The organism is Colwellia sp. MB3u-45, from assembly GCF_014077005.1.
In the GTDB taxonomy this organism is placed as follows: Bacteria; Pseudomonadota; Gammaproteobacteria; order Enterobacterales; family Alteromonadaceae; genus Cognaticolwellia.
This window is the reverse complement of sequence record NZ_JACGVC010000049.1, coordinates 230,687-288,357: the sequence shown is the minus strand read 5'-3', so window position 1 is coordinate 288,357 and position 57,671 is coordinate 230,687. Positions and strand designations below refer to the sequence as shown.

The 57,671-nt window shown below is 38.4% G+C and carries 51 protein-coding genes and 1 riboswitch (2 of these 52 running past the window's edge); of the genes, 30 read left to right on the top strand and 21 right to left on the bottom strand.

Annotation, left to right across the window (positions count from 1 at the left end; genetic code table 11):
- Together H4J41_RS12300 and H4J41_RS12295 are read left to right on the top strand one after the other, a co-directional pair.
- A protein-coding gene (locus tag H4J41_RS12300; RefSeq protein WP_182137808.1) for a class I SAM-dependent methyltransferase crosses the window boundary here: on the top strand, nucleotides 1-344 show its 3' end. 418 nt of this gene lie to the left of the window's left edge; 344 of the gene's 762 nt are visible here — the last part of the coding sequence; its start codon lies beyond the left edge, outside the window; its stop codon occupies nucleotides 342-344.
- Nucleotides 345-397: 53 nt separating this feature from the next.
- On the top strand, nucleotides 398-1,156 hold the full coding sequence (locus H4J41_RS12295) for a Nif3-like dinuclear metal center hexameric protein (RefSeq protein WP_182137809.1): 759 nt from the start codon (nucleotides 398-400) through the stop codon (nucleotides 1,154-1,156).
- 176 nt (nucleotides 1,157-1,332) lie between these two features.
- Here H4J41_RS12295 and H4J41_RS12290 read toward each other — a convergent pair whose 3' ends face one another.
- A complete protein-coding gene (locus H4J41_RS12290) occupies nucleotides 1,333-2,085 on the bottom strand; it encodes an ElyC/SanA/YdcF family protein (RefSeq protein WP_182137810.1) in 753 nt (250 codons plus the stop codon).
- Between the two features lie 277 nt (nucleotides 2,086-2,362).
- Nucleotides 2,363-2,555: riboswitch (Lysine riboswitch) on the top strand.
- Between the two features lie 279 nt (nucleotides 2,556-2,834).
- Here H4J41_RS12290 and lysC point away from each other — a divergent pair.
- Complete coding sequence (gene lysC, locus H4J41_RS12285) at nucleotides 2,835-4,211, top strand: lysine-sensitive aspartokinase 3 (protein WP_182137811.1); 1,377 nt, start codon at nucleotides 2,835-2,837, stop codon at nucleotides 4,209-4,211.
- A gap of 139 nt (nucleotides 4,212-4,350) precedes the next feature.
- Here lysC and queC read toward each other — a convergent pair whose 3' ends face one another.
- Nucleotides 4,351-5,007, bottom strand: a complete 657-nt coding sequence (gene queC, locus H4J41_RS12280) for a 7-cyano-7-deazaguanine synthase QueC (protein WP_182137812.1) — start codon at nucleotides 5,005-5,007, stop codon at nucleotides 4,351-4,353.
- A gap of 67 nt (nucleotides 5,008-5,074) precedes the next feature.
- Between queC and queE the strand changes: the two genes are divergently transcribed.
- Nucleotides 5,075-5,749: a 7-carboxy-7-deazaguanine synthase QueE gene (gene queE, locus H4J41_RS12275; protein ID WP_182137813.1), complete on the top strand. Its 675-nt coding sequence runs from the start codon at nucleotides 5,075-5,077 to the stop codon at nucleotides 5,747-5,749.
- Nucleotides 5,750-5,908: 159 nt separating this feature from the next.
- On the opposite strand, the gene pdsS is transcribed toward queE, so the two are convergent.
- Complete coding sequence (pdsS, locus tag H4J41_RS12270) at nucleotides 5,909-8,140, bottom strand: proteobacterial dedicated sortase system histidine kinase (protein ID WP_259364563.1); 2,232 nt, start codon at nucleotides 8,138-8,140, stop codon at nucleotides 5,909-5,911.
- A gap of 6 nt (nucleotides 8,141-8,146) precedes the next feature.
- Nucleotides 8,147-8,860 (bottom strand): proteobacterial dedicated sortase system response regulator, encoded by a 714-nt coding sequence (gene pdsR / locus H4J41_RS12265; RefSeq protein WP_182137814.1) that lies wholly within the window; start codon nucleotides 8,858-8,860, stop codon nucleotides 8,147-8,149.
- A gap of 268 nt (nucleotides 8,861-9,128) precedes the next feature.
- On the opposite strand from pdsR, the gene pdsO reads away from it, so the two are divergent.
- Nucleotides 9,129-9,974 (top strand): sortase-associated OmpA-like protein PdsO, encoded by an 846-nt coding sequence (gene pdsO / locus H4J41_RS12260; protein ID WP_182137815.1) that lies wholly within the window; start codon nucleotides 9,129-9,131, stop codon nucleotides 9,972-9,974.
- Between the two features lie 218 nt (nucleotides 9,975-10,192).
- Here pdsO and H4J41_RS12255 read toward each other — a convergent pair whose 3' ends face one another.
- Nucleotides 10,193-10,618 carry a hypothetical protein gene (locus tag H4J41_RS12255; RefSeq protein WP_182137816.1) on the bottom strand — a complete coding sequence of 142 codons (426 nt, stop codon included), beginning with the start codon at nucleotides 10,616-10,618 and terminating at the stop codon, nucleotides 10,193-10,195.
- Nucleotides 10,619-11,593: 975 nt separating this feature from the next.
- Here H4J41_RS12255 and H4J41_RS12250 point away from each other — a divergent pair.
- The 10 genes from H4J41_RS12250 (at nucleotide 11,594) to H4J41_RS12205 (ending at nucleotide 21,954) form a co-directional block, all read left to right on the top strand.
- Complete coding sequence (locus H4J41_RS12250) at nucleotides 11,594-12,622, top strand: methyl-accepting chemotaxis protein (RefSeq protein ID WP_182137817.1); 1,029 nt, start codon at nucleotides 11,594-11,596, stop codon at nucleotides 12,620-12,622.
- Nucleotides 12,623-12,653: 31 nt separating this feature from the next.
- Nucleotides 12,654-13,022 (top strand): response regulator, encoded by a 369-nt coding sequence (locus tag H4J41_RS12245; RefSeq protein ID WP_182137818.1) that lies wholly within the window; start codon nucleotides 12,654-12,656, stop codon nucleotides 13,020-13,022.
- Between the two features lie 267 nt (nucleotides 13,023-13,289).
- Nucleotides 13,290-13,610, top strand: a complete 321-nt coding sequence (locus tag H4J41_RS12240) for a lipid asymmetry maintenance protein MlaB (protein ID WP_182137819.1) — start codon at nucleotides 13,290-13,292, stop codon at nucleotides 13,608-13,610.
- Nucleotides 13,611-13,618: 8 nt separating this feature from the next.
- Entirely contained in the window at nucleotides 13,619-15,853 is a 2,235-nt protein-coding gene (locus H4J41_RS12235) for a chemotaxis protein CheA (protein ID WP_182137820.1), read from the top strand.
- A gap of 247 nt (nucleotides 15,854-16,100) precedes the next feature.
- Nucleotides 16,101-16,277, top strand: coding sequence for a hypothetical protein (locus tag H4J41_RS12230; protein WP_182137821.1), 177 nt, complete (start codon nucleotides 16,101-16,103; stop codon nucleotides 16,275-16,277).
- The gene (locus tag H4J41_RS12225) at nucleotides 16,274-18,298 is read left to right on the top strand and encodes a methyl-accepting chemotaxis protein (RefSeq protein ID WP_182137822.1); all 2,025 of its coding nucleotides are present in this window, start codon (nucleotides 16,274-16,276) and stop codon (nucleotides 18,296-18,298) included. The genes H4J41_RS12230 and H4J41_RS12225 overlap by 4 nt, the downstream gene beginning before the upstream one ends.
- Nucleotides 18,299-18,308: 10 nt before the next feature.
- Entirely contained in the window at nucleotides 18,309-18,845 is a 537-nt protein-coding gene (locus H4J41_RS12220) for a chemotaxis protein CheW (protein ID WP_182137823.1), read from the top strand.
- A 596-nt stretch (nucleotides 18,846-19,441) separates the two neighbouring features.
- On the top strand, nucleotides 19,442-20,299 hold the full coding sequence (locus H4J41_RS12215) for a protein-glutamate O-methyltransferase CheR (protein ID WP_220461013.1): 858 nt from the start codon (nucleotides 19,442-19,444) through the stop codon (nucleotides 20,297-20,299).
- A 41-nt stretch (nucleotides 20,300-20,340) separates the two neighbouring features.
- Nucleotides 20,341-20,865: a chemotaxis protein CheD gene (locus H4J41_RS12210; RefSeq protein WP_182137824.1), complete on the top strand. Its 525-nt coding sequence runs from the start codon at nucleotides 20,341-20,343 to the stop codon at nucleotides 20,863-20,865.
- Nucleotides 20,866-20,877: 12 nt separating this feature from the next.
- Nucleotides 20,878-21,954, top strand: coding sequence for a chemotaxis response regulator protein-glutamate methylesterase (locus H4J41_RS12205; protein WP_182137825.1), 1,077 nt, complete (start codon nucleotides 20,878-20,880; stop codon nucleotides 21,952-21,954).
- Nucleotides 21,955-22,025: 71 nt separating this feature from the next.
- Here H4J41_RS12205 and H4J41_RS12200 read toward each other — a convergent pair whose 3' ends face one another.
- Nucleotides 22,026-23,180, bottom strand: a complete 1,155-nt coding sequence (locus tag H4J41_RS12200; protein ID WP_182137826.1) for a cation:proton antiporter — start codon at nucleotides 23,178-23,180, stop codon at nucleotides 22,026-22,028.
- A 356-nt stretch (nucleotides 23,181-23,536) separates the two neighbouring features.
- Here H4J41_RS12200 and H4J41_RS12195 point away from each other — a divergent pair, with 356 nt between their 5' ends.
- The 3 genes from H4J41_RS12195 to H4J41_RS12185 are packed head-to-tail and all read left to right on the top strand — an operon-like array spanning nucleotide 23,537 to nucleotide 29,614.
- On the top strand, nucleotides 23,537-25,306 hold the full coding sequence (locus H4J41_RS12195) for a BamA/TamA family outer membrane protein (protein ID WP_310649830.1): 1,770 nt from the start codon (nucleotides 23,537-23,539) through the stop codon (nucleotides 25,304-25,306).
- A complete protein-coding gene (locus H4J41_RS12190) occupies nucleotides 25,303-29,097 on the top strand; it encodes a translocation/assembly module TamB domain-containing protein (protein ID WP_182137828.1) in 3,795 nt (1,264 codons plus the stop codon). The genes H4J41_RS12195 and H4J41_RS12190 overlap by 4 nt, the downstream gene beginning before the upstream one ends.
- A gap of 31 nt (nucleotides 29,098-29,128) precedes the next feature.
- On the top strand, nucleotides 29,129-29,614 hold the full coding sequence (locus tag H4J41_RS12185; protein WP_182137829.1) for a hypothetical protein: 486 nt from the start codon (nucleotides 29,129-29,131) through the stop codon (nucleotides 29,612-29,614).
- Between the two features lie 67 nt (nucleotides 29,615-29,681).
- Here the strand turns inward: H4J41_RS12185 and H4J41_RS12180 are convergent, their stop codons facing one another.
- A complete protein-coding gene (locus H4J41_RS12180) occupies nucleotides 29,682-30,521 on the bottom strand; it encodes a universal stress protein (protein ID WP_182137830.1) in 840 nt (279 codons plus the stop codon).
- A 254-nt stretch (nucleotides 30,522-30,775) separates the two neighbouring features.
- On the opposite strand from H4J41_RS12180, the gene H4J41_RS12175 reads away from it, so the two are divergent.
- Both H4J41_RS12175 and H4J41_RS12170 read left to right on the top strand, forming a co-directional pair.
- The gene (locus H4J41_RS12175) at nucleotides 30,776-31,564 is read left to right on the top strand and encodes a hypothetical protein (RefSeq protein WP_182137831.1); all 789 of its coding nucleotides are present in this window, start codon (nucleotides 30,776-30,778) and stop codon (nucleotides 31,562-31,564) included.
- A gap of 13 nt (nucleotides 31,565-31,577) precedes the next feature.
- Complete coding sequence (locus tag H4J41_RS12170) at nucleotides 31,578-32,444, top strand: mechanosensitive ion channel family protein (protein ID WP_182137832.1); 867 nt, start codon at nucleotides 31,578-31,580, stop codon at nucleotides 32,442-32,444.
- 161 nt (nucleotides 32,445-32,605) lie between these two features.
- On the opposite strand, the gene H4J41_RS12165 is transcribed toward H4J41_RS12170, so the two are convergent.
- From H4J41_RS12165 to H4J41_RS12135, 7 genes are all read right to left on the bottom strand, one after another.
- The gene (locus H4J41_RS12165; protein ID WP_182137833.1) at nucleotides 32,606-33,079 is read right to left on the bottom strand and encodes a group 1 truncated hemoglobin; all 474 of its coding nucleotides are present in this window, start codon (nucleotides 33,077-33,079) and stop codon (nucleotides 32,606-32,608) included.
- 20 nt (nucleotides 33,080-33,099) lie between these two features.
- Entirely contained in the window at nucleotides 33,100-33,933 is an 834-nt protein-coding gene (locus H4J41_RS12160) for a DUF3034 family protein (protein ID WP_182137834.1), read from the bottom strand.
- Entirely contained in the window at nucleotides 33,926-36,244 is a 2,319-nt protein-coding gene (locus tag H4J41_RS12155) for an EAL domain-containing protein (RefSeq protein WP_182137835.1), read from the bottom strand. The genes H4J41_RS12160 and H4J41_RS12155 overlap by 8 nt, the downstream gene beginning before the upstream one ends.
- Nucleotides 36,234-36,893: a methylamine utilization protein gene (locus H4J41_RS12150; protein ID WP_182137836.1), complete on the bottom strand. Its 660-nt coding sequence runs from the start codon at nucleotides 36,891-36,893 to the stop codon at nucleotides 36,234-36,236. The genes H4J41_RS12155 and H4J41_RS12150 overlap by 11 nt, the downstream gene beginning before the upstream one ends.
- A gap of 197 nt (nucleotides 36,894-37,090) precedes the next feature.
- Nucleotides 37,091-38,779 carry a bifunctional diguanylate cyclase/phosphodiesterase gene (locus tag H4J41_RS12145; RefSeq protein WP_182137837.1) on the bottom strand — a complete coding sequence of 563 codons (1,689 nt, stop codon included), beginning with the start codon at nucleotides 38,777-38,779 and terminating at the stop codon, nucleotides 37,091-37,093.
- A 46-nt stretch (nucleotides 38,780-38,825) separates the two neighbouring features.
- Nucleotides 38,826-39,248: a response regulator gene (locus H4J41_RS12140; RefSeq protein ID WP_182137838.1), complete on the bottom strand. Its 423-nt coding sequence runs from the start codon at nucleotides 39,246-39,248 to the stop codon at nucleotides 38,826-38,828.
- 45 nt (nucleotides 39,249-39,293) lie between these two features.
- Complete coding sequence (locus H4J41_RS12135) at nucleotides 39,294-41,066, bottom strand: CHASE domain-containing protein (RefSeq protein ID WP_182137839.1); 1,773 nt, start codon at nucleotides 41,064-41,066, stop codon at nucleotides 39,294-39,296.
- 596 nt (nucleotides 41,067-41,662) lie between these two features.
- On the opposite strand from H4J41_RS12135, the gene H4J41_RS12130 reads away from it, so the two are divergent.
- Both H4J41_RS12130 and H4J41_RS12125 read left to right on the top strand, forming a co-directional pair.
- The gene (locus tag H4J41_RS12130) at nucleotides 41,663-42,298 is read left to right on the top strand and encodes a phospholipid-binding protein MlaC (protein ID WP_182137840.1); all 636 of its coding nucleotides are present in this window, start codon (nucleotides 41,663-41,665) and stop codon (nucleotides 42,296-42,298) included.
- A gap of 268 nt (nucleotides 42,299-42,566) precedes the next feature.
- Complete coding sequence (locus H4J41_RS12125) at nucleotides 42,567-43,238, top strand: mechanosensitive ion channel domain-containing protein (RefSeq protein WP_310649826.1); 672 nt, start codon at nucleotides 42,567-42,569, stop codon at nucleotides 43,236-43,238.
- A gap of 342 nt (nucleotides 43,239-43,580) precedes the next feature.
- Here H4J41_RS12125 and H4J41_RS12120 read toward each other — a convergent pair whose 3' ends face one another.
- The 4 genes from H4J41_RS12120 to rimK are packed head-to-tail and all read right to left on the bottom strand — an operon-like array spanning nucleotide 43,581 to nucleotide 46,859.
- A complete protein-coding gene (locus tag H4J41_RS12120) occupies nucleotides 43,581-44,453 on the bottom strand; it encodes a mechanosensitive ion channel family protein (protein WP_182137841.1) in 873 nt (290 codons plus the stop codon).
- Between the two features lie 24 nt (nucleotides 44,454-44,477).
- A complete protein-coding gene (locus tag H4J41_RS12115) occupies nucleotides 44,478-44,909 on the bottom strand; it encodes an ATP-dependent zinc protease (RefSeq protein ID WP_182137842.1) in 432 nt (143 codons plus the stop codon).
- A 16-nt stretch (nucleotides 44,910-44,925) separates the two neighbouring features.
- Entirely contained in the window at nucleotides 44,926-45,945 is a 1,020-nt protein-coding gene (locus tag H4J41_RS12110) for a succinylglutamate desuccinylase/aspartoacylase family protein (RefSeq protein ID WP_182138007.1), read from the bottom strand.
- A gap of 8 nt (nucleotides 45,946-45,953) precedes the next feature.
- The gene (rimK, locus tag H4J41_RS12105; protein WP_182137843.1) at nucleotides 45,954-46,859 is read right to left on the bottom strand and encodes a 30S ribosomal protein S6--L-glutamate ligase; all 906 of its coding nucleotides are present in this window, start codon (nucleotides 46,857-46,859) and stop codon (nucleotides 45,954-45,956) included.
- Between the two features lie 136 nt (nucleotides 46,860-46,995).
- Between rimK and H4J41_RS12100 the strand changes: the two genes are divergently transcribed.
- Complete coding sequence (locus tag H4J41_RS12100) at nucleotides 46,996-47,841, top strand: LysR family transcriptional regulator (protein WP_182137844.1); 846 nt, start codon at nucleotides 46,996-46,998, stop codon at nucleotides 47,839-47,841.
- 140 nt (nucleotides 47,842-47,981) lie between these two features.
- On the opposite strand, the gene H4J41_RS12095 is transcribed toward H4J41_RS12100, so the two are convergent.
- Nucleotides 47,982-48,848: a LysR substrate-binding domain-containing protein gene (locus H4J41_RS12095; RefSeq protein WP_182137845.1), complete on the bottom strand. Its 867-nt coding sequence runs from the start codon at nucleotides 48,846-48,848 to the stop codon at nucleotides 47,982-47,984.
- Nucleotides 48,849-49,068: 220 nt separating this feature from the next.
- Here H4J41_RS12095 and H4J41_RS12090 point away from each other — a divergent pair, with 220 nt between their 5' ends.
- Nucleotides 49,069-50,199: an S-(hydroxymethyl)glutathione dehydrogenase/class III alcohol dehydrogenase gene (locus H4J41_RS12090; RefSeq protein WP_220461015.1), complete on the top strand. Its 1,131-nt coding sequence runs from the start codon at nucleotides 49,069-49,071 to the stop codon at nucleotides 50,197-50,199.
- A 124-nt stretch (nucleotides 50,200-50,323) separates the two neighbouring features.
- Nucleotides 50,324-51,175, top strand: a complete 852-nt coding sequence (fghA, locus tag H4J41_RS12085) for an S-formylglutathione hydrolase (protein WP_220461016.1) — start codon at nucleotides 50,324-50,326, stop codon at nucleotides 51,173-51,175.
- Between the two features lie 201 nt (nucleotides 51,176-51,376).
- Here fghA and H4J41_RS12080 read toward each other — a convergent pair whose 3' ends face one another.
- Together H4J41_RS12080 and H4J41_RS12075 are read right to left on the bottom strand one after the other, a co-directional pair.
- Nucleotides 51,377-52,036 (bottom strand): response regulator transcription factor, encoded by a 660-nt coding sequence (locus H4J41_RS12080; RefSeq protein ID WP_182137846.1) that lies wholly within the window; start codon nucleotides 52,034-52,036, stop codon nucleotides 51,377-51,379.
- Nucleotides 52,026-53,432 carry a cache domain-containing protein gene (locus H4J41_RS12075; RefSeq protein ID WP_182137847.1) on the bottom strand — a complete coding sequence of 469 codons (1,407 nt, stop codon included), beginning with the start codon at nucleotides 53,430-53,432 and terminating at the stop codon, nucleotides 52,026-52,028. Before H4J41_RS12075 ends, H4J41_RS12080 begins: the two co-directional genes overlap by 11 nt.
- A 197-nt stretch (nucleotides 53,433-53,629) precedes the next feature.
- On the opposite strand from H4J41_RS12075, the gene H4J41_RS12070 reads away from it, so the two are divergent.
- The 5 genes from H4J41_RS12070 to H4J41_RS12050 all read left to right on the top strand — a co-directional run.
- Nucleotides 53,630-54,709 carry a TRAP transporter substrate-binding protein gene (locus tag H4J41_RS12070; RefSeq protein WP_182137848.1) on the top strand — a complete coding sequence of 360 codons (1,080 nt, stop codon included), beginning with the start codon at nucleotides 53,630-53,632 and terminating at the stop codon, nucleotides 54,707-54,709.
- 60 nt (nucleotides 54,710-54,769) lie between these two features.
- Nucleotides 54,770-55,291 (top strand): TRAP transporter small permease subunit, encoded by a 522-nt coding sequence (locus tag H4J41_RS12065; RefSeq protein WP_182137849.1) that lies wholly within the window; start codon nucleotides 54,770-54,772, stop codon nucleotides 55,289-55,291.
- The gene (locus H4J41_RS12060) at nucleotides 55,288-56,568 is read left to right on the top strand and encodes a TRAP transporter large permease subunit (RefSeq protein ID WP_182137850.1); all 1,281 of its coding nucleotides are present in this window, start codon (nucleotides 55,288-55,290) and stop codon (nucleotides 56,566-56,568) included. The genes H4J41_RS12065 and H4J41_RS12060 overlap by 4 nt, the downstream gene beginning before the upstream one ends.
- Before the next feature lie 42 nt (nucleotides 56,569-56,610).
- Complete coding sequence (locus tag H4J41_RS12055; protein WP_182137851.1) at nucleotides 56,611-57,369, top strand: sulfite exporter TauE/SafE family protein; 759 nt, start codon at nucleotides 56,611-56,613, stop codon at nucleotides 57,367-57,369.
- Nucleotides 57,370-57,605: 236 nt separating this feature from the next.
- Nucleotides 57,606-57,671: the start of a GFA family protein gene (locus tag H4J41_RS12050; protein WP_182137852.1), read on the top strand. Its footprint extends 351 nt past the window's final position; only the first 66 of its 417 coding nucleotides appear in the window; the start codon lies at nucleotides 57,606-57,608; its stop codon lies off the right edge, out of view.

Genomic DNA, 57,671 nt, shown 5'->3' with positions numbered 1-57,671 from the left:
TTCCTTATAGGCGTAAGCAAACGCCTTGGAATGAAAGGTTATTTTCACCTATGCGAGTGAAAGATTGGCTGCACTTAATGGGATTTGAGATCCAACTAGATAAACGGTTTTTGCATTCGTCATTATCTGGGCAACTCACTCAGGGACTTTTTTGTAACTATTGGCATAATATAGCGGCACGTTATTTTCCAAGTTTAGGCTCTGTTTATGTCATTGTGGCGAAAAAGCGCGTATTACCTTTAACGCCGATAAAACCCAAATGGCAACTCAGGCCACACTTTGAACCCGTGAAGGTGCCAACGATGAATTCATCAAGAAAAACCAGTAAAAAAACCAATCAGTAATGGTAAAGCAGTACTAAATATAATAACTCAATATTTAAGGTCAGAATTAATTAATGCAACTTCATGAATTCGAAAGCTATTTAAACAACTTATTAAAGCCTGAACAAATTAAAGACTTTTGTCCAAATGGTCTACAAATTCAGGGGCGAGATAAGATCAGTAAGGTCATCACGGGCGTTACCGCTACACAAGCGTTAATCGAACAAGCGATTGCTGAAAAAGCCGATGCGTTAGTCGTACACCATGGTTTTTTTTGGAAGAATGAAAGTTATGTCATCCGTGGTATGAAACATAAGCGCATTAAGGCGTTACTGGCAAATGACATCAGTTTATTTGCCTATCATTTACCCTTAGATATTCATCCAAGCTTAGGTAATAACGCACAATTAGCGAAATTATTTTCAATCAATAATGTCGCGCCATTGGAAGAGGGTAACGCCTTGAGTGTTGCTGTACGTGGAGACTTTACTAGTGAACTTAGCCCACAAGCACTTGAGCAACGCATTAATGAAAAGCTCAACCGGACTTGCTTACACATAGCACCGCCATCAAATAAAGCGATTAAAACCGTGGCTTGGTGCAGCGGTGGTGGGCAAGGCTATATTGAGTTAGCGGCTGAACACGGCATAGACGCGTTTATTAGTGGTGAAGTATCTGAGCAAACCACTCATGTTGCGCGCGAGATGGATATTCATTTTTATTGCGCTGGCCATCATGCCACCGAGCGCTATGGCGCTAAAGCATTAGCCGAACATTTTAATCAACATTTGCCATTAGAGGCTAAGTTTATTGATATTGATAACCCGGCCTAAGCGGCAGTTTATTAATACCAATATAGCGGCAAAATATAGCACCAACTACAAGACTGCTGTTCATGCACAATTGTACTTTTTAAAGAATTAGCCTTATGTCAATGTGTTACTGCACAAGGCTTTTTGGTCATTAAGTCGTGTTGTACAAATTACTGATGTTTTTAGTTTGTCAGCTATTAGTCTTTAAACCATTGCACTATACGCCCGAGGGTTTCGTACCAAACCGTAGTGGTTTGTTGTAAATTTTTAGCATTAGGTACGTAATAAGACCATGGAGTAAGGCCATTGCTTTTAACCCATGGGCTTGCCGGTGCAGGGATTGGATTGACGCCGTAGCGTTGGAAATAGGCCATGGCTCTGGGTAAATGATTGGCACTAGTGACGAGTACGATATTTTTATTTAACACGCGTGGTGCGATAAGTTGCGCTTCTTCTTCGGTATCTTGAGGGAAATTTTCAGTCAATATTTTATTTTTTGGCACACCTAATAATATCGCTGCTTGCTTAACTTTTTCTGCGTTTGAACTAACATCGCCATCGGCAAAACCTGAGGTAATTATTTGTGCTTCGGGGTGCAGGCGGTAGATACGAACAGCCTCAACTAACCTTTCTAGTGAACTAGACTTTAACTCACTGGTCGCGGGCAAACCCTTAACGCTGGTGTGAACACCGCCCAAAATAATAATATAATCAACCGGCTTATTGCTGCGGGTAAATGCGGGATAATTATCTTCTAATGCCGCCATGATGTTATCGGATAAAGGTGGAAAGGTACTCAAAAATAATAAAGTGGTTGCGGTAAATAACGCCGTAAAACTCAATTTTGGTTTTAAACGATAAAAAATAATGGCGATAATTAACAGTAAGATAATTATGCTCAGTGGCATAATCATTAAGCTGATAATTTTTTTTAGTAAAAATAGATCCATGTTACTCAGTCCAAAATAGGCTATACGAATAGGGTGATAAGTTTTCAAGATACTTAAGCATAACAATTATAAGACTTTGAAGCAGTAGCTATTTAAAGCCGTAGCTAATGGTGACAAATTATTTTATTTGGACGTCTAAAAGTCTGTTGATATTTACGCTTAGATAGGGTCTAATGACTGCGCTGAAAATTAGAATTTTTACTCCACTTTTATAATACCCTTATCTATCAACTATGATGGTGTTATGAATTAAGTAGTGCAGAAATAGAAAGATTTTCGCACCAGAAGAGGCGCAATTGCTAGGTAGGTAACATGAGGACCCATTCCTTTGACTGTTATTGAGGGGGACAATTGCCGAGAATATTGATATGGGGGCATATCATATTCGGTCGCTAGGGCTGAATCCTTAGGGCTGTCACCGCTAGAAAAACACAAGTTTTTTTAGCATAGGGTGGAGAGCTTCTGGCTGAATAGTACCGCCTGAATAACAGGTTTTTAACCTAATTCGCTCTACGCTCAGTCATGCTCTTCCTGTTAGTTATTTGCCTGTTATATTTGCTATATTTAATGAAGTACCTTTAGCAATGCAGGCGTTTAGGAAGAATTTTTATGTTAATATCCCATCTTACCAGCCTTAATCGCACTAGTGTTGGCACATTGTTATTTAAATATATATTGTTATCTAAATATACATCTTGCGATAGACTCGAATGTTTAACCATTCAATCTCAAACTCATGGAGTATCTGCATGTCTGTAATTATAGATCATACCAATACTGAAAATATTACCGTTGCAAAGTTTGGCGGCACCAGTGTTGCTGATTTTCATGCGATGTTACGCTGCGCGGATATTATTAAAAATAATAGCACTAACCGTTTAGTGGTGGTATCAGCCAGTGCTGGTGTTACTAATCACCTAGTGCGTTTAAGCCAAGCAGACGTTTCGATAAGTGAACAACAACAAATTATTACCCATATTGCTGATATTCAATTTGCCATAACCCAGCATTTTGATAATCATCAAGCTATTGATCAAGAAATATCAGGCTTATTAAATGCGTTACGCGCTTGTGCTGAGCAACAAGCAAAGCAATACAGCACAAAAACCAGTGATGAAATCCTGAGTTTTGGTGAACAATTCAGTTCACGAATTTTTGCACAAGTGTTACAACTCGTCGATGTGAATGGTCATTATTTTGATGTTCGCCAAGTCATGAAAACTGATAGTTTATATGGTAAAGCGCAAGTTGATTTAACCGAATTGGCCGCTAATACTAAAGCACTACTTTATCCCTTACTTAATGAACAAGTTATTGTTACGCAAGGTTTTATTGGCTGTGATCCACAGGGCAATACGACCACCTTAGGCCGCGGTGGCTCTGATTACAGCGCCGCGCTGTTAGCTGAAGCTGTTCAAGCCAGTAATTTAAGCATTTGGACTGACGTGGTGGGTATTTTTACTACCGATCCACGGATAACAGATCAAGCACGTTCGATTAATGAAATTAGTTTCGGTGAAGCGGCCGAAATGGCCACCTTTGGCGCGAAAATTCTTCATCCAGCGACACTTATTCCAGCTATGCGGCAAGATATTCCTGTTTTTGTGGGTTCAAGTAAAGAACCTAATGCAGGTGGCACCAAAATACAGCGCCAAGTTGACTCTAATCCTACTTATCGTTCGATTGCGCTGCGACGCGAGCAAACCTTAGTGACAGTAAAAAGTCCACAAATGCTGCATGCCAGTGGTTTCCTAGCGAAAGTTTTTACCGTATTAGCCAAACACCAATTAAGTGTTGATTTAATTACCACCAGTGAAATTAGTGTCGCGCTAACCTTTGACAATCCTTATGGTTCAACACAAGCCTTGTTAACTCAAGCCGTGGTAGAAGAGTTAGAACAACTTTGTGAAGTCAGTGTTGAGCATGGTTTGAGTTTAATTGCGGTGATCGGTAATAAAATTCATGGCACTAAAGGGGTTGGCAGCAGTATTTTTGATAAGATAAATGATTTTAATATTCGCATGATTTGTCATGGCGCAAGCAATCATAATCTGTGTTTTCTCGTGCCAGAAGCCGATGCTAACCAAGTGGTTGAACGTTTACATAGTACCTTGTTTACCGACTAAGCTGATGTCAGTAAATAAAATGATTGTTTAAACCATAAACAGTCACGATTATCAAAATAAGCACCAAAAAATAGCGCTTAAAAAGGGACATTGCACTGTCCCTTTTTGCATTTAATTTGGCTGGCTTTTATAAATAAGCTTATTCGTATGTTAAAGGGTCGGTCACATTATTGTCAGCAAAGGCTTCTAGGCGCTCTTGACATGCACCGCATTTACCGCAGGCTTGTGCTCGGCCATTATAACAAGTCCAAGTGTCATCGTAACGCAAACCCATCTTTAAACCATCAGTTAATATATCGGATTTACTGTTCGTTAAGTAAGGACTGAAAATTTCAACCGCTTGATAATTCGCGATTTGACAAACCTCATTCATTTTCATGACAAATTCAGGTCGACAATCAGGATAAATAGCATGATCACCCGAATGAGCACCATAATATACTTGCGCGGCTTCTACTGAGACGGCATAACCCACAGCTAACGACAGTAAAATCATATTACGATTAGGTACAACCGTTGACTTCATACTTTCGGCTTCGTAATGACCTTCAGGAATGTCGATATCATCGGTCAAAGACGATCCCGCTAATAACTGATTAATGGATGAAATATCAATAACCTTATGAGCAACCCCCAGTTGTTGACAAACTTTACTGGCACAGGCTATTTCTTTCACGTGTTTTTGGCCATAATCAAAGGTTAAGGCATAGACTTCTTTACCGTCTTTTAAAGCGCGGTGCAGTACGGTGAATGAATCCATGCCACCAGAAAAAATTACTACGACTTTACTACTCATATTTACAGATCTCTTGAGGTATAATAAACTTGCGCATTCTACTAGAAATTATCTAAGCATTAAAGAAATGACCACACGTTATAAAATAAATGAATTGTTTGAAACTCTGCAAGGCGAAGGCTCATTTACCGGCCAACCGTCAATTTTCCTTCGTTTACAGGGTTGTCCTGTCGGTTGTTCTTGGTGTGATACTAAACATACCTGGGACATTCATCCTGAGTTAGAAATAACCAGTAAGCAACTGTTAAGTAAGGTAGAAGAGACTGAACAATGGTCAAATTTATCCTTAGATGATATTGCTGCAATCTTTAACAAGCAGGGCTTTAACGCTAAACATATTGTTATTACCGGTGGCGAACCTTGCATGGAAGATTTAACCGCCTTGTGTTTATATTTTGAAGCACAAGGTTATAGCTGTCAGGTAGAAACCTCAGGCACCTTTGAAATTAGAGTCTCTGAGCAATGCTGGGTTACTGTGTCACCTAAAGTAAATATGCGTGGCGGTTACAAAATTTTAGCCAGCGCGATGCAAAGGGCAAATGAAATTAAACACCCGGTGGCCACAGAGCAACATATTGATGACCTAAAAGCGTTATTAGCCGAGCATCAAATCGAAAAAAAGCAGATTTATTTACAACCTATTAGCCAAAAACAACGTGCCACCGAACTTGCTATTGCCGCTTGTATTAAAAATAACTGGCGCTTATCGGTGCAAGTACACAAATACATTGGTATTGAATAGTATTTTGTCATAGTTGCAATAGCAAATGCAGTACTGCGCTAGCTTGTCATGATCCAAACTTACTGCAATGCTAGAAGTGCAATCCTTAGAGCTGCAGCAATGCAGGTAAGAGCTTAAAGGTAATCTTCACAACCAACAGCCTAGCTTAAGCCATTAACATTATTTTGTTAATGGCAAGGTAATAATAACCTCAACGCCGAGCTGATTTTGCTGGTTTACGGCTTTTATTGTGCCGTGATGAAATTGACAAATTAAGCGCGCAATATACAAACCTAAGCCTAAATGAGGCTGTTCATTATTGTGTTTTTTCCTGATCGACACCATAGAGTCAAACAGTTGTTCACTCATTTGTTCAGGCAATAGCTCACCGTTATTGCTGATGGTTAGCGTCACCTGTTGATTATTACGTGTGACGCTGGCGGTAATTTTATTATCGTCAGAAAACTCTACGGCATTGGCAATCACTTTATCTAATAACTGCGCGATATGTTCTGGTGAACCTAAAAGCGGATGCTTTCCTGGTGTTATATCATTAAATAAAAAATCAATATCAGGGTAAATCAAGCGATAACCTTGCATACAACCGTTAAATACCTCAGCTAAGTCAAAGGCACTTTTGTCGGTGTTTTGTAACATTTGCTCTATTCGGGTCGCTTCATTCATATTGGTTAAAATTAAGCTTAAGCGCTCAATACCATGTTGAGCGCGCACTAAATAGGGGTTTTCCACTAGGGGTGCTTGCCTTTTATCATTATTATCTCGTGTTGTTGCCCTGATACTTTGTTGCTGCATGGCTAAGGTTTCTAACGAGGTTCGCACCACGGCAATAGGCGTGCGCAATTCGTGTGATAAACGTGACGACATATTTTCTAAATAGTGATTATATTGACTCAGGCGATTAACCGCAGTTGAGAAACTACGCGACAAATCACCAATTTCGTCATTGGTATTTGAGGTATCAACATTGCCACTAATACGACCATGTTCGTCAATCGCCATTTCTGCTTGATTACTTAAGGTTCTGATGCGATTTGATATCCGCGAAGCAAACAAAAAGAAGGCCAACGCGCCTAATAACATAATGGCCAGAATAGAACTAAAAAGCTTTTCAAGTGCCTGATTTCTTAAGGTGCGAATGCCATTAGTGGTTTCTTCAACAATCACCGCACCCTTTACCTGTTTATTAATAAATATGGGGTAAGCGGCCGACAATACCACCGCTTGTTGATCTGTGCTTAAACGCCACTGCGACATAGGCTCACCCGTTAAAGCACTTTCGATATGTTTGCCTGTCAGGTTTTCTGAGTCATAAAGTTGGTCGATAAAATTACTGGGCGGTTGCGTCAGTATTCTTTCATATAAGGGTTTCAGTAGATTGTTTTCAACGCTATGCCAAGCCGTTAATATAAAATTATCATCAGTATTATCAAGGCGTTCATTGTTAATGTTAACGCGCTTATTCCAGACACCGCTGGCTTTTTTTATATTACCTGTGGTGGCTAATACCCTATGATGTTGGTCAACCACCCAAATGCTAGAATTGGTATAACTCATGCCTTTAACAATGCGCTCAATTTCGGGTGAGGGTACTAAAATAGTGCCTAATGTCTCGGCAGAACTCGGGTCTGCTGAGCCCAGCGATGCTTGAATGCTACCTAAGGGGCTATCAACATCGTGCACCGCAAAAGCGATATTGTCGTTAAACTCAGTTAATGGCACGCGTACTTCAACGTTATAACCTTGCGCGGTATTTCGCCAATGCCCTTGAATTTGTCTAGCAGGCACAGGAATATCTGCTGCAATATCGGTAATACGATAAGCATCTATCCAGCCAGTCGTTTTATTGCTGATAATAAAGCGACTGAAAACGCCTTGTGGATTAATAAAAGCAAGCTCTAAGTGGTCATTGTTAATAATGCTGCGGGCATTGCTGTCACGATATATAACCTTGTCGTCAATCACCCCAAAGTATAAATACAAATACTGACCATAAGTGCCAACCGCCGCTGTAAAATTTATTGATAATTGCTCAGGCGTTAGTTGGCTATAAAGTTGGTTATTTTGCTGATAAAAATGCGCTTTGTTGGCAAAGTCGGGCCAGTCTTGATTTAAACCGTCGAGTTGAATGGGCGCGGATAAACCGTAACTATATAGGTCTTTGCCTTTTTCAACGCTAGGTAAAAAACTGGCTTGATTATTAAACAAGTTTGCCCGCTCATGCATAGCGGTAGCAAGTGCTCTGGCTGTGCCTATAATGGTTTGCTCTTGACCATAACGGAGGTATTTTTCCATTTCCCAAACATATTGATAACCAAACCATGGGATGGTAAATAGAAAACTCGATAATAAGAGCAGCTTACTTCTTAAGCCAAATCGCCATTTCATTGTCATTTTAGTTTAGTTACCTGAGGTTTCTTTGGCGCTTTGGTTCCAGCGATAACCCATACCATAAACTGTTTCAATACAATTAAAGTCGCTATCGATATAGCTGAATTTTTTGCGCATGCGCTTGATATGCGACGTAATGGTTGAGTCATCAACATAGATGTTTGAGTCTTGCATTAACTGGCTACGGTTTTTCACATGGCCGGGATGTTTAGCTAATGCGTATAACATCCAAAACTCGGTGATGGTTAAATCAACATTGTGCTCTTGCCATTGAATGCTCATGCGCTGACTATCTACGGTTAATGGCCCGATAGTGAGCATATAATCAGCTTGTTGTGGTTTGCCTAAAGCGTCTTGGCGACGAAATAGCGCGGCAATGCGGGCAGACAAGTGCGGTAAGCTAATATCTTTGGTGAGATAATCATCAGCGCCAATACGCAAGCCAGATACGGTATCAACATCACTATCACGTGCGGTTAAAAAAATAATCGGTAAGGTTGTCGACTTTGAGCGTAACCATTGGCATAACTCAAAACCAGCATCATATTCGTGTTCAAGGCCAATATCTAAAATGGCTAAATGAGGTAAGCGTAGATTAAACGCTTGCATAGCGCTGGCCTTATTAGCATAGGTTTGTACTTGATAACCTTGTAGGCGCAATACATCAGCATAGTTTTCTCTAATGGCGGCATCATCTTCAACAATAGCAATCCGTTTCGACATGACTGTTGTTTATCCTTTATCTCGTTGTGCGTAAATATTGGCATAAAAATCTGGCTTAAATAATATCGAATAAACGCCATCGATGCTGCTAATTGTTGACATTGCCATAATGTTGCCACATTTGCTCACTGAATTGCCATATTTGCGTCCTTTAGTCGTCGTTTTTCTACGCTTTAATAACACCATCAAAAACAAGCAAGCTAATTAAGTGTTTAGTTAGCAAGTATCCATCGACTATTTATCACCGACACTATTAATGAGAGACACCATGATGACAACAAAATTAACCACAGCAAATAACCCAAGTGTAAGCAAAACTTCTCGAGCTAAAACATTGCTTAATGTTGCTTTAATATCGGCCTTAACGGTCAGCCCCGTCTTTGCAAGTTCATATGAAAAAACAGCGCAAGACAAAATAGCGCAAGAGAGTTCAGCACAATTGAAGGAAGAAATTGGCTTCGGCACAGGAATGGTTATTGGCGCTATTTTAGGTGGACCTATTGGCGCCTTTATCACTGGGGTAGCTGGTAATATGATTGCAAAAAACATCAATGCCACGGATGAAATTGAAAGCTTGTCAACCGCCTACAGTGCAGAGAAAAAAAGTAATGAAATATCGCTAGCTCGCTACCAACGACAAATTGAGCAAGCAGAGCAAAGCTATCAAACTGAGTTGTTAGCGCTAGAGCAAAACTATCAAGCGGCAAGTAACCTACAAGCACAAAACTTATTAATGAGCTTACAGTTCTCTACCGGCTCAAGTGAAATTAAATCACATTATCAAGAGCAGATAGAAAGCTTAGCGCGCATTGTGCAACAATCACCTAATTTAACCTTAGATCTTTCTGGCTATACCGATAAACAAGGCAGTGATACGCTAAACCAAGCACTTTCATTAGCACGTATTAATGCGGTTAAAAATGCACTGATTGACCAGGGCGTAAAGGCTGACCGCATTAGCTTATTTGCTTTTGGTGAACAGCAATCTGTGGTGGCATCAGTAAATAAAGAGGTGAGTTTTTATGATCGTCGTGTGGTTATCAAGTTAAAAAACACCGCATTAGCCAATGATGCCACTCAGCAAAAAAATTCACAAACGGCCCAGAACTTTTAACGCTGTGCATTTTAACCTGGTATAGACGGCAATCTAAGCTAAGAAAAATCTAGTCTAAAAATAACTAAACTATTTGTAAAGCAACAGTTAACCCGTTTCTCTGTTAACTATTTCAATAAAAATTAGCCAAAAGCCAAGGCGTTCTGCCTTGGCTTTTTGTTTTAACCTTTACTTAGAACACGTTATTAAGTATTTATTAGGCGCTTATTAACCATAGGCTACTTGCCTAAAGTAAACTTAGTATCAGCATCACGAAGTAAATATAGCGCGGCACAAGCAGCTAACATAGGCCATGCGGCGAAGAATAATAAATTATTAAAAGCATCCATATACTGCGCGTAAGCTGATAATGTTGAACCCGCATGCATCAGAAAAATCAAACCGTAACTGAGGCGTTTTTTAATGCCAAATAAAAACGCGAAAACCAATATTAATTGTAGTGCGCCTAAACCATAAGCCATGATGTCATTAAAGCCGCTGATTTTATAAAAATGTTCAAAAATTTTAATACTATGTGCTGGGTTAACAAACTTGTCTAGCGTCCAAATAAACATCACAATAAACACACCTACCCGTAAAAATAGTAATGACCATTGCAAGTTGCTTTGTAAGTTTTTGTTAGCTAAGGGATCAGCTGTCGACATATAAATTCCTCAAATTAAATAAAAGTGTTGGTAACAAGGTTAAAGACCGAGTAATCAAGCTTAAATTTCAACATTATGATTTTTTAATTACCGAGAGGCATTTCGATGGCGACTATAATATTAAGCAATAGCAGTGTTAAAAAAACCTTTGGTTTTATTGCTTGAATATTACCTTAGTAGCATATAAATCAACTATGGAGCATAAATATAACTAGCCTTCTCCTGTCCAAATATAGCTTAAATCACCTACCTAGGTTTTATCTGGCGTTGTGACAATAAAATTTCTTTTATACTCGACTCGCCCTAATATAGCTTTGTCAGTAGAAAATAGCATTTATTCAGCCCCTATAAAGGTGAGATTTTATTCACTTGCCCACCATATAAACTGCCAAATCTATTTAGTCGAAAAACCTTAACAATAGCGTGAGGGAATAGTTTAGTTCTTATCTAGAATTCTGGCTAAATAGTATGTTTAAAAAATTTAGACGTGAAAGTTTGATGCCTGGCAAGTGATAACTTCTCAGTAACTTTTTAGTAACTTATAAATAACCCCTCAATAACTTATAGGTAACTCCATGTAGTTTAAAGGTAAATTTAAAGTAAATTCATATGGCTTTATGTGACTTTATATAGCTTTATGTTGTAGAATGCCTGATTATTTCAATTTGTATCTATTAATTTCAATTTGTATCTATTAATTTCAATTTATACCTATTTATGTCAATGCGCATCCATTTGTATTTATTTTTGCCCACTTGTATCGTCTTATGTTTTTAGTCAACAATCAAAGGAACCGTGTTATTGAATAATATAGATAAAGCTTTTTTTTATATCATGCCCAGCAGTATCCCTGTTGTAGGTTCGCTTCTGCTTATATTTTTTACAGATATAGCAATTACCTTATCTTTATTTATATTCTGCTGTACGTTTGGATTAAGTCTTCTTGTTGGTTATCTTCTATTTAGCAAGTTGCAATTGGCTCAAGCGAAACTTGCATCCTCTCACCAACAAGCTAACAATAACTTTCTTCAGCAAACTCAGTCTTATATAGATGCACTAGAAGAACTCATGGGAGAAGTGCTTCCCGTTGTTTCTAAACAGATTAAAACATCCAAAGAGCACGTTGAACAAGAAGTGCTAAGTCTCACTGATAGGTTTTTAGCTATAACGAAAAAAATAAGCCTTTTACTTGATGACCAACGTAAAAGTGATGATGACGCCGTCATTGGTACGCTGTTGACAAGCACAAAAACCATCTTGAATGGCGTTATTAATGACCTCTGTAATCTTAACAGTAATGAGAAAACGATATTCCAAGAAGTAGAAAAATTATCTTCTTATACGGCCGAGCTTGAAAGCATGGCCAATGATGTTCGAAACGTTGCTGACAATATTAATTTATTGGCCCTAAATGCCGCTATTGAAGCCGCAAGAGCGGGTGAACATGGGCGAGGATTTGCAGTAGTTGCGGATGAAATAAAAAAACTGGCCAGTTCCTCTGCTAGTACAGGTAGTCGAATGAATAAAACCCTTGACGATATCAATACCGCGATGGCAAGTACCTTGACTTCATCCAAAACAACAACTCAAGTTTACAGTAAAACGATTGAAAGTAGCTCAGAGCACATTGAAAAGGTATTAACTGATATTGAAAACACTTTGTATGCTTTTAAGGATAAGTCACAAACACTGGCCGATGCCTCCGAGCAAATTCAAAGTGAGGTTTATCATGTAATAACAGCTTTACAGTTTCAAGATAGAGTTACCCAAATTCTTGAACATGCAGAGCATAATTTATATGATTTTAATGAGTTGTTATTGGCTAATCAGACAGTACCAAAAACAGAGCGAAGTGCAGACTTAATTCAAACAAATGACATACTTGAAAAAATGGCACTGCGATATACGGTGCCAGAAGAGTTAGCTAATCATCAAGCAACAGTTGCCGGCGAACAAAAAACACCAGGGCAAGAGTCAAAAGGTGACGACTTAACGTTTTTTTAATCATAAGAAAATAATTACGAGGAGCAAGTTTATGGCAAAAACAATAATGATCGTTGATGATTCAGCATCAATTAGAAAGGTTGTCCGATTGACATTAGAATCACAAGGTTTTGATGTGATTGATGCTGCGGATGGTGTTGAGGCTTTAAAAAAACTAAATGGAGTGAAAATTCATTTATTAATCACTGATGTCAATATGCCTAATATGGATGGCATAACCTTAGTTCAAGAAGCAAAAAAATTACCGGCTTATAAATTTACTCCGATGATGATGTTAACAACAGAGGCCGGCGATGAAAAGAAAATGCAAGGTCGTGCTGCAGGGGCAAAAGCTTGGTTGGTGAAACCTTTTCAACCACCGATATTGTTAAATGCAGTATCAAAGTTGATTTTACCCTAACTGAATAGCCTAATAATAGGCAATGCTATAGTTAGCAGGATTAAATTTTGGTGATAACAGTAAAATCAATAGGCCTACCTTAATATCCATTTAAGATGAAATGTCGATTTATAATCTGATGGAACAGAATAACAAACCATATCCTCATTTGAAAACTGATAATGACCGTCAAATTAATTTGTCAGCAGTAACAGAAATTAATACTACAGGTATGTAGTTGTTGATTTTTACAACATCAAGCGTATTAAAAACGAGGATAATTTAATCATGTCATTTACCAAACGTGAAGACTCAAATCAAAAAAAAGGCATCTGTGTATTAGATGCCAGTCCAGATATGACCATCTATTGTGCAGCGAATAATCTGGCTGAAATCAAGGGTTATTACGCTGAATTCAACCATTTTGAGCTTAATTTATCCGATGTAGAAGAAATAGATAGCAGTGGCATTCAATTACTTTTGGCCCTCAAGCAGAGTGCGACCAAAGATGGCAAACAAGTTTTTTTAAATGCAATCTCAAATCCAGTGGCCGAAGTCATGGACGTATTAAATATTAGATCGCATTTCGACTGGATTCAACCGGAGTAACCTTTGATATGAACGACGAAACAGACTATCTGGCAGAAGGCCGGCAAGTGTTTGTGGAAGAGTCTAGTGAGCTTTTGCAACAAGCAGAATATATTCTATTAAAGCTTGAAGACGAGCCAGATAATGACGAACTCATTAATGACTTATTTCGCACTATCCACACAATCAAAGGCTCTGCTGGTTTATTTGGCTTTGACGATGTTGTCGCTTTCACTCACGTAGCCGAATCAGTAATGGATCAGCTACGAGATAAGGAAATTTTCCTCAATGACGATTTGATGGGCCTGTTACTCGATAGTCGTGATCAAATCAGCCAATTAGTTGCTCATGCCCTTGATAATGCGGAAGTACCCATTGGCGATAGTCTAAGAGAAACAGGTGAAGAATTATTAAAAAATCTACATCAATATCTCGATATCAAAACACCCAATTCATCAATAGTTATCACGGCTGAGAGTGAGCTCAAGGTACTAACGGAGTCTGAAATAGCGCTTGAATTAACTGAACCTGAATCTGAAAAAGTCACTAATGACTATTGGCATATCTCCATTCGATTCAACCGTAATGTGTTGGCCAATGGTATGGACCCTTTGTCATTTTTTCGGTACCTCGAGACTGTTGGTGACATCATCAACATGACAACATTGACCACAGACTTACCCTCACTCAATGATATTAATCCAGAAGAAAGCTATCTTGGATTTGAAATAAGCCTAGCTTCAACAGCATCAAAAGAGGCAATTGCTGAGGTATTTGAATTTGTACTGGCAGACTGTCAGCTACAAATTCTATCCCCGCGAAGTAAGTTAAGTGATTACACCCAACTCATTTATGCATTACCTGAAGAAAATATAGCAATCGGAGAAACTCTTGTTGCATCGGGTGCGCTAACCGAAGACGAACTGTTAAAAGCACTTGAATATCAAAATGTAGATATCGATAAACAAACAATAGTAACTGAAGAAAATATAACCCTTGATAAAATAACTAATGCTCTAATGGACGACGTTATAATCGACAAAAATATCGTAGATGCTAGCAACGTTGACACAGCATTAGATAAGCAAAAACAAGTCAAAGAAGTAGAACAACAATCTGTACGAGTAAACGCTGAAAAACTTGGTGATCTGATTAACTTGGTTGGTGAATTAGTGATTTCAAGTGCACATACCGAACTAAAAGCAAAACAAACAGAGCAAGCAGAGTTATTAGAAACAGTAGAGAATTTAACTCGGTTAGTGGAAGAAATACGAGATGCCACACTCAGTCTGCGTATGGTTCAGATAGGGGATACTTTTAATCGTTTTAAACGAGTCGTGCGTGATCTCAGCAAAGATATGGGTAAAAAAATTGACCTGCAGATTGTCGGTGGTGACACCGAACTGGACAAAACCGTAGTGGAAAAAATTAGTGATCCACTGATGCATTTAATTCGAAACTCACTGGACCACGGCATTGAAAAACCCAATATCAGAACGGCTAATGGTAAATCAGAAACTGCCACCGTAAAACTCGAAGCTTACCACGACTCAGGTAGCATTGTTATTGAGATAACCGACGACGGTGCTGGATTAAATCCTGAAATTTTAACCGCCAAAGCAATTGAAAATGGCATTATTTCAGCCAATCAGCAGTTAACTCTGCCTGAAATTCACCGACTGATTTTTGCCCCTGGATTTTCTACCGCAAAAGAGATCACGAACATATCGGGGCGTGGTGTTGGCATGGATGTTGTTAATAAAAACATTGATGCTCTGCGTGGACAAATATCGGTTAATAGCGAATTGGGCGAGGGTACCAGTTTCACCATTCGCTTGCCGCTAACACTCGCCATTATCGATGGTTTTCAAGTACAGGTTGGTCAGTCATCTTATGTCATCCCGCTCGATTTAGTGGAGGAATGTATCGCGCTAGACGAGCAGCAAGCTAAGAAAGGTGAGTACATCAATTTACGTGGCGAAGTCATGCCATATATACACCTTTCTGAAATATTCAATGATGAAGATAGCTTGAACAGCACCCTAGATAAACCAGGGCGTAGATATAATATAGTTGTGGTGGAATATGCCGGTCAAAAAGCTGGACTGGTTGTTGATGAATTACTTGGCGAGCATCAAACCGTGATTAAGCCACTGGGTAAAGTGTTTCAAAATCTAAAAGGTATAAGCGGGGCCACCATTTTAGGCAGTGGTGAGGTTGCTATGATTATTGATGTACCAAGCCTGATAAGGCGGGTTGTTTAAAGTGAAGTAAGAGCACTAAAGCAATAAATATTAGTGACAGCAAAAAAAAAGTGAATCTCAATTATCTAAAGATTTTAGGTATTAAACGCCAAGGTCGAGCAGATCGGACTGTTCGTGTGTAATTAAAGCAAACTCAAGCGGCTGGCAATAGTTTTTTGGCAGCGATCAACTAATCGGTCATTAGTAATATAGCCGAATAGCTGAATACCTCAACATTAAAGTAATTAGATTAAAAGATGAAAAAAAGATGAACAATTTAATGCTGGAAAAATGGCGAGCGGATATCACCGCAGCCTCTGAAAAAAAAACAGGTGGTTTAGGCCACGTAACTAGTGCCATGCAACGACTCGTTCAGGTATTACAACAAAACCCTGCTGCTAAAGAGCAGGGTAATTATTTCTTTAAAGCCAGGAGCAAGTTATGAAACTCACAATGAAGGCACAGTTGACCGCAGGGTTTAGCATATTGGTAATTTTGATGATATTTATGGTGACAATGTCCCTCAATATCATGTCGGAGATGGATGAGCGTATCGACAGGATGGCAGATGTTTCGGCGACGAAAATCAAACTTGGCGGACGCATCAATCAGGACGTTATCGCGGTTTCGCGTGCGGAGAAAAACATCATCCTAGCGCAAACTGTTGAAGAGATGAATCAATTTAAGGCTATCGTCGATGAGAGACGTGTAGGAATGGAGGAACGTCGTCAAGAGCTAAGCAGACTGGTAAATAATGATGGCAAAGCCATGCTGGATAAATTTGACAGTAGCTGGGATGAATATTTAAAAGTCAACGAGCAGGTTACAGATTTTTCTCGCTTGAACTCAACGGTTAAGGGGCAGGCGTTGTCTGCTGACAGCGGTCAAAGAGCGTTTGAAATTGCAGCAACAGCAATGAAAGCTGTAGCTGCTCAAAATGATGAGCAAATCATAGACGGTAACAATCTCGCCGTCAGCCGAACATTAATGGCTGAGCGCATCATTCAAAACATACTAGAAGTACAGAGCGCCGAAAAGAGCTTGTTGTTGGAATCTACAGAGCAAGGCATAGATAAGTACGCCGAGGTCATTGTTAACATCAACGCCACTCTCAACGCCCGACTTACTGAGTTGAACAAGATGGCAACAACCGAGAGCAGAGTTTATATTGATACCTTTACCAAGGCTTGGAATACCTTCACTGATATCAATGAAGATGTTTATCGCATTAGCCGGGAAAATGGCAATATCAAAGCTTCTAGGTTGTCTAATGGCGAAGGACGTAAGCTCAACGATGCAGCTACAGACTTAATTGCTGCGATAGTTGTTATGAACGAAAAGGAGCTTGAACAAGACAAAGCGTCCAGCACAGAGAACTACGAAAAAGGTCGCAACCTAATGTTGACCATATTAGTGCTAGGTGTGCTAATAGGCTTGGGTACTGCAGTATGGATTATTCGTGGCATTATGTCGCAACTTGGCGCTGAGCCACCTGTTATCCTTGAAATAGCTGAAAAAATTGCTATGGGTGATCTTGAATCTGAGCAGACACATACCAAAGGTAAAGTCGTTGGTGTATTAGCGGCAATGATTACGATGCGCGAGAAACTGGTCTCTGTTATTAGCGAAGTAAATAGTAGTTCCACTGCACTGGCGGCAGCTTCTGAGCAGATCAGCGGCACCGCACAGAGTCTAAGCGAGGGCGCTAGTGAACAGGCCGCGAGCGTGGAGGAAACCAGTGCTTCGATTGAAGAAATGGGTGCGTCAATTAATCAAAACAGTGAAAACGCACGGGTAACTGACGGCATTGCTACTGAGTCGTCAAATGCGGCTAAAGAAGGGGGTGAATCTGTTATCGCCACCGTACAGGCAATGAAAGATATTGCTATGAAAATCACTATTATTGAAGACATCGCCTACCAGACCAATATGCTGGCACTCAACGCGGCAATAGAAGCGGCAAGAGCTGGCGAACACGGTAAGGGATTTGCAGTAGTTGCCGCTGAAGTACGTAAGCTCGCCGAGCGAAGCCAAGTAGCCGCGACAGAAATTAGCGAACTAACGGGGGTTAGTGTCAAAGTTGCTGAAAAAGCGGGTGGTTTGCTAGAAAAAATGGTGCCCGATATTTCACGCACTGCAGAACTCGTGCAGGAAATTACTGCCGCCTCTGAAGAACAGGCCGCTGGTGCTAGCCAGATTACCAGTGCGATGAATCAGCTTGATCAAGTAACACAACAAAATGCAGCTGGCTCAGAGGAACTCGCAGCGACTGCCGATGAAATGCGTAATCAGTCGCAATCACTGATTGAAATGATGAGTTTTTTCAGGTTGAACAGTAATGGTTCGGCTACTCCGGGTTTTAAAGCAGGTGCCGCACCTTCACCATCTAATAACCTGAAACCACATAAATCGATCAAGTATCAGGAATCCGCTGTCATTGACGAAAAACAATTCGAACGATTTTAAGGAAAGTGATATGTCAAAGCCAACGAATGAGAGCATTAGTTCGGGAAATGTTCAGCAATTCCTAACTTTTGTACTCAACGATGAAACATATGGTGTCGGTATTTTGCATATTCGGGAAATTATTGAATATGACAATTTAACCATAGTGCCACTAATGCCTGATTTTATATCAGGCGTGATTAACCTGCGCGGTAACGTCGTGCCAGTGATCAATCTTGCTCGGCGTTTTGAACATCAAGCCAAAGAGGTTGGTAAACGCACCAGTATCATTATTATTGATATTGAGGACCAAGACGGTGAGAGTGTCGAGGTCGGTATGGTTGTTGATATTGTTAATGAAGTGATCGAACTGGCAGACTCGGATATAGCAGCAGCACCCATGTTCGGTGCCAAAATACGTGCTGACTTTATTCAGGGTATGGGTAAAATAGATGATAAATTAATGATCTTACTGGATGTTAATCATGTGCTCTCGATCAACGAGTTATCTGCCATCACTAATATAGCCGATGAGCTGACGACACCATCCAAGAGCGATACACTTTAAAACAGTAAAATGAACTTTATTTAAGCGTATAGCGTAAAAGTTTATAGTTGTTCAGAGAAATAGGCATCATGTTTTAGTTTGATGTTTATTTTTTTGCACGACAAAGTACAGTTAGAAAGTATAGCTAGATAGTATTGTTAGCAAGTACTGAAGAGCCTTAAGGTAAAGCGAAAAGGCTCTCATTTTAAAGTTAGCTATGATTATATTTTTGATATCATAGACCTAAAAGTACCGGAAGATAATATTCATATAGTTGTTAAAAACTTACCTCATTTATCGCCAAATCGAAAAATGTAAATAATAAAAAGCATTTCAGTAAGAGACTTTTAGACTTTTTTCTAATACCAAAAAAGTACTTTTGGTCGGTACGTTGTTGATCGCAAGTCATTTTGTTGAAATCATTGGAAATGTAGGTGAGCAAAAAATAAGGAAGTATGCTTATAACTAGTTAGTCGAACTTGACCGTAAGGAAGAGCCAGCTCGACAGTTGAGGTTGTTTTAAAATGTGGAACTTGCTGCCAAATTTTTAAAACATAGCTAATAATATTGAGTCGAGAAAATATAATGCCACTAATAAATAGTATTGCGGATTGGACTTGCTATCAGAAGGTTGGGAAATAACATTGAATAAACTGAAGACACCAAGATTTGAGCAACCAGAGGTATCTGCTAATGCCTATCAAACAATCAGAGAGTTCATTTACAATGAGGCTGGTATAGATTTAGGGTCGGGCAAGCAGACGTTAGTTAGCTCTCGTTTGAATAAACGCTTACGACATCATCAGCTAGATAGCTTCGATCAGTATATTGAGCTGTTATTAAATAAAAATAGCATAGAATATCAGATGGCTATTGATTTACTAACCACCAACGAAACTTATTTTTTTCGAGAGGCTGAACATTTGAATCTCCTGAAGAATTTGGTACTACAACACCAGCCGAAGGATCGCAATTTTCGCTTATGGAGTGCTGCTAGCTCAAGTGGTGAAGAGGCTTATAGTATTGCTATGGTGTTGGATGATTTTTTTGGTTCTAGGGGCCAATGGGAAATTTTTGGTTCAGATATAAGTAGCCGTATGATCAAAAAGGCAAAGAGTGGGCTATATCAGTGTCATCGAATTGATGCGATTCCAAAAGATTTTCTGCGTAAGTATTGTCTGAAGGGAACGGGTGAGTATGACGGTTATTTATTGGTAGATAAAAAATTACGGGCAAAAACCCGGTTTGCAGAAATTAACTTAACTAAACTCTTGCCTGAAGTTGGTGAGTTTGATGTTATATTTTTACGTAACGTCTTAATTTATTTTGACAATAAAACCAAAAAAAATATTATTCGAAGTCTAACATCAAAGTTACGCTCTAAAGGTTTGTTGTTTATTGGTCATTCTGAGTCGCTCAAAGGTATGGACCTACCTATTAAACTGATTGCACCAACTGTCTATCAGAAAAAATAAATAGCTATGCTTATATATATTCCAAATTAGGGTGGTCAAAAATGAAACATGGCATTAGACAAGTTTTTCTTCATCCGGGTGATTTTGTTTTCGCTGAGCCGGGTACGCATGTGCACACTGTGTTGGGGTCATGTATCGCTATCTGTCTTTGGCATCCAGTTTTACATATTGGCGGCATGTGCCATTTTGTCTTGCCAAGCAGACCAAAAAATGAAGTAAAGCCTGCAGAGCTCGATGGCCGGTACGGCGAAGAGGCGATGGAACTGTTTGATATGGCGATTAAATTGCATCAAACAAATTATAGGGATTATCAGGCGAAAATATTTGGCGGTGCTAACATGTTCGCTAAAAAAGCGAATTCGAGCGAGCGCCTCATTGGCGAAAAAAATGCAGCCAAGGCAATGCAATTATTAATGAAGAGAAAAGTCGAAATCAATGTGGTACATGTAGGTGAACAAGGACATAGACGAATTGTTATGGATGTTAGTACAGGCGATGTTTGGGTTAAATATCAATCTGAAGATGTTCATAAGCAATCGATGAGATCACAAAGTGGAATTAATTAGGAGTTACACCACATGAATAAAATTAAAGTGCTTGTTATCGACGACTCGGCTATTGTACGACAAGTATTGAGTGCCATTATCAATGAATCATCAGGTATGGAAGTTATTGACACAGCTTCGGATCCAATATTTGCACTCAAAAAATTGGAAAAAATTAGACCTGACGTGATTATACTCGATGTTGAAATGCCTAGAATGGATGGCCTGACATTTTTGAAAAAACTCATGAAGGAAAATCCTTACCCCGTTGTTATGTGCTCTACATTGACTCAAAAATCCTCCGAGACCAGTATGAAAGCACTTCGTCTTGGCGCGGTGGAAATTGTTGGCAAACCCACCTCGAATCTGAAACAGGAACTAGGTGCTCAAAAAAAGTTGATTATAGATGCGATAAGAGCAGCCGCTAAAGCTAAACTCAGTAATCTAAGCATGCCGCTTAAAATGCCCACAACAATAATAAATGTTCAAAAAAAGGAGACAGCAGATGTCATCTTACCAAGGCTTGCACCAGTAGAGTCAACACCATCGAACAAGTTAATCGCTATAGGTGCCTCTACTGGTGGCACTCAAGCGCTTGAGTTTGTTATCTCTGCACTAAAAAAAGATACACCTGGCGTAGTTATCGTGCAGCACATGCCTAAAGCTTTTACTGCCACCTTTTCAACACGATTAAACTCTGTTTCAGAAGTCTACGTGAAAGAAGCTAAAAATGGCGATATGATTGAAACAGGTAAAGTGCTGATAGCACCAGGTGACAAACATATGATTGTAGAGAATAGAGCAGGAAAATTGTATGTTTCAATAAAAAATGGCCCTCTAGTGAGCCGGCATATGCCTTCGGTAGATGTGTTGTTTCGCTCAGTAGCGCAGTCAGCGGCAAAACAAACCCTGGGTATTATCATGACGGGTATGGGTGATGATGGTGCTAATGGTATGAAAGAAATGTTTGATCTTGGTGCTTTTACAGTGGCACAGGATGAAGCAAGTTGTGTTGTTTTTGGTATGCCTGCGGTTGCTATTGAACGTGGAGGAGTTAAGAAAATAAGCTCACTTGAAGATATTTCAAAAATGATGAATGCTTTCAATTAACCCTGCTGTTATCTAGCTATTATTTAATCCCCCAAGAGCTAATCTTTATCGAATATTAACGCGAACTTTATCTAAGTATGAGCAAATTTGAGCCATTTTTTGCTCATACCAATCCAAATAGGACTAGTGAGTAATGACAGCGATATAACACACAAGGCTAATTGGTAACCGTATCCATTAATAATATTCGCCTGATGACCCACCGCGGCCAAGATAAAACTGAATTCACCAATTTGTGACAATAGTACCCCAGCATATAAACTTTCCTTCCAGCTATATTTTGAGAGTTTTAAAATAACCGCATTAATAAAAACATTAGTAATTAATGCCGCTATCACTAAAATAGTAGCTTGCAGCCAATGTGTTATCAAAAAGCTAATATCAAGCAGCATGCCAATAGAAACAAAAAAAAGCGCAACAAATAACACTCTGAAAGAATCTAGGGTGCGATGAACCCAAAGCGTTTCTTTAGCAACACCTACTAACATACCAGCAATAAAAGCCCCTAAAGCAGTTGATAATTCAAACCATGCAGTCAACATAGCCAGGCCAAAACAAATACCTAACGCGGCAAACAGTTGCAACTCACGGTCGTCTTTTAACCATTTTGATAGGGGTAAATGCACTTGTTTACGGCTGAAAATAAAACTGAACAAGGCTATCGCCAGAATAGTGCCAGCGCTTTGCTTGACTAGCTGTACATTGTCGATATTTCCTGCACCGAGTAAGCCGATAATAATTAGCATCGGAATAATGGCTAAGTCTTGCGCGAGCAGGATGCCTAAAACGCTTTGTCCTAGGTTCGACGATAGCATGGAGTTGTCTTGCAATAGCTTTATCACTATGGCGGTGCTACTGAGACTAATAACAAAGCCAATTAACACAATTCTTGCAATGCTCCAGTCAAACCAAAGCCCTAAAAGCCAAATACAGCCAACACTTAGTACAATTTGCATTAGGGTGCCGAAAATAATTAACTTCCAGTTGCTGACTAATTTATGGATATCGGTTTCCATACCAACAAAAAATAGTAGCAAAACCACACCCGCCGTACCTAAGCGTGAAATACTTTCACTGTCGGTAATTAAACCAAAGCCCCAAGGTCCGATAACAATGCCAGCAATTAAATAGGCCACCACATGAGGCTGTCGAAAAAAACTCAAGATAAACCCTAACAATAATATAAAGAAAATGGCGCCAACCGCTTGCGGTAACAATGGGTCCATATGCAGAACTAGTATCCTTTTCAATCATCGGGTTTATGGTAAGTTAATAAGCTTGCAAGTAGAGCTACGCATTATAAATATTGCATAAAGCAGGGTAAAACAAGGTTAAAAATCCAGTCAATAAAATCTTAGCCAATGTCTTAGTTAATGCCTTGGTTTAAGCCTTAATTTAACCCTTAGTTGAAGTTTCAATTAAAGCATGAGTTTAAACGCATTTAATTTACCACCGCGATGTATTCGGATAATTTATTGTAAATAATATTTATTTAATGATCTCCTGCAACAAAGTCGTCATAATTATTATGCTGATGTTAGATTTTTATCAGTCAATTAACCATGGAAGAATATTGAAACAAGTGAATTCCCCTTACCGCAATCGACTACTCTATACATTAATGGCTGTTTTAATGTTAGCAAATGCCTTTGCAGTGCAATCAGCAGAGCCTGGTGATAATGTCGGTACCCATCTCAATATTATAGGTGTTGAAAGCGCATTCAAAACCAATATCTTACGTAATTTGAGCAGTAACGAAAATACCATTCCATTGTCACTGCTGGGTTTTCCACAATCAGACAATTATATTTTAACTAAAGCCCGCAGCGCGTTGCAGGCATTGGGCTATTACCAGCCTGTGTTAACCTTGGCTGACGATAAACAAGGTAAAATACTCACCATTGATTTACAGACTCCTGTGCGGTGGCACAACACCAATATTGTGCTCAACTGCGAGAATGAAATTAAGGAAATCCCCCAACTTATTGCTAAACATCCCTTTACCCAAGGCAAAATTATTAATCATGGCGATTACAGCCAGTTTAAAGCCTCGTTGCAACGCGAAGCACAAGAGTTAGGTTTATTAAACGCCACTTTTTCATCTAGTGTGTTAAATGTTGATGTGGCTCAGTTTCAAGCCGATGTGCATTGGGTGTTCAACTGTGGCGCTCGCTATAGCATTAACAAAGTGACGATTGAGGGCACAGTTTTATCCCATGATTTAATCAATCGTTATTCAACCATTCGCTCTGGTGACAATTATAGTCAACTCGACATTATTGCCAGTCAGCAGGCCTTAAATCGCTCTGGTTTTTTTAAATCAGTGGTGGTTGAACAGTCAGTTGACCATCTGACAAAAACGGTCGATGTTAGCCTTTCAATATTGGATACTGACAAATATGAACTTAAAACTTTGTTAGGCTATGGCACTGACAGCGGAGGAAAACTAGGGGTAAGTTGGAGAAATCGACGAGTAAATAGTAGCGCTCATCAATATATTACCGCGATAGATTTTAATAAAGTAAAGCTCGATATTGCTGATATACACGCAACGTTTCAATACCAAATACCGTTAGATACAGCCAACAGTCAATGGATAAACCTAGTCAGTTATCAGATTAAAAATGAGGAAATAGGTCGCAGTAAAATTTTCACCTTAGAGTCTGTGCTGGCCAATAAAATCAATGAAAATTGGTCTAGTCAATGGTCAATTGCCATGGCACAAGAGCTGTTAGAATCAGATGCTAACGTGAATCGTAGTTTGCAATATATTGTACCTTCATGGCAACTCAATTATTACAGTGTTACCGATCCCTTTTCCGCTATAGCAGGTTGGCGTTGGCAAAGTATATTTCGTTTTAGTGGTGAGCAATTTAGCGATCCCGATATAAAATTTTTACAAACGGACCAAAAAGTAAAACGTATTTGGTCACTCAATAATAACTGGCGATTATTGTTACGTGCACGTTTGGGCACTACGTGGATGGATACCGATGATTTTAATCGCTCTATGCCATCAAACTATCGATTTTTTGCCGGCGGTGATGTTTCAGTCAGAGGTTATAAACATCAAAGTTTGTCGCCTGTGGAGAATAACGTCTCACTAGGTGGTAAGCATGTTGTATCGTCAAGTCTTGAGGTCGATTACTTATTTAATGACGACTTTCGTTGGGCGGTATTTACCGATCAAGGCAATGCCTTTAATGATTGGCGGGATTGGAAAATATATAAATCAATCGGCACTGGGCTAAGGTGGGTAACACCGATTGGCGCTATTCGACTCGATATTGCTAAAGCACTTGATGGTAATAAAGGCTGGCGTTTTCATATCACCATAGGGCCAGATTTATGAGTTACTTCAAAAAGAAAGCGCTGTTAAAGTGGTTTAGCCTAATTACTACTGGCTTAATGGTTATCACGCTGTTAATGCTCTCATGGCTGTATACGACAGAATCAGGTTTGCAGTGGTTAGCTGCGCGCATTGCCCAACTGCAACCACAGGAACTACGTTTAGGTAAAATCAGTGGCACATTAAATACGCGCATAAAGCTAGCCGAGCTTGAATGGCAACAAGAGGGCACCAAAGTACAGATGACCGAGTTATCGGTTGACTGCCAATGGTTGCACTTGATTGACCGTTTGCTCTCGTGCGATAGCATTGCTTTAAGTACCTTAGCGGTATCGAGTGTTAACGATGAAAAAACCGCCTCTTCGCCAGAGGCATTACCCAAGCTAGCGACAGTGACATTACCTATTGCGCTCAAAGTGAAGCAAGTGACTATGGCTAGCATTAGCTATCAGGCAATGACCGCTAAAATAACGCCAGCGAAAAACAGTGACCCCGCAACAAGCATACCTTCACAAAGAGCCCATTCAGCAAACACAGCTTCAGCTAGTACGGAGTACAATGTTAGCGACCTAGTATTAAAAAAATTAGCCTTCGCGCGTAGCAAAGCAAGCGTTGGTGCGTTAAAGCTTACATTTGACGAACACAAGATAGCGGTATCTGGTTATCTTGACATGCGAAAAAAGTGGCCGCATCAGTTAGCGGTTGAGGTGCAGGGGGCCAAAATTTCAGGAAATGTAAAATCTAAAGGCAATATCAGTGACTCATCACAATTAACTTTACAGTTGCAATCACCTAATCAAATGCTAGTGACTAGCGATTGGTTTTATAACCAAGGCTTATTTTTAAAACGTGGCATATTAATAGCTGATAAACAACAAGTTGAGTTGGCCAGTCAAGCTATTGATCTCGAAAAAACCAAAGCAAACTTTGAACTTAATTGGCCAAAGTTGAGCGCTAAATTACAAATACAGGCAAGATGGCAAGAGTTTAAAGACATACAGTTAACCATTAATACCGAGCTAGCTAATGTAGTAGATTGGCGTGCGAGTTCAGCCGTCTCTTTGTTATTAAAAAATGAGCTTAATGCCGCGCAAATCGCCACAACCTTGCGCCAAGCACTGCCCGAGGCGATTGACCAAAGCACCCCTGCGATAAAGCAATCATGGCCAGTGCTAGCGAGCCTTGATTTGGCCATTAAACAAGGTATTGCTACGGTTAAAAGTAACAAGTTAACCTTGGGTAATTTAACGGCAACAATACAAGGTGAGTTTAATGTTGATAATCCGACCTCTGAAAACTTTTCGCTAAAAGGTCAGCTTAATGGTCGCTCGTTAGCATTAAACAATGTCTTTGAGTTGGCTAATGTCAATGCCAGTTGGCAGTTAGAACAACAACAGTCTCAATGGTTTATTTCTAGTCAAGGCAAGATAGATAAACTTGCGCTGGCAAAGTTTGACGGTAAAAAAATTCATTGGGCGTTAGATTTTAGCGAAGGCTGGCAGGGCGATGTTAAGGCCGACGCACTTAATATTAATGAGTTTAGCCTTGAACAACCTTCATTGAAAATCTCTGGTTTACCCGCTGATCATAAAATGCTCATTAGCGCTACATTAGCTGAAAACACAGCTGTTAAATTAAGTTTTGATGGTCAATTACTGCAACAAGATACAAAACCGTTTAGCATCAGTAGTGATATATCAAAGGCTATATGGCAGATCAATAACCTTGACTTTAAGGCCGAAAACCAACAACAAGCACTGGTTTTAACCACAGAGCAATTACAATTAAGTGCTGAAAATCAACGAATAAAAAATCTATGTCTTAGCGGCAGTGGCAAACTTTGTATCAATGCGGATAAGCAAGTAGAGCAGTGGACAGCTAATTTAACTTTCGAACAATGGTCAATGTCACCAATTTTCCAGCAGGTGAAGCATTGGCAGTCCACACTACTCGCTCAGCCATCAAAATACCCGCAAGAAGTTCAAGGTAGGGTGACAGGTCAGTTAGCGTTATCAGGTAAAGGTCAGCAATTGGCAGGAATTTCGGCCAATGTAACGATACCAAGCTTTAAATGGCAGTCATCTGACGTTCAAATACACGGACAAGAACTGACGATACTTAGCCAGCAGCAGCAAAATACTATCGCAATCACCACGCAATGGCAGACAATAAATACCCAGTTACAATTACCCGAGTGGCCAGCTGAAATTTCGATGCCTACAGGTCAGATGTTGTTATCGATTACGCCTGACTTTACCGTCGATTTTGACTTAGCACAAACTGATATTACCTTGAGCGTTCCAGATGAAAGCAGCCCAGCTGACACACAGCTATCAAAGCATTTATTAACAGTAGCGCTTTTAAAACTGCAGGGTAAATGGCAAAAAGATAAAATATCTACTGGTTTGAACATACAATTATCTGGCGAAGATGAAATAACGGCCCAGTTTAACAGTGACTGGCCGCTGATTGATTCAGCTCGCCTTTCTGGTGACTTGTCAGTTAATTTACAGCAATTTGAATGGCTTAAGCAGTGGCAAAAACGTATCGATAAAATCGAAGGTAATCTAGTGCAAAACTTTACCTTAGCAGGTACTTGGCGTGAGCCAATATTTACAGGCGAGGGTTCGCTTGGCATTGAACATTTAGTTATTGATGAATATGGCTTAGATATTCGTAACAGCAAAGTAAAATTAAGTAGTCAACAAGACCGTGTTATATTATTAGGCGAATTACAAAATCCGCAGGGATCACTAACAATAGCAGGGCAAGCAAAGCTATCAATGCCGATAAAAGCAAATCTAACGATTGAAGGTCAACAAGTTACCTTGGTCAATAATAACGATAATAAATTAATTGTTTCGCCCATGTTAAAGGCAAATTATCAAGACAAGCACTTAACTGTAGACGGTAACTTAATTGTTGACCAAGCTGATATCAAAATAGCGTCTTTGCCAAAACCTGCCATTAGTGTTTCAGAAGACCAAGTTATTGTTGACGAAAAAAACCTAGCCGAAAAAGACCCAGCACTTGACTATAATATCTCGCTAACGCTATCAGCAGGAGACAATGTTAAAATCAGTGGTTTTGGTTTATCAAGCGAAATACAGGGTAATTTATCTTCATCACTTATTACCGGCCAACCTTTGACTCTTAATGGTCGCTTAGATTTAAAAGAGGGTAAATTTGAAGCCTACAAGCAAACATTAACTATTGAACAGGGGCAATTATTGTTTCTGGGTACGGCAGCAAATCCAAGCATTCAGTTTCGAGCGGTTCGTATAGTTGATGATATCAAGGTTGGGATTATTGCTGATGGAACAATACATAACCCTCGTTTAACATTATTTTCAGAGCCAACAATGGCGGATGAAAATGTATTGTCATTACTGATCACTGGCCGAAAATTAGATTCTTTATCACAGCAAGAGGGCAATGCACTGACCAGTGCCGCCATTAGTTTAGGAGTAGAGAGTGCCAACAAATTAGTGCAAAAAATTGGTGAGCAACTGGGCCTCAAAGATGTGGCTTTTACCAGTAAAAGTGCTAATAACGGAAATAGCACGCGTGTTGATATTGCCGCAAAAATTAATGACCGCTTAAATGTAGGGTACGGCACCAGTATTGACTCTGACAGTAGCGTTCAGGCGGGGTGGAATATTGAATACAAGCTATCGCCGAATATATCGTTTGAAGCCATTAGTGGCGATGAAATAAGTGCTAACATCAACTATAAAAAGCAGTTTTCATCCACTAAAGACAAAGACAAAGACAAAGACAAAGACAAAAATTAGTACTGGCAATTAAATTAAAAAGAAGGTGTTTATGTCAAAAGGTTCAACAGGCTCCACCCAGCTAACATCAACAGCAATAGTCACACCTGTAAGCATTCCTAAACGTCATCCATTCATCAGTTGGTCATTGGCGATATTAACAGCCATGCTTGGAGTGTATTTATCGATAATACAATTTGCTGGTTTAGAATGGCTTTCTCGCAGTGGTTGTTTAATTGTGATACTGGGTGTTTGGTCCGGGTTGGGTGGGATAATACAAGAACGATTATTACTTAGTCGACTTAATTTTCATCATCGCATAGTACTGGCTCGCACTAAAAGAAAATTACATAAATCCAAGGTATCAAGCGAAAATATAGCAAGCGAAATTCAAAGCATTGAAGATGACTTTGAAGAAAAAACCGGAAAATTATTACAAGCCGTTAGATTACAACTGGGTATTCTTGAGGTTTCATTACTTATTACAGGGACGTTATTGTGGGGATTTGGGGATTTATTTTTTATATTGCGTAGTTAAGATATAAAAATATTTAACTGATAAATAACGATAATTTTTATTCATCAGTCAAAAACAGCAAAACTAGTTAAGGAGTATTGATTAAAACCATATCACTATTTTGATGGCTAATAAGTGCTGAAATTGTTGAACCATTGAGCCACTTGTCAAATAAGCTGTGCTTTCTACAGCCGAGTACGATTACGTCTATTTTATTATCGTCAACGTAAGTGAGCAAAGCATGCTCTGGTGTACCACGAACAAAGGTTAACAATTTTTTTGCGCATTTTACTTGTTCAGCGAAACGATATATTTGTTCTTTGTGCAAAGCCTCAATTTTTTTTTCGTATTCAATCGCCAAAGGTGGAATGTGAATAACGTGTAATAAAAAAGCCTCTGTTTGCTCTGCGGGTGTGCACCACTGGCGCATAAAGAGATAAACTTTACGATCAGACTTGTTGTCGCTGTCATCTTCATGAAATGGGTCAATTGCCCCGATGGCTTTACCATCAGATAACCATTTTTCTTGGTTTAATATAAATACCGTATGCTGATTGTTACTAATATATTGATTGTCAGCCGAGGTAAGGCCAGATTTTGAGCGAATAATAACGATAGGATCTAGTGTGTTAGCCTCGTTATTTACTTGCTTTGACCAGTATTTTTCTTTACAGATATGCACCTTGCTCTTTGGGAAGTGCTGCTTAATTTTTAATTCAATTTGGTCAATTTGGTTTTGATGATTTGCCTGTAAGTTACCTGACATTGCGGCGAGTTCATTTGAAAAATAACGGCGATCAAAAAAGCGCTGATGATGATGTAAATACCAAACAACATTCGCTGAAAATTTATTTTGCAGTAGGCTTATCTTAGAAAAAATGGTATGAGTGATTTCCAAATCAGACAAAATAATGTGTAATGTTGTCATGATACCCTCCTTGAAGTGGTTGATAATTAACCGCAGTAAACGCCAATATATATGCGGAATTTTGTCTATACACAAGTGACTTAAGATAGCATAATCTATCAATATGGAAAGAAATTATTAATTGAAAAGTAAGCTAAATTTATACAGTTTCACAAGCTATTAGGTACTTTAAAATTAGCTACTTTGAAATTAGCTACTTTGAAATTAGCTACTTTGAAATTAGATAACAGGCAAATAAAACAGAGAAAATTAAAATGCTGAATAATGCATGGTGGGGCGAGTTTACTTTTGACCTTCAACAACAACGCTGCTGGCGACTGGGTGAGAGAGCCATCATTCTTAAACGCTTAGACAATGAATGGAACAGTTGGAATCTAGAAACAGATACTGATAACAACGAGCTAATGGTTGTTGGCAATGGCGATGAAAATTACGCTATTGGTGAAGCAAAATTCGGCCGATATTTGCAACAAAGCACGTCTCAAAACGTACGGATATTACCTTTACTAGCAGACCGAGCCGTAGTGGCGCGCCCAGATACACCCTTAACTTTACTTGCGGGTGAGAAATCACGGTTATACGTTAGCACGCCTATTTGGTTCTCGGCTCAATTATTACCTAAAGGTGAATGCTTACTTGATTTACCCTTTTGGCGACCGTCTGACTCTTGGTTTGGTCCATCGACAAGAGAAGGGCAAATATGTTACGCAAAATATACTGAGGCCCGTATTCAGCTTAATAATATAGACAAACGGCCACATCGCGCAATAACCCCAATTACGGTGATTAATAACCATAGCAAGGCGTTAACCATAGAGCGCATTAATGTCCCGGTGACCTTGTTGCATTTATACGCTGATGAAGAACATCAACTTTGGACCACGGGCATTTCGGTGCATCGAGATGGTGATAGTGCTAATGTTGAACTGCATCTTGATAAGCAAGCGCCAGTTGAAGCCTTATCGCCGGTGTTAATTAGTGGCCCAAGAATCGCAACCGAACAAAGTATACTCATACGCAGTATTAGTAGCTTGTTTGCTTAAAAAGAGAGATTTTGTGAAAGACATCATAGCGTTTATCGAGCTACTAAAAGCCTCACATTTATTTGCTTTTATTCAGGCTACTTTATTGTTTATTATTGGTTTTATCATCGCGCGCTTAATCAGCAGTGCTATTGTTAAAGTATGTCAGCATAAAATGACGGCTCATGGGCAGTTATTCCTTAAAAGAACTATTTTTTACGGTATTTTAATTTTAGTTACCATTTCAGCCTTAGATAATATCGGTATTGATCTCAGTATTTTACTTGGCGCAGCGGGCATTTTTACTGTTGCTTTAGGGTTTGCTTCTCAAACGTCAGCATCAAACTTAATTAGTGGTTTATTCTTGATGATTGAACGGCCCTTTTCTATTACCGATGTTATTCGTGTCAACGACATTACCGGTGAAGTTATATCGATTGATTTACTCTCAGTTAAACTACGTACGTTTGACAACTTGTTTGTCCGTATTCCCAATGAAAGTATGATAAAAAGCGCGGTCACCACACTGACCAAATATCCGATTAGGCGTGCTGATTTAATCATTGGTATTGCCTATAAAGAAGACATTGAAAAAGTACGTAATATATTGATGGATATTGCGGCGAAAAATTTAATTTGTTTAGAAGAGCCGGCGCCAGTTTTTATCATAACTGGCTTTGGTAGCTCTTCTATTGATATTCAGTTTTCAGTGTGGGCGATACGAGAGAATTTTCTAACCTTGAGAAATAGCATGTATATAGAGATTAAAAACGCGTTTGATCAGCAAGGAATTGAAATACCTTTTCCACACGTAAGTTTATATGCGGGTACGGCGACAAGCCCTTTTCCACTTTCATCTACTAACAACAACAACAACAACAATGACAAAAGCGATAAGTAATTTAGCCGCTAGTTTAACTGCGCATATAAAGTTTTAACAAGCACTAAAGTTACTGGTTTAAAACGCTATACTGGAGCATGTAACCGACACTGTTTTTCAATTAGCTTGTATGCCAGCAGCTTTAGCCCCAAGTTTACTGACAGTGTACTGACAGAAAGTTGTTATATTTTAATGATGGTTTTTCTGAGTGGCGCAAGTCGCGCTAATAATTTGTTTTGGATTGGGTAGCTAATATCTGCATTATCCATAGCCTCAATAAAAAGCTCAACAAAATGATTAAATTCGTTTTTATTGATATACATGCCTTGATGAATATCTTTCATACTGTCACCTTTGTATTGACAAGGACCGTCAGCTAAATGGCACAAAAACACCGTGAGTTGGTCTTTAAAACGGGTGACATTACTTTGAGCAAAGTGAGAAAACACCACATCATCTTGACCAATAATATTAATTAAATTATCAATGATGTTATCAAGTGCTGGCTTTTCACCCATTTCTTGATAAAGGCTGGGCTCGGTCTGTGCATGATTATTACTATCAATGTGGCTATCACTATGACTATCAATATTCTCGCTAGGCGAAGAGCAAGCTAAACAACTCATTAATAGCAGTAATATTATTGCTTTTGTCATATTCGTTATTCCAGTTTTCATTATAAATACCACATAGTTGATAAATACCAACCGGTTTGTTTGTCAATGGCGGCAATACTACCTAAGTCAACATAGGCCAATGTCACGCTAAGATGTTTATTGGGAAACCAGGCAATGAAAATATCTTTCCAGTGGTCTTCACCCAAATTTAAGTTATCAGGTTTTTGCCTAAATTCGACACCAAGGGCTAAGTGTCGGTTAAGTAAAATAGCGCTTGAAACTTCTAATTGAATTTTTTTCTTTTCATGAGCACCACCAAAACCCAGCAAGCCTAGTTGATTGCTTTTAGTATGTCTGGCGGTAACGTTCCATAACCAGTTGTAACCATTAATAAAGCCTAGGTGCAGTTTACTTGCGGCGATGTAAACATCAGTGCCAGTATCTTTTTTTGCACCTAATGAAAATGCGACATCACTGGTTTTTAATCTTTTTGATTGAATGCCTAAACTCACTTGCGGCATAGTGGAGTAGACTAAATCGCCAAATAAATTAATTTTTGCTCCAATAATATTTTGCTTTAAATTCAGTTTAAGCGGGGTTACTTCAAAGCTTTGTTTAGCATACGACAATTCTATTGTGTCATATAAATTTGCCTGTACAGCACAGCTATCTAAAGAAAAATCTTTAACAGTAACTCGACTACACGCCGCACTGACCGAGATACTTTCTTCAGTCGCATAGCCGGCTAACTGCGCCCAAGGTACAATGCCACCGCCGCCAGAGCCTTCAATTTGAGAAACCCCTGGCGTGGCTAATATTTTACCTTCAGCTGAGCAGTTGGCAGAGCAAAGCGCAAGAAAACAGCCATAAAGTAAGGGTGATATTTTATTCATAGGCATTTAACCATATTAGTAATTCAGCTGATTTAATGGGACGTGAAATAAAGTAACCTTGTGCATGGTTACATTTCATTGCTTTGAGCATATCTAGAGACGCTTTATTTTCTACACCTTCAGCAACCACACTAAAACCTAATTGGTGGCTCAACTCTATGGTAGATTGAACAATGTATTGGTCTTTTTCTGATGTGTCTAATTCAAGTATAAAGGCTTTATCTATTTTTAACTCATCAATGGGTAATTGCTTTAATTTACCTAAAGATGATTCACCAATACCGTAGTCATCAACAGAGATTTGTATACCGGTCTGCTTTAACTGTGTGAGTCGACTAATCACTAAATCTTCATTAGTCATAATATCTCGTTCAGTTATTTCTAAGGTAACAAGTTTAGGATCGACATGGTATTGTGAAATTTTTTCAAAAACAAAGTCAATAAAATCAGTATGGATCATGTCCTGCGCTGATATATTGATGGCAACCTTAAGCTTAAGGTTTTTAGCTTGCCACTCTTGTTGCTGCTTAAATACCGTATCTATGACCCAATGGGTTAATTTAATAATAAGCCCCGATTGCTCAGCTAAATCAATAAATAACTCAGGAGAGACAAATTGTCCATTCGGTTTTATCCAACGAATTAATGACTCTACTTTTTCTATTTTTCCGTTTTCTAAATTGAGCTTGGGTTGATAAACCATGAACAACTCGCCATCATCACGTGTTAATGTTTCTCTGAGTTCTTCAAGTAAATTTAACCTTTCTAAATAGGCTTCATCTTCACCACTTTGGTAAGCTCTTAGCGTTGCATTTTCTGTTTTTGCAGCTTCCAAAGCAATAGTCGTTCTTCGCACTACTGCTTTTACATCGCTACTTTGCTCGGGGAAAAGACAAGTGCCAAGACAATAATTTAAATTCAACCAGAGTTTATTAACTTTTAACGGTGCTCTTAAAGGCGGTAAAAAATGTTCAATAATATCCTCATAACTTTCATTGTTTTTTAGGTTAATAACCACCCAAAATTCAGTACCTGAAAATCGTCCTACCATTAATGTTTGTTCTGGATAAATGGCTTTAATCCTTTCGACAACAGACCTAAGGGTAAGATCACCAGTGCTTGAGCCTAAACTATCGTTTATGCGTTTAAAATTGCGTACGTTTATTGCCATCAGCAATAATGAACCGTCAGTGTTATGATCATGTAAGGCGATTTTTTCTGCCAGCAGTTCAAGAAAAGTAGTGCGATTATAAACATCAGTTAACGCGTCATGTTTTGCCTGATAATTAATTTTAATTTCACGTTGTTCAATTTTTTTACCCATTTGAATAAAGCTGGTGTAAAGCCGGAGCACTTCTACACCACCGTCTGACATCATACTGTTATGCTCATATTTACCGCGAGCAAAGTCATGGCTTAATTGCGTAAGTTGCTGCAGAGGTTTAGTGAGGCTTCTGGCAATAAAACTACAAACAATGGCGGTAATGCCAATGATCAAAAGCGAAATTAACAGTGTAATAGCGACTAATTTATCAAGTTCTATATAGCTTGGAGATAAATCTACAGACAATTGTGCAATGTATTCATGATTTTGCGAATCAGTAAATGTTATCAGCTTGTTCTCATAAAGCTTTCTTTCAAAGAGTAACCACGAGTTATCGGTTTTCTTAAAATGTTCTTTATGGCTGGCATCGATATTTTGCAAAGTCGATATAATCAGTGCATCGTTATAAATAAAGCTAACTTCAACCGTCATTAGCCTTTTTAACTCATTAACGAAGGCCTGATCTATTTGGAAACCTATGACAGAGTAGGCAATGGTTCTGGGTGCTTCAACCGGCAAAACAATGAGTTGGTATAAATTACCACCAAGCAGCATTAACTGAGTTTTATTCAAGTTTTGTTTTATGGCCATTAAGCTTTGGCTTAAGGTCGAGTCAAAGGTAAGTTGGTTATTACTTGAAGAAATAATTTCACCATTTAAATCACTTAGCACCATTAAACTCGCATTAATTCGAGAACCATGGTTTTGTAACACGCTAGCAATAGTGGCCTGATCACGTGAGGCAACCGCTTGCTTAAAACCGAAGTCTGCCGTCAGCACTTTTGATGCCGTCAGCAGTAATTCTTCTTTGGCTTGTAAATACTCTATTAATACGTTTTCAGCACTGGTAATACGTTGATTTATTTGTAGGTTATGTGACGATATGGTTTTCCACAAAGACACGGCTAATAAACTGGCCACCGTTAAAACAACCAGTGACACACCTAGAAAAGTGATTTGTTTACGTAGAGTAAGTTTACTGGCCATTTTTTTTGAAGATACTTTGAAAGGTATTGCGTGGCTCAGGCGCTTCAACAACTAAATTAATCACCAATGCGCCATTATTATTTTTGCTTTTAGACAAATCTTCATAACTCATATTTGTTAAGCGAGTAACCGAACTTGCATGCCAAACATTAACGCTATCGTATGCAACCGTATCTGCTAATCTTGCTATGCCTTGCTCGTTAGTCATTAATACCTGCGTTGAGCTAGCAATATAAATATAACCAATCATGGAGTCGTGTATGTTGCAGCCTAATACAGCCACGCCGGCAACATCAAACTGTAATGGTGCTTTAGATTTTCCTGAGTAAAGTTTTAATTCAAAAGGTTTTACCGATGAAAACGAGTAAACATGATGCCTGATGTTGTCACTATTGGGGAAATTAACATAGTCACCTTGATGGATAACTAACACCTCGGGTTTAAAAAGTTTATCAACCTGATCCATAATCAAAGTATTTGGTGGTGACACAGCCTCAGCAGCAGGATTGGTTACAGAGAACTCCAATACTGCATTTTTAAGTGGCAACCCATGCTGATCTTGCACTAGAAAAGACTCGGCGCTTGCTTGCGTACAAAGTACTAAAAGCGTAATAACAATGCTTGAGGTATTTAAAAGACGATTTATCATAATTTCCTTTTAAAACTATTTAGGTAAAGTATCAATAAGAACGCTGATTGAGCAGACTTATTGCAAAATAAAATCAGTGACTTAACCTAGCTATATCTTAAAATCAGATTAAGTTTTTGGTCAGGTAATTGCAAACTAAATATCAAAACCAAAGCGCTTAAATAAAACGGTACCGTGAGTAGGGACAGTGAAATGCATTAGAGATATTTCTTCTCAATGCATGCAGTACTTAACGGTTTAGAAAAAAAGTAGCCTTGTATGCGCTGAATATTAAGTTGTTGGCATAAACGTAAATTATTTTCATCTTCAATACCCTCTGCGACAATATTTAAGCCTAAAGAATGCAGCATAGCGGTAAGGCCATCTACTAAGGCTCGTGTTTTTGGCTCATTGGAGGCAAGCATTAACGACTTGTCAATTTTAACGGTATTAATGGGGAAATTTTGTAAATGTGATACTGACGAAAACCCAGTGCCAAAATCATCTAATGCAATATGGCAACCTAACTGGCTAATTGATTCGATAACCGCAATCGCTTGACTACTGTTGTCAAGTAAAGCCGTTTCAGTGAGTTCAAATTCTATCAATGCAGGTGGTACCTGATATTTTTCTATTATGCTTTTGATGAAACTGATCAATGTTCTATCAGCCAATTGTACGCTTGATAAATTAATGGCGATGGATAATGCTTTGTCGTTGCGTAAATTCCATGTTGATATTTGATATATGGCTTGGGCTATCACCCAGCGACCAATATCAATAATGGCACGAGAAGACTCAGCGATAGGTATAAAACTATCTGGAAAGTGCAAGGTGTTTTGAAAGTTCCAGCGTATTAATGCTTCAAAGCCGATAACTTGTAATGTGACTGTGTCAACTATAGGTTGGTAATGTAATATAAATTCATCGCGCTCTAAAGCACCAACTAAATTAGCTTCAATTTGGTATTGTTGTAAAAATTGCTCTTGCATTTTTTTTTCAAAATAGCATATTTGATTTCGACCCAATTTTTTTGCGCGATACATGGCAATGTCGGCATATTTAAGTAATTCAGTAGCGCTGATGCTATTGTCAGGGAATATGGCAATACCAATACTTGCGCCCATTTTTATTTCTATACCTAAAATATTAAATGCCTCATCAAAACAATTTAATATTCGTTGGGTTACTCTAGTTGCATTGTCTACAGATTTTAAGTGGCTTAATATAATAGCAAATTCGTCTCCACCTACACGCGCAAATAATTCATTTTCACGCAGGCACTTGTAGACTCTATTGGATACTTGTTTTAACAATAGATCGCCAATATCATGGCCATGGCTATCGTTAATGAACTTGAAATTATCAAGGTCGAATAATATTAAGGCTAATTTAGCGTCATCACGAGGTTGTTGTGTAATGTTTAAACGTAAAGCCTCTTCAAATACGTAACGATTAGCTAAGCCAGTTAATGAGTCATGTTCTGCTAGCTCTCTTGCTTCTTGGTAACTTTTATAAAGTTTTTTCTCTAATTCAAAGCGTGTTTGAGATTGTAGTATTGCACGTTGTAACCTTGATGAAGTGACCTCTGATTTAAGTAAAAAGTCTTGCGCACCATTTTTGATGCATTCTAACGCTAAATCTGACTCTTCAGAATTACTCAGCATAATAATGGCAACAGATTGATCTACTAAAGCGCTGCGTAACTCTAGTAATAATTCAATACCGTCACGTTTGGGCATGCGGTAATCTAATAACACCACATCAAATTTTTCAGCTTTGAAGGCCGCTAAGCCTTCATCTACTGACTCAGTTTCAACAATATGACAGTCGCTATTAGCTTTATTTAATGTTCTTATAAGGTGTTCGCGATCGACAACGTCGTCGTCAACAATTAAAATATTCAAATTTTATCCTTTCGTGATCATCACGGTAAAAGTATGGCTGATTTGTTTAACTTTCTGGGAAAAGAACTATTTTCCAATAGCCTTTGAGCACCTTTACGATGTCTAAAAAACCGTCTCCTACTTGATCTTTAATAAAGTAACCCGCGATATTTTTTTGGTAGCTGGCGGTAATATCTTTATCTGATTTTGATGTCGTTAAAACAAAAATAATACTCTTGTCTAATTGTGGATCTTGACGAATCTTTTCTAAAAACTCTAAACCATTTAAACGCGGCATTTGTAAATCAAGCAATATAATATAAGGAGAGGGTACAGCACCGCTGCGCAGTAACTCTAAGCCGTGTAGGCCATCAGTTGCTCTAATAATGGTGTTACCTAGGCACAATTTGTCAAAGGCACGCGTTATAGACATAGCATCGACATCGTCATCTTCAATTAATAACAGCGTTACTTCTTTTTGTTCAGTCATTTTCTCAGCTATCCGTTTATCTTGTTTAATGCCAGTATTGCGTTGTTATATTTTTGTGGTAATGGGCCATAAAAGCACTATGGTAGTGCCTGTAATACCATCGGAGTCAATCGTTAAACTGCCGCCATAATATTCGATGGTTTTCTTTGATAATGACAAGCCCATACCACTACCTTCAACTTTATCTCTGGGTCGTAAAGTTTGAAACATTTCTAACGCTTTATCAAATAATTCGCGTGGAATACCCGGGCCGTCATCTTGTACACTAATATGGTGCATTTTATTCATTGTTTTATACAATATTTTAATGTGACCCGTGGGTTTATCGTGATGTTTTACGGCATTTGACAGGAGATTGCGTAGTATAATTTCTATTGGCGTTCTAGGCAAAAGTAATATCTGCTTTTCTACCGACAAATTAAAGCCTGTTGGGTGATCTATTAGACTAAAAATTTCGTTAGCTATTATGGCTAAATCAAATTTTTGAGGTTTATATTCATGTCGGCCAATACGAGAGTAGTCGAGTAAATCGTCCAGTAACCTATTCATTCTGTCAGTGCGGCTATTAAGCAATGTTAAATGTTTTTTGGAGCCCTCAGGTAATATGCTTTCACAATCCTCAGTGATCCAACTGGCTAATTTTTTTATGGCATTTAAAGGTGACTTCAAATCATGTGAAGCTACATAAGCAAACTGTTCAAGATCTTGGTTTGAGCTAATCAGACGTTGAGTGCCAATTTTGAGTTCCTGAGTCATATCGTCAGCATAGATTAATGCTTGCTTGTTTGCTCTTGAAAGTACAATAAACAAGGCGAGTATCAAAAGATCAATAATAATACCACCCGCTAATATGAAATACGGTTGATTAGAACCTGAAGCCTCTCGAAAGAATAAATTTGAACTAACAATAAACTTCCATTCTCGGCCATAGAAATTAACATCGATATGCTTAATAAAGAGTGGATTAGCGTCTATTTCAATACTGTCGACATTATTTATATCATTATACAATGACTTACCATCGTCGCTAATATGTAATGAAACATGGCGTTGTTCAACAGCTAAGGTGCCGGAAATAAGTTTAGACATAATAAAAGGCGCATAGGCCACGCCTTGTATCGACGCTTGGCGAGTATTTACTGAGTTGTGCGGCAGACCTTTTTTATAGAAAGGGGCATAGAAAAGAAACCCAGGTGTTTGTTTCTCGTCTTGTACTAGGGTAATGGGTCCGGTTAATTGTGCTAAACCTGTATCTCTGGCTTTTTTGACCCCCAAGTATCTATTTTTTTCAAAGGCTACATTTAAACCCACAGCCTGTTTATTTGTTAAGTACGGCTCAATAAAGGTAATTGGCCAAAGTTCTTCATCGGGATATAAGGGGTGGATGCTAAAATTTGGTCGGCTTTTTTGCTGCTGTAGAATAAAGCTATTATGTTGGTCAGACTTAACATTATAAATTAACCCTAGGCCATTGATGCCAGGGTAGGTTTGGTCTATGCGTAGGCTATTGCTGTAGTTTTCCCATTGCTGGTTAGTAATATCACCTTCGCTAGCATCAACATGAGCGACAGCTCCCCATAAGGCGTGTTCATATAGCTGCATTCTTTCTTTAACAAGTTCTATAACGTGCAAAGACTCACGCTCAAAACGTTCAGCCACTCTTTTATTAACCTGTGCTGAAGCTATGTACCATGCCCCAATAGTTAATATGGTTGAAAGGATTAATATTAACCAATGTATACTGTGAAATCGACTTGCATCAATTAACTTTTGTCTTTTAATATCAGTATGCGTTACTGCTGTCACACTATTTTTCATTAATGGTGTCTCGATATGTTGTTTTAAATACCTAAGATAAATATTAAGACCTATCCTTGGTGCTAAAAATTAATACACATACCTCAACAATATTTACTGATGTTAAATTTAAATATTTGCTAAAGATGATCACTTAAAGTGGATTAGTTAACATTGAAGGTATAACACTGAAAAATGGCAGTGAAATAAGAGCAATAATAAGGTTAACTGTGCCTTAAGATAATATATAAATAAGTGGATTACCAGTACATTGCCACTGTACCTAAGACGCTAAAGTGATTATTAAACTATATTGTGTTTTTTTTAAACAATTGTTGAGTCAGGTAATATTATAAGGACTCTAATACGGATAAAGTAAACTTAAAGTTCACCAATAGTGGATTTAAATGATAATTTTTAGGGTATTACAGAAAATATAACCTAGTTTATTTAATTGTTAACCTTCATCTTAACCTTAACAAGAACAAGTGGTTAATATTTTTGTTACCGCGAAGCGTTTAATTAATTTATTTGATTAGTTTGAATAAATTAATGCGCTTGCTAGCTTGATATGAATGACTATAATTATGTTTATATATTATTTATTGAGTAATGAAATGACAACCAAACGTACCTACAACACTAATTTAATCAGTGTTGTTATTTTCACTATGGCGCTGTTAATCACAGCGACTGTTTTTGCATCTCCTGACGATGCTAAAGCTAAGGTAAAGCAGATATTTAGTCAGGTTGAAGCTTCGCTAATTAAATTAAAGCAAACTGAGACCTTAACCAAGGCGAATATTAAAGACGTGTTAAACAAGTATTTATTGCCAGAAGTCGATACCCGATACTTTACTTATAAAATCTTGAATAAAAATTTCACTAAGGTTCCTGAAGAACTCAGAGAGCCTTTTATCGCTGAGTTATCGTTACAGCTTATCAACACTTATAGCAATTTATTAAATAAATATGATAATGAAGTGATCAATATCGGCGAAAGTACCATCTCTAAAAGTGGTAAAATGGCGATGGTTGATATCACCATTGTTGGCAGCACTAAAACCAATAAAGCCGTGGTTAAATTATTACAGTCAAGTACACAAGCCTGGCTTTTCTTTGATATTGAGGTTGAAGGAATAAGCTTATTGCAAACAAAACAAGCAGAAATAAATGCCAGTTTTAATAAATTGGGCATAGAAGGTACTTTGCTACAGTTACAGAAAATTAATCATAAAGTGGTTGAGGGTTAATTAACGCTAAAAGTTAACAAGGATTACGAGCTATTAAGCACCGCTAAGCACTAATTAAGCACCGCTAAGTATCAACTAAGCATTACTATCAGTAACTAAAAATTACAAGGCCATTATTATTTTATATATAGACACTGTGGTTAAATTTTTATTGCAACATAAACTCTTATTAACTCTACTATTTATTATGGCTTTTTATGCCACTAAAGCATTAATAATCAAGCTGATAAAAAGAAAGTCTAAGAAAAGTAAAAGATTAAAAATTAATATGGTAAATAATATATTTACTTTATTAGTTATTATTTTTATTTTTAATATTTGGTCGAGTGAAATTCAAAGGTTTGCTTTTTCAATTGCGGCCTTTATTGTTGCCATAGTATTTGCAACAAGAGAGTTCATTCAATGCTTTATTGGCTTTATTTATATCTTATCCAGTCGACCTTTTCGCATTGGTGATTGGATACAGGTAGGAAATTATTATGGTGAAGTGCACTCTAACGACTGGGCAAATTTAACGCTTTTAGAAGTTGATAAGCACAATTATCAATATACAGGTAAAACCTTGTATGTGCCTAACAGTCAGTTAATTACCTCAGTTATTAAGAACCTGAATTTTTTAAAACGTTATGCGATGCACCACTTCATCATTGTGCGTGATGACAGTGTTAATCCCTTTATTTTTATTGATACACTTTATGAAAAGGCAAATTTATATTGCATTGAATTTAAAGAGGTGGCTATGCGTTATAATCAACTAATAGAAAATCGTTTAGATATCAGCATTTCTGGTCCTAAACCTCATATTCAAGTAGCTACTTCTGAACTTGGTGATACACAGGTGGTGTTTTCTATTTTTTGCCCAACAGAAAAGGCGCTTGGGATAGAGCAAAAGCTTACTGCGGATTTTATGAAACTGTGGTTTGAAAATAAAAAAGTTTAGTGCTGCTTATCTAATTTAGACTATCTAATTTGAACTGAATTAATCTTAACTGAGTTAATCTGCGACTGATTAACTTTAAGGTGATTATTTTTTAGATGATGAATTTAAGCTTATTTTATATGAAAAAATCAGCTTGCTTGACGTGTCATTTATAAATATTGACCGATCAATTAAGCTGATGTAAGTGTTAAAGTAATCTAATTAACCCGTTAATTTCATTAAGTTATTGTCCACTTGTGCTCGTTAACTACACTAAGGTAACCGTGTTATTAATTACAATAGTCGGTTGTTGAGCGACAATATTAATCAAAGTAGTATTGCTGTGCTTATCATTAAAGATAATTAACTGTTAATTATCTTTAATGAGCCATCAAGGTGTATGTCTCGTTGCGGATATGCCACGACAATATTCTCTTGTTCAAATAATTCTTCCAAACGAAACCTTACGTTGCTTTTTGCAATTCTTAAACCACTTTCCACTCTTGAGTTGACCCAAAACGTGACTTCAAACATTAAGGCATTATCGCCAAAGTCGTCAAAGGTAACTAAGGGTTTAGGCTCTGTTAGCGCTTCAGCTTGTTCTGTGGTTGCTTGCATAATCAAGCCCGCAACTTTTTTGGCTGGCGAGCCATAAGCGACACCCACTTTAACCGAACATCTAACAAACTGGTCTACTAAGGTCCAGTTAACCACGGTGTTTTCAAGTAACTTGCTGTTAGGTATTAATAAATGTACACCGTCTACTCGCTTTATACGGGTTGACCGGGTGTTAATTTCTTCCACTAGGCCTTTGGAGTCTTCAATTTCTAAAAAATCGCCAATACGAATAGGGCGCTCCCACATTAAGATCCAGCCACTAATAAAATTATTAATAATATTTTGTGCACCAAAACCAAAACCGATAGCAATGGCGCCAGACAAAAAAGCAAAAGCAGCAATCGGCACATTCATAAAGTCTAATATGCTGATCATAATAATGGTTATCGCGATAACATATAAAACGCGTTCCACTAAGTGAATAATATTAGGGTCAGTTTTTTTTGTTGTTAAACGACTACTGATTAACTTAATTAGCCACTTGGTTAACAATATACCCATAAAAATTATTATGGGTATAAAAAGAATATCGCCTATCGTGATAGGTTGCTCTGATATCGTAATAACGATATGAGAAAGTATCACTTTCGCTTGTTCTATAGTCTGTTCAATAGTCATACTAAAACCTTAATAAATGGTATGTTATGAATTTACAAAGGCTTTTGATGGGTCTATAAGAAACCTTTCACCAATTGCCTCGCGACCAAATAACATTAAGTAACTCATATCTGAGCGGTCAGTTAAGGTTATTTCAATCGGCCAAAGTTCACTACCTAATTTTACCGGTGTTGATATTACATAGCGTTGCTCTGAGGTACCATTTGAAGATTTAACTCTTCTAATGTCATGAATAGGGGCTTCACAAGAAATCATATTTTCAACATTATAGACATCGGGGTGTAGGTCAAATCGCACCATCACCTTACCATTTTTTTTAAATTTTGTAATATTATCAACATGTAGAGAAGAGGTTTTAGCGCCGGTATCAACGCGCACCTGTATATCTGTTATCGCTAAATCAGGTAGCGTAATAGTTTCCAAACTACCAATAATTATTTTTTGTTTTGTGGTCATATCACGTTACCTTATTTTAAACGTTGTTCTCTGGTAGTAGGTTGTCTTGAGCACTCTCTATTTGCTCAAATATATGTTTGTCATCTTCTTCAAAGTAGGCAATATGAAACATAGCTTCACCTTCTTGTACTAAAGGAATATTTTGTTGACCAATTAATATGCCAGATCTACTGGCTTTCACCACATCAATAATTTCGCCATACGGACTGCCAATTTCTGCCAGTACATCACCTTTTTTTATTTGTTCACCTAAACGAACGCGATGATTAACTATGCCACTGGCATTAGCGCGTAACCATTGACTGCTGTTAGCAACAAAGGGTGCGATAATTTTTTTGCGCGTCGACGAAGCTTTACGCATGCCTAAATGCTTTAATACGTTAGTAATGCCTCTCATGCCGGCGCGAATTGAAAACTCATCAAAACGTAAGGCTTCTCCAGCTTCATAAAGCAATACTTTGGTATTATGTTTTACCGCCGCCTCTCTTAATGAACCATCAATAATATTTGAATTTAATACCACAGGAACGCCAAATACCTGCGCAAGCTCTTTGGTTTCTGCACAAGATAGATCGGCTCTAATTTGTGGTAAATTGGAGCGGTGAATTGCGCCGGTGTGAAGATCAATGCCGTAATCGCAATGTTTAACAATTTCATTGAGAAAAATATAGGCTACTCGCCCAGCCAGCGATCCTTTTGCTGAGCCAGGAAAACAGCGATTAAGATCTCTTCGGTCAGGCATGTAGCGACTTTGGTTCACTACGCCATAAACGTTCACCATAGGAACGGCTATTACGGTTCCTTTGGTGATTTTAAATTTATTTTCGCTGATTAATCGCCGAATAATTTCAATGCCATTTAACTCATCACCATGCACCGCAGCACTAACAAAAATAGTAGGCCCAGGTTTTTTTGAACGAATAATATGTACAGGTAAAGAAACGTCTGCATCTGTATATAACTTGGCTACAGGCAAGTCTATCTTGCGTTGTTCACCAGGTAATATCACAAATTCACCTATTTTTAATGGACCCATCATTACCCTTATCCTTTACCACGAGTTTTATTGCTGTTTGGTTTGGCATTTTTTTCTAAAAATTCAAAAATCATACCGGCAATATTTTTACCTGTTGCGGTTTCTATACCTTCTAAGCCTGGAGATGAGTTTACTTCCATCACCATAGGACCATTTTTGGAGCGTAGTAAATCTACACCACACATATTTAAGCCCATGGCTTTTGCCGCTTTAATTGCTGTGTCTCGTTCTTCTTTGGATAACTTCACCACTTCAGCACTACCACCGCGATGTAAGTTAGAGCGAAACTCACCTTCTGCACCTTGTCGTTTCATGGCAGCAACGACTTTGCCACCGATAACTAAACAACGAATGTCAGCACCACCGGCTTCTTTGACAAATTCTTGTACCAAGATGTTAGCTTTTAAGCCCATAAAGGCTTCAATAATTGACTCAGCGGCTTTTGCAGTATCAGCTAAAACAACACCGATACCTTGCGTGCCTTCTAACAACTTGATAACAACAGGTGCGCCACCAACATTTTTAATTAAATCTTTGGCATTATCAGGTTTACTGGCAAAGCCGGTACGAGGTAAGCCAATACCTTTACGTGATAATAATTGTAATGAGCGCAATTTATCGCGAGAACGACTAATAGCAACTGATTCATTAATATTAAAGGTGCCCATCATTTCAAATTGTCGCGCAACCGCTGTGCCGTAAAAGGTAACAGAAGCACCGATACGAGGAATAATCGCATCATACTTAGGTAATTCTTTACCGTGATAACGCACAGCCGAATGGCTACTGGTTATATCCATATAGCAATGTAGAGTATCAATAACATCAACTTCATGTCCCATTGCTTCGCCTGCTTCTTTTAAGCGTCTTGTAGAATAAAGATTTTTATTTCTTGATAATATTGCTACTTTCATAATGGCTACCTGTTCATTTCACTTTTATTATTTAAAGTGATGTAAATATTGAACTAGAGTGTATAGTCAGCTTCTAAAATAATAAAACGCAATATTTTGACCAGTTCAATCAAAATATTTGATTAGAGAGGGTTTTATGAAATTTGAATTATTAACCACATTTTTGGAAGTGAGCCGAACATTACATTTTAGAATCGCCTCTGAAAATCTTTTTATTACCCAGTCAGCCGTTAGTGCCCGCATAAAGCTTTTAGAAGATGACTTGGGTGTTTTGCTGTTTGATCGTAGTAATAAACATCTAAAGTTGACGACTGAAGGTCTTCGACTAATAAAGCATGCCAATGAAATACTTTTTATGTGGCAAAAAACCAAGCACGATGTTGGTGTAGTTGAGCATGATGCGCAGCAACTTGCCATCGGTTCGTTAAACTCTATCTGGGATATTGTCTTACAAGGTTGGTTACAGAAAATTCACCGTAATTTAGACAGTGTTAGTTTATTTACCAGTACCTATTCGCCCATGGAGTTAAGAAAAAATGTTATTGGCCGCGTGGTAGATCTTGCGTTTTTATTTGAACCACCATTTATCGAAGATTTAGTCACCGAGAAAGTAGCCACAGTGCCACTGCATTTAGTAACCACAAACCCTGATCACATTGAAGGCTCGCATGTCGATAATTATATTATGGTGGATTATGGTGAGTCGGTAAATACTCAGCATATGCGTGAATTTCAGCATGCTCCACCGGCAAAACACTTTATGAGTCAGCCTCGCATCGCCTTAAATTATATTTTACAAGCGGGGGGAGGTGCACACTTGCCTCGGCAAATGACTTTTGAACATGTTGAAGCGAATAAGTTGTTTGTTGTTGAAAGTGCGCCGGTTTATCATCGTGAAATATTTGCCGTGTACCTAGCGAAAAGTCAAAAAACCGAGGTTATTAAGCAAGTGATAGGTTTATTTCCCAACATACATTTTTAGCACAATCGCATTTTTAGCAAAGATACCTTCATAGAAAAGTTAAAGTTTAATCTGCGGTTATTACATCGGTTGCTTTTTGTAATGACAGGGCTATTTATAGCAAATGAGTATCATTAAACCACTGTGAAAAACCCAAGAGATTACACTAACTGCTCAGCCAAGTAGTCCACCAGTAGCCTTATTCTGGGGGATAAATGACGATTTTGCGGGTAAACTGCCCATATACCTTCATCAAGAGCACGATAATTATCTAATAAAGAGATCAGTTCACCACTTCGTAGATGTTGCTGCACATAATAATCGGGTAATTGCACTATGCCTAAGCCTTTGAGTGCAGCATCGGTTAAACTATGACCACTGTTATAGCGTAATCGACCTTTGACGCGGACACTTTTTTCTTTGTTTAATTCTCTAAAGTGCCAATAATCAGCTGTGCCCAATAAACAGTTGTGTTTACTTAGCTCCGATATTGAGTGGGGTATGCCATGACTGTCGAGATAACGTGGCGAGGCACAAACATAGTTGCTTCGTTTACCTAATTTTTTTGCCATCATCGACGAATCACTTAATTTGCCCAGACGAATGGCTAAATCATAACCATCTTCGGCTAAATCAATTTGTCGGTTACTTAAGTAAGCCGACACTTCAACATCGCTATAGCGCTTTACAAAATTATTCACGAGCGGCAATATTTGTTTTTCACCATAGGTTACTGGCGCGGTGAGTTTAATTTTACCTTGAGGTTTTGATTGCAGATTGGTGATTGCACGCTCTGCTGCGTCTAAGCCATCAAGTACGCTTCGACAGTGCTGATAAAAAACCCGTCCTTCTTCTGTTAAAGAGACTTTGCGGGTAGTACGGTAAAATAACTTTATATTTAGCCGCTTTTCTAACGCACTGATTTGACGGCTTACTTGCGCAGTAGATATGGCCATTTTTTTTGAGGCCAGTGTGAAGCTCTCATTTTCGGCGACATATACAAATTCGCTAATCCCTTCCCATTGCATAATTGTTACCTATATGTACAAATACTTTTATAAATTACTATATTATCATTTTTTAAGAAATAATTATAATAGCCGTCAGTAATAGCAGATTACGGCTGTTATTGTTACCAGCTGGTAAAAGTGAATTGTATTCTAGTGGTATTATCATGCCTAAAAGAATGTATTAAACTACAGTCATAGTAAAAGTAGAAATATCTATCAATTGAAGGTGAGCATAAATATGTCAGACAAGTTTATTAAATCAAAAGCGGCTATTGCTTGGGGACCTAAGCAACCATTATCTATCGAAGAAGTCGATGTGATGTTACCGCGCAAAGGCGAAGTGCTAGTAAAAGTTATCGCCTCAGGCGTATGTCATACCGATGCATTTACGCTTTCAGGAGAAGATCCAGAAGGCATTTTTCCGGTTATTTTAGGCCACGAAGGTGGTGGTATTGTTGAACAAATTGGTGAAGGTGTTACTAGTGTACAAGTGGGCGATCATGTTATCCCTTTATACACACCAGAATGTGGCGAATGTAAATTTTGTTTATCGGGAAAAACCAACCTTTGTCAAAAAATTCGTGAAACCCAAGGTAAAGGGCTAATGCCTGATGGCACTACGCGTTTTTATAAAGACGGCCAACCCATTTTTCATTATATGGGCTGCTCTACGTTCTCTGAATACACGGTATTACCTGAGATTTCTTTAGCGAAAGTGAATAAAACTGCACCGTTAGAAGAAGTTTGCTTATTAGGTTGTGGCGTTACTACGGGTATGGGCGCTGTGATGAATACGGCGAAAGTTGAAGAGGGCGCAACCGTTGCTATCTTTGGTCTTGGCGGTATTGGTTTATCGGCAGTTATTGGCTCAACTATGGCGAAAGCGAGCCGTATTATTGCAATTGATATTAACGAAAGTAAATTTGAGTTAGCCAGAAAACTCGGTGCTACTGATTGTATTAATCCGAAAGATTACGATAAGCCGATTCAAGACGTGATTGTTGAATTAACTGATGGCGGCGTTGATTACTCGTTTGAATGTGTGGGTAACGTCGACTTAATGCGCTCTGCTCTAGAGTGTTGTCATAAAGGTTGGGGTGAGTCAGTCGTTATTGGTGTTGCCGGTGCAGGGCAAGAGATAAAAACCCGTCCGTTCCAACTTGTGACTGGGCGAGTATGGAGAGGATCGGCATTTGGTGGTGTTAAAGGCCGTACTGAATTACCAGATTATGTAGAACGTTATTTAGCGGGTGAATTCAAATTAAATGATTTTATTACTCATACTATGGCACTGGAAGATATTAATGATGCCTTTGAGTTGATGCACAAAGGCGAAAGTATTCGCAGTGTTATTCATTTTGATAAGTAAGCTTGCTTTTAATAGCTGTAACTTATCTTAAAAATAAATTGTAAGTTATCTTAATATAATTTTTCTCCCCCTTTTTGCCGCATAAGCTGTAAGCACAAAAGGGGGTAATATGGTGAGGTGTACCATGACAATTGAGCATTTAATCGAAAACGTAAGTGTAAACAAAAGCTTTGGTGGCTGGCAGAAACAATATAGCCATCAATCCAAAATCTTGAATTGTACTATGCGCTTTGCTATTTACCTACCGCCGCAAGTATCAAACGGCGAAAAAGTACCGGTATTGTATTGGCTTTCAGGCTTAACATGCAGTGATGAAAACTTTATGCAAAAAGCTGGTGCACAGCGTATAGCTGCCGAATTAGGTATGGCTATTGTTGTTCCAGATACTAGTCCACGCGGCGAAGGTGTTGCTGATGATGAAAGTTATGATTTGGGTCAAGGCGCAGGCTTTTATGTCAATGCCACCCAAGCACCTTGGAATCGTCATTATCAGATGTACGATTATGTGGTTAATGAGTTGCCAGCGATAATTGAAGCGGCATTTGAAGTGTCAGATCAACGCGCTATTAGTGGTCATTCGATGGGTGGACACGGCGCATTAACTATTGCGATGTTAAATCCTGAACGCTACAGCTCAATGTCGGCATTTAGCCCCGTTTGTAATCCAGTGCAAGCGCCTTGGGGCAAAAAAGCTTTTACCACTTATCTAGGTAAAGACAAAGCTGATTGGCGCAATCATGATGCCAGTGAATTAATGCGCAAAGCCACGGCGTTTATTCCAGCTAAAGTGGCTCAAGGCGGTGCGGATAACTTCCTAGTTGAGCAGTTAAAGCCTGAAACATTAGTAGCGGCAGCTAAAGATAATGGTTATCCATTAGAGTTAACTATTCATGAAGGTTATGATCACAGTTATTACTTTATCTCATCATTTATTGAAGAGCACCTGCGCTTTCATGCCGAGCACTTTACCCAATAGCAGCATCACGGCCGTTGCACGATTTGGCGGCCGTTTTTCTGGCATTAACCTGAGTTTTTCATAGCCTAATATCTTACGGAGCAAAGCCAATGAATATCTGCATTAAATTTACTGATGACCATTAAAAACGCAGTGTTTTTTAGCTTATATTTTCTCTTTTACAACCTATTATGCGCTATCTTCTGAATACTATTCTCATTCTCATTCTCCTTCTTTATTAATTAAGCCGTGGTTAATCGCAAAGCGAACAAGATCAGCCAGTGATTCTATATTGAGTTTAGCCTTTATATTGCGACGATGAGCTTCAACAGTACGAAAGCTTATGTCGAGCTTTTTAGCGATATCTTTACTGGAAAAACCTTGTGCAACAAATGAGAGAATAACTTGCTCACGTGTGGTTAACTTATCGTTTTCTATTTTCAATGGACTTTCTTGTAACATTTTTGCAATCGAGCTACTAAAGTGGGTATTACCTTTGGTGACCGCTTTTATAGCAAAATAAACTTCCTCTGATGATGTGTCTTTTAATACATAACCTGAAGCGCCCGCTTGAATGGCGCTGTGAACAAACTCAGAACTATTATGCATAGTAAAAATTAACACTTTAGTATCGGGCAACTGCTCGGTAATAATCTCTGTTGCATCAATACCATTCATTAATGGCATACTGACATCCATCAAGATAACATTGGGTTTAAGCTCCTTAGCTTTATTTAGTGCATCTTTACCATCATGGGCTACGCCTATGACTTCGATATCATCGTAATAAGCCAGACAAGCAGACAATCCGCCTTGAACCATAGGGTGATCATCGACTAATAAAACTGATATTTTTTCTTGTGGTTTATTATCATGTATCATTTTGTTTTACTGCTCGATTTAAGTTATTAAAATAATTTGCAAAACTTTTCGTTGGAATTTTAACGGTTATTTCAGTGCCGGTTTTGGATGAGCTAATATGAAATTGACCCAACTGATATTCAACACGTTCAGCCAAGTTTCTTAAGCCAATACCTGAGTGCTTTTTTTTAGTTTTCGCGTTTACGTCAAAGCCTACACCATCATCTTTTATACTCAAGGTTAGCCAAGTTTGCTGTATTGAAATGTCAATTAATACGCATTTAGCGCCAGCATGTTTTTTAATATTGGTGAGTGACTCTTGCACCACGCGGTAAAGCGTTGTATTAATAAAATCGGGTAACAGTTTTTTTAATGATGGTTTGCTGACTTTTATCTCAATATTTGTTTGTTTAGCGAAATCGCGACTCAGGTTTTCAATGGCGGCTGACAAACCTAGCTCGTCTAATATTTGGGGATGCATATGATGAGATATTCTGCGCACTTCTTGGATAGCAAAGCCTAAGTTATCTTCTGCCTGTTTAAGTGATGCTGGCTTTTCTTGTTTGTTTTTGCGAAGAAAAAAAGTAGTGGCTTCGAGCGAATATTTAATTGAAATTAAGGTTTGAATAATACCATCATGTAACTCTCTTGAAATATGCCGGTTTTCTTCTTCTTGCACATCAATGATCCGTTGACCTAATTCACTAATTTTTGCTTCAGCTCTTTTTTTATGACTTAGATTAACGGCAATGCCAAATAAAAATATAAAAAATATCGAAGAAAGCGCCACAATCAAAATAATTTTTTTAGTATAATTTATATGTAAATCAATCTCTTGATGTAAGTTGTTTAGTTGTGAGTAAACGTCATCTAAATAGACCCCAGTGCCTAACATCCATTGCCATTTATCAATGTAAACAGAATAGCCCAATTTGGGCGCTTTCACTTTTCCTGACGGTTTCAGCCAGTCATAGCGATAAAATCCTCCGCCAGCATGAGCATTTTCCAATAAAACTTGAATAATTTTATCGCCATTTTCACCTTCTAAATCCCACCAACTTTCCCCAACTCTATCTGGCTGTTTAGGGTGAACAATGGCGATGGCTTTATCATCATAAATAAAAAAATAGCCATCATCTCCGTTGTATAGCATATTTTTAAAGATGTTTGCCACCGCAACTTTAACCAGGTCTTTTTTATCTTCTGATAACTCAGCCATATGTTCGACCGATGAAAGTGCAATGGCTATATAGTTTTTTAATTCTTGTTCTTTTTGGGTAATAAGGAAAGTTTCCAGTGTTTTAACATTGAGATCAGACAATTCACGATATTGACTAGAAACGAAATAATAGATAATAAAAGAGGTTAAAATAACCTGAATTATGGCAAGATAAAACATCCGTGATGGAATTCTCATGTCAACAGCCTTTATTAATATTAAGATAAAAAATTTAATCATCGCAAAATTAGCACTAAATTTCTATCACAGATAAATAGTTAGGTAGTAATACCTAGTAAAGAAGTCTAATACTTCCTTACGGGCTATTATGTAAAAATTGACTACTTACGCAACAATGGGTTGCTTAAAATAGACTAATAGGTGGAAAGGTGAACATGTTAAAAACCTCAATACTAAAAGTATTATTCATTGCGTCAGTTGCATTCTCTGGATTTGCAAATGCTGATGCTGACGATAACAAAAAATACCGATGGAAATTAGCGGAAACTTGGGGGCCTAATTTTCCTATATTTGGTGACGCATCAAAAAATATGGCTCGTTTGGTTGACGAAATGTCAAATGGGCGATTAACCATTCGCATTGATTCTTCAAACAGACACAAATCAGCCTTTGGTATTTTCGATTTTGTTAAAAATGGTCAATATCAAATGGGACATTCGGCATCATATTATTGGAAAGGGAAAGACTTTAATACGATGTTTTTCACTACGCTTCCTTTTGGTATGACGGCACCTGAGCAATATGCTTGGTTCTACCATGGCGGCGGCATGGAATTAATGAAGTCGGTATATGACAAACACGGCATCATGTCATTTCCGGGCGGTAATACCGGTAATCAAATGGGGGGTTGGTTTCGTAAAGAAATTAATACTGTTGAAGATCTTAAAGGCTTAAAAATGCGCATTCCTGGATTTGCTGGTGAAGTACTTGCTAAGCTAGGGGCTAAACCGACTAATATTCCTTCTGCCGAACTCTATACGGCGCTAGAAAGAAATACGATTGACGCATTAGAATGGGTTGGCCCATCGCTTGATCTTAGAATGGGTTTTCATAAAATAGCGCCTTATTATTATACTGGCTGGCATGAACCTGCGACAGAACTGCAGTTTATGGTTAATCCAGAAGCTTATAATTCGTTACCTGAAGACTTGCAAAAAATTCTAACCGCAGCAATGAAACTGGCTGCTTACGATATGTACATTCAGTCGATGCATGAAAGTGGTAAAAACTTGGCGACTATTCAAGAAGATTACCCTCATGTAAAAATTAGATCGTTTCCAAAACCTGTTATGGCAGCAATTAAGCAAGCAAACGATGAACTTTTGCTAGAAGCAGCGGAGAAAGATCCTAAAACAAAAGAGATTTTAGATTCAATTGCCACTTATCAGAAACAAGTACGTGCCTGGACTAACTTTTCAGACCGCGCTTACCTCGATAACTTTGATTCAAAATAATTCACTTCTAACCATCACACACATACCTAGCCGCCATTGTTAGGTATGTGTGGAGACAACATGAATACTTTAATTAACCTATTAAGAAAAATCATTGATACGGTAGGAAACCTATGTAGCCTGCTGATGGTATTGATGATTTTAAATGTTTTCTATGACGTGGTATTACGATACTTTTTCAATGACGTCAGTATTGGTATGCAAGAACTTGAATGGCATTTTTTTGCTGCAATGTTTATGTTTGGTATCGGATACACCCTTAAAGAAGATGCACATGTAAGGGTAGACATAGTCTATGATCAATTATCCAGCAAGAAAAAAGCCATCATTAATCTTGTAGGATCGCTGTTTTTGGCGCTGCCATTTGCTTGTGTATTAATCTATTTTGGTTGGGATTATAGTTATGAAGCTTATGCTATTGGTGAAGGTAGTGGCGACCCTGGTGGCCTGCCACATCGCTGGATAATACGCAGTGTCATTCCCCTTTCTTCGCTATTTTTAGTGCTTTGCATTACCTATGTCGTGTTAACTCAAGTGAAAGCATTAATGACTAAACCCAATTTTAAAGAGGCGCAAAAATGACTGGAATAGTTTTATTTGCCGTAGCGTTAATGTTCCTGTTTTTTGGTTATTCAGTGGCTTTTACGTTTGCGGGTATCTCCCTTATTGTTGGCGTTCTCAGCCTAGGGACAGATCTTTTCGCCTTTATGCCATACCGCATCATGAGCATTATGGAAAATACCACGCTAATGGCTATTCCTATGTTTATTTTCATGGGTATTGTTTTACAAAAAACAGGCCTTGCTGAAAAATTATTAGAGTCTTCGGCAAAATTATTTGGTCAGGTAGCGGGTGGTTTGGCTATTTCAACCATTATCGTTGGAGCACTATTAGCGGCATCAACAGGTGTTGTTGGTGCAAGCGTTGTGGCGATGGGAGTGATATCTCTACCGGTAATGTTAAAAAATAATTATCATCAACCAACCGCTACTGGCGTTATTTGCGCCTCAGGAACCTTAGGACAAATTATTCCCCCCTCAATTATTTTGATTATATTGGGTGATGTGATGGGTGTGCCTGTGGGAGATTTGTTTAAAGCGGCGATATTGCCAGGCTTTTTGTTGATTTTGATGTATACGCTTTATATTCTTGTGCTAGGAAAAATAAAACCAGAATTTTGTCCACCTATGGTAGTGACAGAAAGTAAGCAGGAATTATTAATTCAAGCCCTGAAAGATATTGTGCCGCCAATGCTATTAATCATCACTGTGTTGGGGTCAATATTTGGCGGCATTGCTACGCCAACAGAGTCATCGGCCATAGGGGCTGTTGGCGCGGTTATATTAGCGACATGCTATGGTAAGTTTTCCTTTAAAATGATCAACGACGTTTCAAAAGAGTCGGTAAAAGTGAGTTCGATGATCTTTGCTGTACTGCTTGGCGCCACGGCTTTTTCAATGGTTTTTACCTATTCAGGCAGTGACTTTATCGTTGAAGACTTTTTTATGGATCTTCCTGGTGGTCAATGGACATTTATATTATCTGCAATGGTGGCGATATTAATACTGGGCTTTTTCATTGATTTTATTGAAATTGCTTTTTTAGTTGTGCCGATTTTAACCCCCATTGCCATGGCATTAGATATTGACTTAATTTGGTTTGCTATTCTTATTACGATGAATTTGCAAACATCATTTTTAACCCCGCCGTTTGGCTTTAGTCTGTTTTACTTAAAGGGGGTAGCTCCTAAATCAATAAAAACGCTAACCATATATAAAGGTGTGATTCCATTTATCCTAATGCAATTAGTTATTTTATCGCTAGTTTTATTGTTACCTGGATACTTGATCATTACATAACAGTTAGCGAGTTCACTATAGAGAACTAAAGGACTTATCTGAGTGAGTGAATATTGGTTTTATTTATTACTGACAATAACAGGATTTATTGCGGGAATTATCAACACATTAGCAGGGGGAGGCTCTAACTTAACTCTCCCTGCATTAATGATAATGGGTATGCCTGCTGACATAGCTAACGCGACTAACCGAGTGGGTGTGCTGTTACAATCAGTATCAGGCATTGCTGGTTTTAAGAAATATAACAAGTTAGCAAGCCACGATTTACCTGCTATTTTAAGTTTAACTATACTGGGTGGTATATTTGGCGCATTGGCTGCGTTGGTGATGTCAGCGCAAACCCTTAAATATGTGCTACTTGGCTCAATGATCGCTATGTCGTTGGTGATGATTTTGGTGCCTAGTATAATATTACCCAATGTTGAAACAGCCCCTAAACTTGTTCGTTCAACACCCAGTTCCTGGCTAATACTGTTTATTTCGGGCTTTTATGGCGGATTAATACAAGCAGGTGTGGGTTTTATCTTGCTGTTTGCGCTTGCGGGCTCTCTTCATTACGATTTAGTGCGAGCCAATGCTTTAAAATTAGTGTGTACGCTAGCATTTACCTTAAGCGCTTTAGGCATTTTTATTTATCAAGACTTAATTCTTTGGTTACCGGGCCTAGCATTGGCCTTGGGTAATATCATCGGCGCTTGGATAGCGGTTAAAATATCAATAAACATAGAACCTAAGTTATTGAAAATATTTATACTAATAATGACTTTATTGGCGTGCGCTGCAGTGCTGTACCTAGATTAGCATGCAGTACGCTATGATATATGCAAGGTAACGCCATAAGCTTGAGCGTTTAATTAGCAATATAATGCTAGATCAGTTATTACTTGTCCTCCATGTACTTTAAATAAAAAAATTATGCCTACGAACGCATGTCAGCATTATTACAAGTGCACTTACTGTCGAGAAAGTGTCGAAAAATGTGTCGAACAAGCATTAAACCTTTAGCGGCATTGCTATGAATGAGGAATAATTATCGTATGGAATATCCTATTAAAGGCTCCTGCCAGTGTGGGCAAGTAACATACAAACTGTATGAACAACCT

What these genes read in the sequence shown, in the direction of transcription:
- H4J41_RS12295 (WP_182137809.1), top strand. Translation starts at nt 398, where the DNA reads ATGCAACTTCATGAATTCGAAAGCTATTTAAACAACTTATTAAAGCCT.
- H4J41_RS12290 (WP_182137810.1), bottom strand. Translation starts at nt 2,085, where the DNA reads ATGGATCTATTTTTACTAAAAAAAATTATCAGCTTAATGATTATGCCA.
- lysC (WP_182137811.1), top strand. Translation starts at nt 2,835, where the DNA reads ATGTCTGTAATTATAGATCATACCAATACTGAAAATATTACCGTTGCA.
- queC (WP_182137812.1), bottom strand. Translation starts at nt 5,007, where the DNA reads ATGAGTAGTAAAGTCGTAGTAATTTTTTCTGGTGGCATGGATTCATTC.
- queE (WP_182137813.1), top strand. Translation starts at nt 5,075, where the DNA reads ATGACCACACGTTATAAAATAAATGAATTGTTTGAAACTCTGCAAGGC.
- pdsS (WP_259364563.1), bottom strand. Translation starts at nt 8,140, where the DNA reads ATGACAATGAAATGGCGATTTGGCTTAAGAAGTAAGCTGCTCTTATTA.
- pdsR (WP_182137814.1), bottom strand. Translation starts at nt 8,860, where the DNA reads ATGTCGAAACGGATTGCTATTGTTGAAGATGATGCCGCCATTAGAGAA.
- pdsO (WP_182137815.1), top strand. Translation starts at nt 9,129, where the DNA reads ATGATGACAACAAAATTAACCACAGCAAATAACCCAAGTGTAAGCAAA.
- H4J41_RS12255 (WP_182137816.1), bottom strand. Translation starts at nt 10,618, where the DNA reads ATGTCGACAGCTGATCCCTTAGCTAACAAAAACTTACAAAGCAACTTG.
- H4J41_RS12245 (WP_182137818.1), top strand. Translation starts at nt 12,654, where the DNA reads ATGGCAAAAACAATAATGATCGTTGATGATTCAGCATCAATTAGAAAG.
- H4J41_RS12240 (WP_182137819.1), top strand. Translation starts at nt 13,290, where the DNA reads ATGTCATTTACCAAACGTGAAGACTCAAATCAAAAAAAAGGCATCTGT.
- H4J41_RS12235 (WP_182137820.1), top strand. Translation starts at nt 13,619, where the DNA reads ATGAACGACGAAACAGACTATCTGGCAGAAGGCCGGCAAGTGTTTGTG.
- H4J41_RS12230 (WP_182137821.1), top strand. Translation starts at nt 16,101, where the DNA reads ATGAACAATTTAATGCTGGAAAAATGGCGAGCGGATATCACCGCAGCC.
- H4J41_RS12225 (WP_182137822.1), top strand. Translation starts at nt 16,274, where the DNA reads ATGAAACTCACAATGAAGGCACAGTTGACCGCAGGGTTTAGCATATTG.
- H4J41_RS12220 (WP_182137823.1), top strand. Translation starts at nt 18,309, where the DNA reads ATGTCAAAGCCAACGAATGAGAGCATTAGTTCGGGAAATGTTCAGCAA.
- H4J41_RS12210 (WP_182137824.1), top strand. Translation starts at nt 20,341, where the DNA reads ATGAAACATGGCATTAGACAAGTTTTTCTTCATCCGGGTGATTTTGTT.
- H4J41_RS12205 (WP_182137825.1), top strand. Translation starts at nt 20,878, where the DNA reads ATGAATAAAATTAAAGTGCTTGTTATCGACGACTCGGCTATTGTACGA.
- H4J41_RS12200 (WP_182137826.1), bottom strand. Translation starts at nt 23,180, where the DNA reads ATGGACCCATTGTTACCGCAAGCGGTTGGCGCCATTTTCTTTATATTA.
- H4J41_RS12190 (WP_182137828.1), top strand. Translation starts at nt 25,303, where the DNA reads ATGAGTTACTTCAAAAAGAAAGCGCTGTTAAAGTGGTTTAGCCTAATT.
- H4J41_RS12185 (WP_182137829.1), top strand. Translation starts at nt 29,129, where the DNA reads ATGTCAAAAGGTTCAACAGGCTCCACCCAGCTAACATCAACAGCAATA.
- H4J41_RS12180 (WP_182137830.1), bottom strand. Translation starts at nt 30,521, where the DNA reads ATGACAACATTACACATTATTTTGTCTGATTTGGAAATCACTCATACC.
- H4J41_RS12175 (WP_182137831.1), top strand. Translation starts at nt 30,776, where the DNA reads ATGCTGAATAATGCATGGTGGGGCGAGTTTACTTTTGACCTTCAACAA.
- H4J41_RS12165 (WP_182137833.1), bottom strand. Translation starts at nt 33,079, where the DNA reads ATGACAAAAGCAATAATATTACTGCTATTAATGAGTTGTTTAGCTTGC.
- H4J41_RS12160 (WP_182137834.1), bottom strand. Translation starts at nt 33,933, where the DNA reads ATGAATAAAATATCACCCTTACTTTATGGCTGTTTTCTTGCGCTTTGC.
- H4J41_RS12155 (WP_182137835.1), bottom strand. Translation starts at nt 36,244, where the DNA reads ATGGCCAGTAAACTTACTCTACGTAAACAAATCACTTTTCTAGGTGTG.
- H4J41_RS12150 (WP_182137836.1), bottom strand. Translation starts at nt 36,893, where the DNA reads ATGATAAATCGTCTTTTAAATACCTCAAGCATTGTTATTACGCTTTTA.
- H4J41_RS12140 (WP_182137838.1), bottom strand. Translation starts at nt 39,248, where the DNA reads ATGACTGAACAAAAAGAAGTAACGCTGTTATTAATTGAAGATGACGAT.
- H4J41_RS12135 (WP_182137839.1), bottom strand. Translation starts at nt 41,066, where the DNA reads ATGAAAAATAGTGTGACAGCAGTAACGCATACTGATATTAAAAGACAA.
- H4J41_RS12130 (WP_182137840.1), top strand. Translation starts at nt 41,663, where the DNA reads ATGACAACCAAACGTACCTACAACACTAATTTAATCAGTGTTGTTATT.
- H4J41_RS12125 (WP_310649826.1), top strand. Translation starts at nt 42,567, where the DNA reads ATGGTAAATAATATATTTACTTTATTAGTTATTATTTTTATTTTTAAT.
- H4J41_RS12120 (WP_182137841.1), bottom strand. Translation starts at nt 44,453, where the DNA reads ATGACTATTGAACAGACTATAGAACAAGCGAAAGTGATACTTTCTCAT.
- H4J41_RS12115 (WP_182137842.1), bottom strand. Translation starts at nt 44,909, where the DNA reads ATGACCACAAAACAAAAAATAATTATTGGTAGTTTGGAAACTATTACG.
- H4J41_RS12110 (WP_182138007.1), bottom strand. Translation starts at nt 45,945, where the DNA reads ATGGGTCCATTAAAAATAGGTGAATTTGTGATATTACCTGGTGAACAA.
- rimK (WP_182137843.1), bottom strand. Translation starts at nt 46,859, where the DNA reads ATGAAAGTAGCAATATTATCAAGAAATAAAAATCTTTATTCTACAAGA.
- H4J41_RS12100 (WP_182137844.1), top strand. Translation starts at nt 46,996, where the DNA reads ATGAAATTTGAATTATTAACCACATTTTTGGAAGTGAGCCGAACATTA.
- H4J41_RS12095 (WP_182137845.1), bottom strand. Translation starts at nt 48,848, where the DNA reads ATGCAATGGGAAGGGATTAGCGAATTTGTATATGTCGCCGAAAATGAG.
- H4J41_RS12090 (WP_220461015.1), top strand. Translation starts at nt 49,069, where the DNA reads ATGTCAGACAAGTTTATTAAATCAAAAGCGGCTATTGCTTGGGGACCT.
- fghA (WP_220461016.1), top strand. Translation starts at nt 50,324, where the DNA reads ATGACAATTGAGCATTTAATCGAAAACGTAAGTGTAAACAAAAGCTTT.
- H4J41_RS12080 (WP_182137846.1), bottom strand. Translation starts at nt 52,036, where the DNA reads ATGATACATGATAATAAACCACAAGAAAAAATATCAGTTTTATTAGTC.
- H4J41_RS12075 (WP_182137847.1), bottom strand. Translation starts at nt 53,432, where the DNA reads ATGAGAATTCCATCACGGATGTTTTATCTTGCCATAATTCAGGTTATT.
- H4J41_RS12070 (WP_182137848.1), top strand. Translation starts at nt 53,630, where the DNA reads ATGTTAAAAACCTCAATACTAAAAGTATTATTCATTGCGTCAGTTGCA.
- H4J41_RS12065 (WP_182137849.1), top strand. Translation starts at nt 54,770, where the DNA reads ATGAATACTTTAATTAACCTATTAAGAAAAATCATTGATACGGTAGGA.
- H4J41_RS12060 (WP_182137850.1), top strand. Translation starts at nt 55,288, where the DNA reads ATGACTGGAATAGTTTTATTTGCCGTAGCGTTAATGTTCCTGTTTTTT.